This window comes from Terrabacter ginsenosidimutans (assembly GCF_039539425.1).
In the GTDB taxonomy this organism is placed as follows: Bacteria; Actinomycetota; Actinomycetes; order Actinomycetales; family Dermatophilaceae; genus Terrabacter; species Terrabacter ginsenosidimutans.
In genome coordinates, this window is record NZ_BAABDC010000006.1 from 1 (window position 1) to 56,404 (window position 56,404).

Consider the following 56,404-nt stretch of genomic DNA (forward strand, 5'->3'; position numbering starts at 1 on the left):
CGGCGCATGCCAAATGAGAGTCACGACCCGAAGGAAGGACAGCCGCTGATGTGAGCGACCAACCCGGGCACCTGAACCGAGCCTGCGCAGGCACCGGTCCTACCGTCAATGAAACAAGTAGCCGCTGATGGTGCGTGCCGCGCCCTGGGTGGCAGCCATGCGCGAGACCGCCGCACGGGTCCAGTAGCCTGTCCTCGTTGGTCGGCCCGGCAGGGCCTCGTTACAGCGAGGGTTACAGCGACCCTTGCAGCGAGGTTTCCAGCGAGGGTTTCAGCCATGCCCCGCCCTCGTAGCTCAGGGGATAGAGCACCGCTCTCCTAAAGCGGGTGTCGCAGGTTCGAATCCTGCCGGGGGCACCACACGCTTGTATGACTTCGCCTGATACATGACGTTCGGGCTTCGCCTGATTCTTGTCAGTGTTTCGGGTGATGCTCGACAGCTACTCCGGCTGATCCTTGACGCTCTCTTCATGAAGGAGATGAGCGTGGCTGAGCCGCGGCAGAAGGCGGTGCCAGCCGTCGTCGGCGAGGCGCGGGCGGGCCTCCGTCAATGTGCCGCCCCGACGGTGTTCGGCTGGCATTCTCATTCCCATGCGCAGGATCACAGGGGTGACAGGGGCCGCGCTTGTCGTGCTGGGATTCGTCGGCTTCATCGTCGGCAGCTCCGTCGCATTCCTCGCCGGTCCATGGCTGCTCGTGCTGACACTGCTCATGGTGACGATCGGCTTCGTCTTCATGTGGGAAGCACAAGTCGTCTGGCCCCAGGACGCAACCCCCTATCCGTGGCGCCGCAGGTTGGCCGGATTGGGGGTCGGTCTGGTCACGTTGGCTTCGGCGGTCGTCACGCGGGGGGTGGTCGCAGCAGGCCTGCCGAACACCTGGATCGCGCACAGCATTGCGATGCTCGCAGGCGGCGTGGTCGGCGATTTCACGTTCAGACGGCTCCGCGATGCCGTCGCCCGACGGTCCGTCCGATGGACGCCGCCAAGCCCGGCTGAGGCCAAGGCGCCCTGACGAGCGGGCCTGTGGCCGACCTGACCTCCTGCCTCAGGTCGTCGGGGCGCGGCCGGGATGGCCTTCTGACCCACCAAGCCAAAGCCGGGCGGCTCCCGAGGCTGACCTCAAGCAGCCGATCGGTGGCGATGCCTGCGCCCTCCAGTCCCCCAGTTCCAGCGCAAGGACCTTCGCCTCTGACCCCGGCCGAGAGGCGCGCCTAGCGTCTTGCCAACGGCGAGAGGGGCCACCATGACATCGCTGAGCATCCGCTGGCAGAGGCTGGTCAAGGACGGCCTCACGTGCGACCGCTGCGGCGACACCGAGAGCGCAGTACGGCGGGCGACCGAAACACTTCGGCAGGTCCTCGAACCCCTCGGCATCGAACCTCAGCTCGAGGTCGCCGACCTCGACGAGGCCGCCTTCCGGGCCAGCCCCCTCGAGTCAAACCGCATCTGGATCGCCGGGCAGCCGATGGAGGACTGGCTGGAGGGCACCGTCGGCCAAAGCCGCTGCTGCTCTGTGTGCGGCGACTCGGACTGCCGGACGGTCGAGATCCGGGGCACGGTGTTCGAGACGATCCCCGAGCGGCTCATCCTCAAGGCCGGCCTCCGCGCCGCCGCGGAGCTCCTCGACCCGGCCACGCTGCCCATTGCCTCGACGACCTGACCTTGAGACGATCCGACCATGCGGGGCACGTTCGCTCAGTGGCTGCCGATGATGCTGCTCGTCCCGGCGCTGGGGTTCTGGGGCTATTCCCTCGTCGACTTCTCGCGCACCCCGGACCACGAGATCCGCACCTTCTCGCACGACACCTGGTTGGTGATCATGACGTTCGGCAGCGTCGTCGGGTGCCTGGCGTGGTGGGCGAACGGCCGGCCGCAGCACCAGACGCGGCGGTGAGCACGGGCCCTCTCCCATGACCGCTCGCTGACGCTGTGAGGGACGTCGCGGGTCGTCGGGACCAATGACCCGTGCGCCGGCAGGCGCACCCGGCAACGCTGGGACTATGCAGCGTCTCAGTCCTCTCGATGTCTCCTTCCTCCAGCTCGAGCGGGACGTGCAACAGCTCAACGTCGGATCAGCCCTCATCTTCGAGGGCCCAGCACCGACCTTCGACGAGTTCTGCACGGCGGTCGAGGTCCTGCTGCCGCAGTTCCCGCGCTACCGCCAGCGCGTGCGCCGGGTCCCCCTCGACCTGGCGTTGCCCCGCTGGGTCGATGACCCGACGTTCCGGCTGCGTGCTCACCTCGGCCACCGCCGGCTACGACCGCCGGGCACCGACGACGCGTTGCGCACGCTGGCGGTCCGCCTCATCTCGCGACCGCTCGACCTCGACCGTCCACTCTGGCGCTCCTGGCTCGTCACCGGTCTGCGCGGCGGACGTTTCGCCCTCGTCAACACCAACCATCACGCGATGATCGACGGCATCTCCGGCTCCGACATCATCAGCGTGCTGTTGACCACCGATCCTCGGTCACCACGACGCGAGCAGCCCACGGATCCCTGGGCTCCCGCGCCCGAGCCGAGCACGGCGGAGCTCGTCACCGACGCCGTCGTCGATCTCGCCTCGAGTCCCGTTCGGGCCGTGCAGGGTCTAGCCCGGGCCCTGCGTGTCGAGGCCATCGCCGAGAGCGTGGCCGAGGTCGTCGGCATGGTCCGCTTCGGGGAGCAGCTGGCCCACGTCGAGCTCGGGCTCAACGGCCCGTTGGGCCCGCGCCGCGACTGGCGCTGGGTCCGCGCGGACCTCGAGGCCGTCAAGGCCGTGAAGCGCCGGTTCGGTGGCACCGTCAACGACGTGGTGCTCGCGGCCATCGCAGGTGGGTTCCGCGCGCTGCTCCTCTCCCGGGGGCAGTCTGTCGACGGACGCACCGTGCGCACCCTGGTCCCGGTCTCGACCCGTCACCCCGACGAGCACGGAACACTGGGCAACCGGGTGTCGGCAGTCTTCGCGGATCTGCCTGTGGGGCAGGCAGATCCGCTCGAGCGCCTGCGCGCGGTCTCGGCCCAGCTGCATACGCTAAAGACCGGTGGCGCCGCGCTGGGCGTGGACGCCCTCCTCGACGCCGCCGACCTGGTCCCCGGCAGCCTCTACGCCCTCGGCGTCAAGGCGTGGGCCCACAGCCCGCAGCGCATCTTCAGCACGGTGACGACGAACGTCCCCGGCCCCCAGGTGCCCCTCTACCTGCTCGGGCGGCGGATGACCGACATGTACCCCTACATCCCCCTCGGCGCGGACCTGCGCATCACCATCGGCATCGCGTCGTATGCCGGGGGGCTGGCCTGGGGCGTCACCGGGGACCACGACTCCGTCCCCGACCTGCGCGTCCTCTCCGACGGCATCGATCAGTCGATCGCCGAGCTGATCTCCCTCGCCCCACCATCGAACCTCTCGAACCGCTCCGAGGTGCGCCATGCAGGAACACGCTGAATCCACCCGCTACACCCCCGCGCCCGGCGAGACCCTCACGGACGACGTCTTCACCAACGCCCGTGTGCACGCGTCGGAGGTCGGCTACTCGCGCCGGGTCGACGAGAGCTGGGTGCCCGTCACGCACGTCGAGCTCGCAACGCAGGTGATCGACGTCGCGGCCGCGCTCATGGCCTGGGGCCTCTCGCCGGGCGAACGCGTTGCCATCATGGGCGGCACGAGCTTCGAGTGGATGGTGTGCGACTACGCGATCTGGACCGCCGGCGGCGTCACCGTGCCGATCTACGAGACGTCGTCCGCCGAGCAGGTCGAGTGGATCCTCCACGACTCCGGGGCCGTCGGCGTCTTCGTCTCGAACGCCGCCGTGGCAGCCACGGTCACCTCGGTTCGCGGCACCCTGACCGAGCTGCGAGCCGTGTGGGCCCTGGACCCCACCGATAAGGACACGCAGGCCACCGATGACCTGACGACCCTCTCGCACGACATCGACGCGTCAGAGGTGGAGGCGCGTCGGGCGTCGCTCACGAGCGACGCGCTGGCCACGATCATCTACACCTCCGGCACGACGGGGCGTCCGAAAGGGTGCGCCATCACCCACGCCAACCTGCTGTGCCAGGTCCACAACGTCGTCGCAGCCACGAACGTCACCGAGCTCGTCTTCAACGACCGGAGCAGGACGCTGCTGTTCATCCCGGTCGCGCACATCCTCGCCCGGTCCATCCAGCTGACCGCGGTCCACCAGCGCGTGCACCTGGCCCACGGCAGCGACGCCAAGAAGGCCGCGTCGCTCCTCGTCGACTTCAAGCCGTCGGTGATCCTGGCCGTGCCGTACATCTTCGAGAAGATCTACAACACGGCCAAGCACAAGGCCGCGGTCGAGAAGAAGGGCTGGATCTTCGGGCAGGCCGAGGCAGCAGCCACGCAGTACAGCGAGTCCATCGACCGCGGCGGCCCGGGCCTGCTGCTGCGGCTTCGTCACGGCCTCTTCGACCGTCTCGTCTACGGCAAGCTGAGGGCCGCCCTCGGCGGGCAGGTCGACTACATCGTCAGCGGCGGAGCACCCCTGGGATCGCGGCTGGGCCACTTCTTCCGCGGCATCGGGATCAACCCGCTCGAGGGCTACGGCCTGACCGAGACGTGCGCCGGCGTCACGCTGAACCTGCCGGGTCAGCAGCGCATCGGCACCGTCGGCCGCCCCCTGCCGGGCTGCGCTGTGCGGATCGCGGACGACGGCGAGGTGCTGCTCAAGGGCGGTGTCGTCTTCCAGGGCTACTGGCACAACGAGGAGGCGACCCGGGACGCCTTCGACGAGGACGGCTGGTTCCGCACCGGCGACCTCGGCTCGCTCGACCGCGACGGCTACCTGACGGTCACGGGGCGCAAGAAGGACCTCATCGTGACCGCCGGCGGCAAGAACGTCGCTCCCGCGGTGCTCGAGGACCGCCTCCGGGCGCACTGGCTGCTCAGCCAGTGCCTCGTCGTCGGCGACCGCCGGCCTTATGTCGCAGCGCTGCTCACCGTCGATGCGGAGGTGCTGCCGCAGTGGCTCGCCGAGCACGGCCACACCGAACCCGGGGCGATCGAGCACATCCACGAGAACCCGGACCTGCTGGCCGAGCTCCAGTCCGCCGTCGACGACGCCAACAAGGCGGTGTCCCAGGCCGAGGCGATCAAGCGGTTCGCCGTGCTGCCGGAGGACTTCACCGTCGACACCGGACTGCTCACACCGACCCTCAAGGTGAAGCGGGCGGTGGTCACCGAGCGGTATGCCGCCGAGATCGACCGCCTCTACGCGGACGAAGGTGCGCGGGCGCCCTCAGCGACGCCGTAGGCCACGTCGTAGGCCACGTCGTAGGCCACGTCGGCGACCGTCACGCGTCGTCACGGGCGGGCACCCAGGACGGCGATGGTGCCCTCGTCGACGAGCCAGTCCAGGATCCGGTCGATCGTCCATTCCGGGACCTCCAGCTGCGGCACGTGACCGACGTCCTCGGCAACCTCGAAACGCCACGTCGGGTTGGCCCTCGCCACCCGACGCGCCGCGGCGATGGGCACCAGCCGGTCCTTGGCCCCGTGGAGCAGCAGCACCGGCTTGCTGATCCGGCCCATCAGGGCGTCGAGCCAGCGACGCCGGGCCAGGACGAGGACGAGCGACCTTCCGGCGACGATGAGCTCGGCGTCGACGTCCGGATAGTCCTCGCGCTCCCGAGCGAGCTCGAGGTGCTGACGCAGGACGTGACCGGGCACCCGACGGGTGTCCACGCAGCAGAGCCGCAGCACCGCCATCGCCTGGCTCTCGGCCGAGAAGAGACTGCGCCGACGGGACATCAGCACGCGAGCCAGGGCCGGCACGGCATACGCCCCGAACATGAGCGTGACGAGCGGGTCAGGGCGTGCGGTCGGTCCCACGGGCACCGCGGGGTCGACGAGGACGAGCCCCGACACGAGGTCGGGGCGCAGGTCGGCCAGCAGCAGGCTGAGCAGGCCGCCCATGGAGTTGCCGACGAGGATGACCGGATGGCCGATGACCTCGTCGACGAAACGGGCCAGGAGGTCGCGGTTGGTGTCGATGTGCGGCGACCGACCCAGGGGTTGGGTGCGCCCGAAACCGACGAGGTCGATCGCCACGACACGGCACGTCTCCGCCAGCGTGGGCGCGATCGCCGCCCAGTTGAGCAGGGAGCCGCCGAGACCGTGCACGAGCAGCAGCAGCGGACCGTCGTCAGGGCCGCCGTAGTCGACATAGTGCACCGGCCCTCCGAGATCTGCCCATCGGGACTCGGGCGGCTCTGCCTCGAACTGTGGGCTGTCGCCAGGGAACGCTGCCACGTCCCCATCGTCCCTGCGATCCCACCGTCGCGTCGGCGTGCGGACCAACCTGTGAGCGACGGAACGCGCGGGATCCTCCGGTCGCGCCAGCGGTCGCCCGCCTCTGGTCAACCTCCCAGCAGCGGCCGCGGGCCACGTCCACATCACGTGAGCCCACGGACGCTGGACGAAAGGCTCGTCAGGTGACACCCCGTGCTCCTAGAGTCATGGCCATGGTGGGGCGTGGGCGGCTGGGCTGCTCCCGGCGATGACGAGCAGCGTGGGGGCAGCGGACACCTCGGGCCGCGCCGCCCTGCCCGGAACCACCCCACGCGCGACCATCGCGCCCGCGCACACCGCGCCCGCCACCACTCCGCCCTCCACCGACCCACAGGCGTCGACCGCAGACGGCGTCGCCCACGACGCGCTCTCGTCCGAGGTCCCGGTGTCCGCCGCTCGCCGCGCGCTCCGCCTCGTCGTCATCGCCGTCGCGTACTACGTCGGGGCACGGCTCGGGCTGGGCCTGTCCCTGGTCGGCAACGACGTCACCCCGCTCTGGCCGCCGACGGGGGTCGCCGTCGCCGCCCTCGTCGTCATGGGACGGTCGTACTGGCCGGCCATCGCCGTCGCCGCCCTGGCCGTCAACCTGCCGATCAGCGCCACCCCGCTCGCAGCGGTCGTCACGGCGGTCGGCAACACGCTCGCGCCGGTCCTGGCCGTCACGCTGCTGCGGCGCGTCGGCTTCCGCCGCGAGCTCGACCGGCGGCGCGACGCGATCGCGATCGTCTTCCTCGGCGCCCTCGCCAGCATGCTGGTCAGCGCCACCATCGGTTCGGTCACGCTCGTCGTGTCCGGCTCGATCGCGACCTCACAGCTCGCGGCCGCGTGGGCCGTGTGGTGGACCGGCGACGCCATGGGCGTCCTCGCCGTCGCCCCGTTCCTGCTGTGCCTGCCCCTCTTCTGGGAGCAGCGGCGGTGGCCCCTGCGCCAGTGGCTCGAGGGGGCCACGGTGATCGTTGCCGCGACAGCGGTGATCGCGGCCGCCTCGTTGACGCGGCTGCCGGTCCTGTTCCTCGCGCTGCCCGTCCTCGGCTGGGCGGCCTGGCGCCTGCAGCTGCGGGGCGCCGCGCCGGCCGCTCTCATCGCGGCCCTCCTGGCCACGTGGTCGGCGGCGCACATGATCGGGCCGTTCAAGGGCATGACGTTGGTCGAGCAGATGGTGACCCTCCAGTCCTTCAACGCGTGCGTCGCCCTGACCTCCTTCTTCCTCTCGGCGATGGTGAGCGAGCGGCTCCAGACCGCGGCCGCGCTGAGCGCCGCGGCCTCGGAGCTCGAGAGTCGGGTCGAGCGCCGCACGGCGCAGCTCTCGGCCGCCAACACCCGCCTGGTGCAGGAGATCCAGGAGCGGTCCGAGGCCCAGGAGCTGCTGAGCCACGAGGAGGCCAGGGCCCAGCGCGAGCACCAGATCGCCGAGACCCTGCAGCGCAGTCTCCTGCCCGACCGCCTGCCCGACGTCCCGGGGGTCGCCCTGGCCGCCCGCTACGTGCCGGCGACGGCCGACGTGCAGGTCGGCGGTGACTGGTACGACGTCGTCCAGCTCCCCGGCGGCCTGCTCGGACTCGCGATCGGCGACGTCGCCGGCCATGGGCTCCCCGCCGCCGCGACGATGGTGCAGGTCCGCATGGCGCTGCGCGCCTACGCGCTGCAGGACCCGTCGCCGCCTGCGGTCATGCGCGGCGTGCACCAGCTCGTCTCCCAGCTGCCGGTGCCCGAGATGGTGACGCTGACCTATCTCGTCTTCGACCCCGCGACGCGCCGGCTGCGGTGGAGCAGCGCGGGCCACCCTCCCGCGCTGACCGTCGTGGACGGCGTGGGCACCTTCCTCGGGGGCGCACTGTCCCCGCCGGTGGGAGTGACCGCCGACAGCACCTTCACCGAAGCCAGTGCCGAGCTCCCACCGGGGGCGACCCTGCTGCTCTACACGGACGGTCTCATCGAACGCCGCGGCGTGTCGCTCGCCGACGGTCTCGGCCGGCTCGAGCGTGAGGCCGCTGCGGCACCCGCCGACGACGGCCTCGAGGCTCTCTGCGAGCGGTTGCTGCGCATCTTCCTGGACGAGGAGCACATCGAGGACGACGTCGCGATCCTCGCGATGCGGCCCGCACCCGCCGTCGAGGGCGAGCTCGACGTCCGGCTGCCTGCGGAGGCCCGCAACCTGGTGCAGGTCCGCAGCTCCCTACGTCGCTGGCTCAGGGAGTCCGCTGTCTCGGAGGAGGACGTCAACGAGGTCCTCGTCGCCTGCGGTGAGGCGTGCGCCAACGTCGTCCAGCACGCCTACAGCGAGTCGTCCGCCGGCGAGCTCGTCGTCGAGGCCCGTCTCGACGGCGAGGCCCTCGAGCTCCGCGTCCGCGACCGTGGGCACTGGCGACCCGCCGCGGAGCGCGGCGGCGGCTGGGGGCTGCAGCTCATGCGCGCCCTCATGGACGACGTCGCCATCGAGCAGTCGCCCGCCGGCACGCAGGTCCGCCTTCGGCGCAACGTCCGGCTGGGACGCACGTCATGACCGACCTGGCCCGCGTCGAGACCTCGCGCTCCGGCACCACCCAGCTCGCCAGGGTGACCGGCGAGCTCGACCTGTCCAACGCCCGAGCGCTCACCGATGCGCTGGCCCACGCCGTCCCGGACGACGTGACCCTCGTCGTCGTCGACCTCACCGGCACCACCTACGTCGACAGCGCCGCGATCGCGTCGTTCTTCCGCCTCTCCCAACGCCTGCGCGACCGTCGCCAGGACCTCCGCCTCGTCGTGCCGACGACCTCACCGATCCGGGCCGTCGTCGAGCTGACCCGGCTGAGCCAGGTGATCCCCGTCGACGAGAGCGTCCCGCCGCTCCAGGACGTCCCGATGGCGTATGCCGCCCTCCCGCCCCCGGCTGCGCCCGCTCCCACAGCGCCCGCTCCGACCGCGCCCGACGCCACCGTCACTGCCGTGGACCCCGAGGAGCCCCTCGAGCGGGCCGACGACGGCGGTCATCGCAACGGGTAGTTCCCCGAGCCGGGAAGCGTCGCCCCCGATCGCAAGGTGAAGAGCACCGTCAGCGCACCCGTCAGGTCAGGCTCGACGCGGGTCACCTCGACGACGAGGTCGCCGGCGCCGAGACGGCCGTCGAAGACGGAGGTGGGTGTGCTCACGTGCTCCCGGACCCGGCTCCCGCGCACGTCCTGCACCGACGTGATGAGCCAGCCTGCGGGCGCTGCGAGATGAGCGAGACACCCCTGGTCGCTCGGCGCGAAGCGCAGGCTCACGACGGTGCCCACCGTGCTGGGTGGCGTGGTCGTGGTCGCCCCCGGAGACGAGGTCGTCGAGGGGTTGGCCGGGGACGGCTGGACCTGTGTCGTGGTCGGCTTGGCCGCCGAGGTACTGGGGGTCGTGTCAGAGGCCGAGCGCCGTTGTCGCTCGAGGCTGCCCGCGCTCCCCCCGTTGTCGGTGCGACCACCCGATGACTGGAAGCGCGAGACGGCCTGGGCGGTCGCCACCCCGATGACGGGCCTGGGCGCCCCAGACGTCCCCCGCGTCGGGTAGGGCGACTCCGCGTCGTCCGTCGCCCCGTCCGACGCCGTGGACGAGCCTGGCCCTACCGGCGCCTCGGCCGAGACCCGCCCGCCCGGCTCGTGCTGGAGCAGGAGGAGCGCTGCAGCCAGGACGAGTGACGCAGCGGCCAGCACCGCGGCGGCCGACCGCGCAGGCACGGACAGCACCCGTCCGGTCGTCGCCCACCTCGGCACCACGGAGCCGTCTCCGGCGTCTCCTGGGTCGTCTTCTGGGTCGGGGCCGCCAAGGGTCGGGGCGATGCCGACGGCGACGGGCACCGAGGCCTCCTCGGCCGCGGCGAACGCTCCGGGCAGGAGGGCCGGTGCCACGCGCAGCCGGATCGCGGCATCGACGTCGACCACGTCGCGCACGGCTGCGCGGCACCGGGCGCAGCCGTCGAGGTGGTCGTCGATGTGGTGGCGCGCGCTGGGGGGCAGCGAGTCGCGCACGTAGCCGCCGAGCCGGCGTCGCGCCTCCTGGCACTGCGGCTCGGCCGGCCTGGCGGCGAGCTCGGCCAGCAGGGTCTGGCGCAGCCGCTTGCGGGCCTGCTTGCCCAGGGTTGCCACCCCGCTGGGCGTCGTGCCCAGGCCCGGTGCCATCTGCTGCGGCCTCTCCTCGTGCACGACGAGCCGCCAGAGCAGGGAGCGCGACTCGTCGGGCAGCGAACGCCACGCCGCCCAGACGGCCTCCTGCTGCTCCACCTCGACGGCATCGAGGACCTCGCCGGCGTCACGTCCGGTGTCGGATCCGTCGTCCGACCGCTCCACTGTCACCCACCCGGTCTGCCGACGTCGTCGGCTGCTCGACCTCGCTCTGGGTGCATGACCGACACCGGGTCCCCCGACCCGTCCGCGCGACGACCACGCACCTTCAGCATCCTTGCAACGAAAGACGTTCCAAGCGACCATTCCCGGCGCGACATGCCCACAGCGGCGCACGGTCGGGCCGAGCGTGAGCGCTTTGCCCCTTTCGCGACCGAGCCCCGCGGGCGAGCGCTCCCGAACGAGGGCGTATGCCGTCCGCCTCGTCGGGCGCCGGTCAGACGGTCTGCGTGGCGACGCCGCGGAGCAGGGCGAGGTAGTCCTCGGCCGGCCGCGCCCCCGTCACGGCGGCATACCCGTTGGCGACGACGAAGGGCGTCGAGGTGACACCCATCGAACGGGCCTGCTCCTCGTCGGCTCGCACCTGCTCGGCATAGGCGTCCGAGGCGAGCACCGCGGAGACGCGTCGCTCGTCGAGCCCGCACTCGGCGGCGAGCCGCTGCAGCACCTCGTGGTCGTCGAGGGCCAGTCCCTCGCCGAAGTGGGCGGAGTGGAAGCGCTCGACGGCGGCCGACCTCAGAGCGGGCCCGCCCATCTCCCCTGCCAGGGCGCAGAGGCGGTGGGCGTCGAAGGTGTTGGCGCGTACGGCCCGGTCCCAGTCGAAGACGAGGTCGTCGGCCTCGGCGACCTCGCTGGCCTTGGCGTTCATGAGGCGTCCGGTCCCCACGTCCCCACCGTGCCGCACGGACAGGTGCTCGCTGACGGGCACCGCTCCCCCGACGGCGACGTCAGGGTCCAGCTCGAACGACCGCAGCCGCACGGTGACGTCGTGCGGGCGTTCGAACGCCGCGACCGCCGCCTCGACGCGCCGCTTGGCGACCCACGAGTAGGGGCAGACCAGGTCGCTCCAGAGGTCGAGCTCGATGAGGGTCGTGGACTCGGCAGCACGCTGATCGGTCATCGACTCAGTCAACCACGGCCCGCACCGCCCCCGGGAAAGCGTTGCGCCCCCACCGGAGTCGGTGGGGGCGCAACGGCAAGGCGTGAGAGGTGACGGCTCAGAAGCGGCCGTAGCCCGACGGGGTGGTCCAGATCGAGTGGTTGCCGATCACGGTGCCGGTGCGCTGGGCGTCGATCATCCGGCCCGGGCTGACGTAGATGCCCACGTGGTAGGCCGGCGAACCGAAGAAGACGAGGTCACCGGGGCTCGGGTTGCTGACGCGGGTCGCTGCCGCCTGCTGCGCCGACGCGGTGCGCGGGATGGAGATCCCGGCCTGGCGGTAGACGTAGGAGGTGAAGCCGGAGCAGTCGAAGCCCGACGGCGACGAGCCGCCGTAGACGTACGGGACGCCGAAGAAGGACTGCGCGATGCCGACGATGCCGCTGGCGCTCGGGGCGGGCGCGACGTTGAGGGCGGGGCGGGCGGCCGAGCGGGAGACGCGCTGCGAGGCGGCCTTGCGGTCGGCGGCCGCCTTGTCGGCGGCGGCCTTCTCGGCGCGGTCCGCCTTGACGACGATGTCCTCGATGACGACCGGCTTGACCTTGGCCTGCTTGAGCCCGGGTGTCGCGAAGCCGATGGCCGAGAGGGCGTTGCCGGCCTTGAGCGTGCCGACGGCGGGGCCGACGGCCGCGGGGCCGGCGACGACGCTGCTCGAGCCGTCAGCTGCGTTCGCCGTGCCGGCGAACGAGGCGATCAGGCCACCGGAGGCCGCCACGACCGCGGCGCCCTTCACAGCGGGCTGAGCAGACTCCTTGGCGATCGTCTTGAGCTCGGCGATCGCGTTGAATCGACCGGGGGCGCGGTGGCGCCCGGAAACGTTCTGAGCCACAGATAGACCTCTCGACGCCTACGAGGTGAGCTGTCGGGTTCGGGCTGGAGGTACTGCCCGGCCTTCGCTCGGACCAGGTTCGGTCCACGGAGGGCTTCACCCCGAGGGCGTCTCTCGACGCCCGGAGAAAGTGGTTCCCCCGCTCCTGCCATGCGGTTCGTGCTGAGCCTCAGGTCGATGGCAGGACTAGGCGGTCCGACCCGGGGCACTCGCTCGACGGGGAGAGCAAGTTCGCCCACCGTACCCAAGTCGATCTGCCTTGTCACCTCCGAGTTCCCGGAAGTCAAAGATTTTTCCGGGGGCCCCGCAGAGGCTGGCGAAGCATGACAAAAGGGCCCCACCAACCGGGGCAGACCCTGACGAATACAGAGTGTTCAGGCAGCCTGACAGAAGACGTGGACGGCCACGTCGTCAGGCAGTGAGACGCCTGTCGAGCGCTCGCTGCCCTCACGAACCGCGACGACACGGCCACCGTCGCGCACGACCTCGACCCGCGCGCCGGGCACGACGCCGGCGCTCGTCAGCAGCGCGAGCGCCTCGGGGTCGACCTGCACGGGCTCTCCGATCCGGCGGATCGTCACGACCGCGGGGGCCTCCCCCACCGCTGCGGTGAGGGTGGTGAGACCGGTGAGGAAGTCGGCGTCCTGGCGCACGCCCAGCTCGTCGAGCCCGGGGATGGGGTTGCCGTAGGGGGACTCGAGGCCCTCGCCGATGAGACCGAGGATCTTGCGCTCGACCTTCTCGGACATCACGTGCTCCCAGCGGCAGGCCTCGTCGTGGGCGTACTCCCACTCGAGCCCGATGACGTCGACGAGCAGGCGCTCGGCCAGCCGGTGCTTGCGCATGACCCGCGTGGCGAGCAGGCGCCCGTGGTCGGACAGCTCGAGGTGGCGGTCGCCCGACACGGCGACGAGGCCGTCGCGCTCCATCCGCGCCACGGTCTGCGACACGGTGGGACCCGAGTGACCGAGACGCTCCGCGATGCGCGCGCGCAGGGGGACGATGCCCTCCTCCTCGAGCTCGAAGATGGTGCGCAGGTACATCTCGGTGGTGTCGATCAGGTCCGTCACGGTCATACCTTCTCAGAGTCGGAGAGCGCTCAAGGACCGGTCGTCGCCGGGCCGCGGTCGCCGACCCGGGTCGGGTCGTGCCGTGGCACCCAGATGCGCAGCCACCCGGCACCGACGATGGCGCCCACGCCGAGCACGACGGCGGACGCGCCGAGGGACATGATGGCGCTCAGCCCTGACAACGCCAGCGGGCCCGCCGCCCTTCCCAGGTCGGCGCAGAGGCGCCAGCCACCGAGGAACTGCGCCCTGCCGTCGGCGGGTGACGCGTCCGCCCCGAGGGTCATGATGAGGCCTGCGCCGAGGCCGTTGCCGACGCCGAGCACCGTGGCCGCCGCCGTCACGGCGACGAGGCTCGTCGCGAGCGGCATCAGTGCCATGCCGAGTCCGAGCACGAGCATGCTGGGGACGGCGGCGGCCACCCGGCCGTGGCGGTCCATGAGCCATCCCGACGGGTAGAAGAGCAGCATGTCGATGGCGCCGGCCACGCCGAAGACGAGCGAGGTCTGCGCCGGCGAGAAGCCGACCGACTCGGCCCACAGCGGCACGAGCGCCTCGCGGATCGCGCGCGCCCCGGCCACGCACATCGCCCCGGTGCCCAGCGTCAGCAGGACGTGCCGGTGCTGCAGGAGCACCGACGCGACGCTGCGCGGGGGTCCGGCACCGGCCACGCGGTGCGCCGACCCGGTGATGTCGGGTGCGAGGAGGACGAAGGCGGCGGCGCTGGCGACGCCGCCGACGGCATACGCGGACTCCGTGCCCCACGCGGCGATGACGAGCGAGCCGATGAAGGGGCCGATGAAGTAGCCGACGCGGTGCACGCCCCCGAGCGTCGACAGGGCCCGCGCGCGCATCGCGACGGGCACGGCCTCCGTCAGGTACGCCTGGCGCGCCAGTCCGAAGAGGGAGCCCGCGAGGCCGATGACGAGGACGCCGACGAAGAGCATGACGAGACCGCCGGCGAGCGCCGACACGAGCATCCCGATGGCCTCGACGACGGCGGCGACAAGCAGGGCGCGACGCTCACCGATGCGCGCCGCGAGCGCACCCGACGGCAGGTCGCCGAGCAGCTGACCGACGCTCATCATCGCGACGAGCAGCGCTGCCACGCCCACGGAGGCACCGAGCTCGCGGGCCGAGACGGCGACGATCGGGGACACGGCCCCCGCGCCCGTCGAGCCGAGCAGGGTGGGGCCGTAGGCCGACAGCGCGATGGCGCGCAGGCTGCCGTGGCGCCCGTCCGCTCCGTCCCCCCGAATCTCGGTCACGCCACAGGACCCTAACGATCGGGTTACTCGGGTGGCCGGGGCGACCGACCACCGAAAGCATTGGCGCGTGGCCGAGGCGGAGGTGTCGAGCGGCGCGAACGCGGTGGTGCGTTCGCGCACCCTGACGCTGCTCGTGCTCGGAGCGGTGGGCGCGTCGCTCGCGGTCGCGCTCGGGTCGCCCGTCGCCACGGCCGTCATCGGCCTCATCCTCTTCGGGGTCCTGCACAACCTCCTCGAGATCCGCTACGTCGTCGGGCAGTTCGGGAGCGTCCTGGGGCGCCCCTTCCTCGACCTGCTCATCGCGCTGGTCACGGGCATCGCGGTCTGCCACCTCCTCGTGGGGGTCGTCGGCCGACCGGCCCAGCTCGCGGAGATCGCCCTGGGCTACGGCGTCCTCCTCGCCGCGGCGCACCACGTGCTCGACGGCCGGCGGCGGGTGGCTGCCTGGGCGGTCATCGGGGTCGCGGCCGGCGTGTCGCTGGCCTTCCCGGGCTACCACGTCGTCGTGCTGGCCCACCTGCACCAGGTGGTGCCGCTCTTCTTCCTCTGGGAGTGGTCGGGGCGCATCACCTCGCGCCGCGGACGCCAGGCGTTCCGAGCCGTGCAGCTGCTCTGGGTCGTCGCGATCCCCGCGGTCGTGCTCTCAGGGCTGCTCGACGGGTCGCTCGACGCCGACCCCGGCTTCGTGCGCAGCGTCGTCGGCGACGGCCACGCCGTGCTGGCCTCCGGCGCCCTGCCCGGCACCGCGGCGACCGTCGTCGGTCTGCGCCTGCTCACGGTCCTCGCCTTCCTGCAGACCATGCACTACGTCGTGTGGGTGGCGCTCATGCCGCGCATCGCCCCCGACGCGTCGGCCTCCTTCGAGGCTCGGGCGCCGTGGCTGACGGGTCCGCGCCTGTGGGCCGTCGGCTTCGTCGCGGCCGCGGTCTTCGCCGTGCTCTTCGGCATCGACTTCACGCGGGGCACGACGATGTATGCCGCCCTGTCGAGCTACGCGGCCTTCGTCGAGGTGCCGGTGCTGCTCGCGATGCTCGTGGGGGCCGGACGCGTGTCCGCGTCCACCCCCGCCAGCGGGGGCGGGGTCCGTCCACCGGCGTCGGAGGCGCTGCCGTTCTCGGCCGCGGCGTCCTGGGCCCTGGCGCCCCTGCCTCCCCTGCCTCCACTGCCGCCGACGGGTGGGGGCTCCCGCACCGTCGGTCTGCGACCCGACGCCACGTCCGCGGTGGCGCCCGATCCCGAGCTGGGACCGTGACCCCGCCGGCAGGATCACGCCGATAAAGGTCTTGCCGCGTCTGCGCACCCGACGTACGGTCGTGGCATCGAAACCGAAGGGAGGTGATCCGAGAAGTGATTTCTTCCGGAGCGTGTGAGGTGGCCACGCGATAGCCGCGTCCCCATCCACACCCATGGATGAAGCAGGGCAGTCCGACTCGTCGGGCTGCCCTGTTCCGCGTCCACCCTCCCTAGGGCTGCAGGCGCAGCATCGTCCACGAGTCGGGGTCGGCGAGGTCGCCGTCACCCGTCCGGCGGAAGACGATGCGGTCGTGGAGCCGGTTGCGCCGACCCGCCCAGAACTCGACCTCGTCGCAGACGATGCGCCACCCACCCCAGAAGTCCGGCACCGGCACGTCGTGGTCGCCGCCGGTGTCGGGGAAGCGCTCCAGGACTTCCTGCCACCTGCGCTCGAGCTCGTGCCGGTCGGCGGCCGGGCGGGACTGGTCCGACGCCCACGCCGAGAGCCTCGAGCCGTAGGGCCGTGAGTCGAAGTAGGCCTCGACCTCGTCGCGCTCCACGAGCTCGGCCGTGCCGCGGAAGCGGATCGCACGGTAGAGCGAGGGCCACGTGAGGGCCGCCGCCACCCGAGGGTTCGCCTGCAGGTGCTCGCTCTTGGCCGAGCCCAGGTTGGTGACGAAGCCGGGACCACGCTCGTCGAGGAAGCGCATGAGGACGGTGCGCACGTCCGGGGTGCCGGTGGCGTCGACGGTGGCCACCGAGAGGGCGGTGGGCTCGGGCACGTCGTCGCGGTCCGCGGCTGCCGCCAGGGCGTCATCGACCCAGGCCCGGACCTGCAGGTACGGCGACGCCGCGACGTCGGACTCGACGAGCCCGTCGCCGGCGTAGTCGACGCGGCGCACCGCCGTGCCGCCCCCGGCCGCCGAGCCGGAGTCCGACTGAGGGGCCGACCGGTTGGCTGTCGCGCGAGGAGAGCTGTCCATGACCCCAGACTAGGGTTGACCCGAGAAGGTCCGCGCGGACGTCAGGCCACGGCGCGCGCGGTCCCGGCGACAGCCCCGGGCCGCCCGGGGCGCTGTGAGGAGTCACTACATGGCAGGCAAGGGCAAGCTCGTCACCCAGACCGTCAAGCTCGGCATCAAGTACGGCCCCCAGATCTGGGTGGCCACCCAGGCCCTGCGCGACCCCGCGAAGGAAGCCGCCAACAAGGCGATCTCGAGCGAACGCGCCCGCCGCCAGGCGATGGCGCACGCGAAGTCGCTCGCCGACGGCAGCATCCTCAAGGTCTACCGGGGCGACGTCGCCCACTGGGTCGTCTTCAGCGGCGACGAGGCGGTCGGCGTGCACCCGCAGACCGACATCCCGCCCTCGGCCCTCGTCGAGCGCGCCGACCTGACGAAGCGGATCCGGCCCGACGACAAGGTCAAGGCGACCGCCCGCGCCAAGGACGCCGCCGCTGCCGCCCTGCGCCGGGCCAAGCCCAACCAGATCAACTGACCCTCCCCCGCAACACACCGAGCAGCCGTCAACCACTGCGGTTGTAGCCGTCGCAGCCGGCAGCTGCTCGGTGTGTTGCGAGAGGGTGTTGCGAGAGCGCTCAGTCGGCGACGAGGATGCCGAGCTCGAGGGCGAGCGCCTCGGCGAGGTCGATGACCTGGGTGCGGCTCACGGTCGCGCCCCTGAGCCCGGCCAGGCCCACCGGCGCACGCAGCGTGGCCCCGGAGAGGTCGAGGCCGGCATACGTCCCGCGACCGAAGGTCGGCTGGACCAGGGTGCACCCCTCGAAGGTCAGGCCGTCGACGGTGGCCTCCTGCAGGTCCAGCTCGACGACGACGCAGTCGACGAACGCGACGTCCTTGAGGCGCGCCCCGCGCAGGTTGAGGAAGTCGACCTTGCCGCCGCGCACCGTGACGTCGCGCCACGTCGACCCCCACGCCGAGACGGCCGCGAGCCGGCAGCCCTCCATCGTCGTCTCGACGAGGGCCGCCTCGGTCAGGGACAGGCCGACGCCGCCGACGCGCTCCCACTCGCACTCCGACCACCGCGACCCCTCGAGGTGCGCCTCGTCCAGGGTGGCGCCGAGCAGCGAGCACTCGAGGAAGGAGTGGCCCTCCGCGTGGGCGCCCGTGAAGTCGGTCCCCTCGAAACGGACGGCGTCGTGGTGCTGGTCTCGGGTGCTGAACACGGCACCATGAAAAACGGTCTGGTCGGCGGCTGACGGCATACGGTGAGTCTGGCAGTCCCGACCGACGCTCCCCCGTCCGACGACTGTCGGCCTCCACAACGCGGTGGTACCGCCTGCACAGCAAGGATCGACATGGCAGACAGCACGCCCGACCCTGACTTCAAGCCCGGCCTCGAGGGCGTCATCGCCTTCGAGTCGACCATCGCAGAGCCGGACAAGGAGGGTGGGGCGCTGCGCTACCGCGGCGTCGACATCAACGACCTCGTCGGCCACGTCGACTTCGCCCACGTCTGGGGACTGCTCGTCGACAACGAGTTCGACCCCGGGCTGCCGCCCGCCGAGCCCTACCCGCTGCCCGTCCACACCGGCGACGTGCGCGTCGACGTCCAGTCCGCGCTCGCCATGCTCGCTCCGGTGTGGGGCTTCAGGCCGACCCTCGACATCGACGCCGCCGAGGTGCGCGACAACCTCGCTCGCGCCGCCGTCATGGCGCTGTCGTTCGTCGGCCAGTCGGCACGTGGCCTCGACAAGCCGATGGTGCCGCAGAGCGAGGTCGACAAGGCCCGCACCATCACCGAGCGGTTCATGATCCGCTGGCGCGGCGAGCCCGACCCCAAGCACGTCGAGGCCGTCGACGCCTACTGGGTCTCCGCAGCCGAGCACGGCATGAATGCCTCGACCTTCACCGCTCGCGTCATCACCTCGACGGGTGCCGACGTGGCGGCCGCGCTCTCGGGCGCCGTGGGCGCGATGTCCGGACCGCTCCACGGCGGCGCGCCCTCGCGCGTGCTCCACATGCTCGACGGCGTCGAGCAGCAGGGCGACGCCGCCGCCTACGTCAAGGGCGTCCTCGACAAGGGCGACCGCCTCATGGGCTTCGGCCACCGCGTCTACCGCGCCGAGGACCCCCGCGCCCGCGTGCTCCGCTCGGCCTGCGAGCGCCTCGGCGCCCCGCGCTACGAGGCCGCCGCCGCGCTCGAGAAGGCCGCGCTGGAGGAGCTGCACGCGCGCCGACCCGACCGCGTGCTCGCGACCAACGTCGAGTTCTGGGCGGCAGTGATCCTCGACTTCGCCGAGGTACCGCCGTCGATGTTCACACCGATGTTCACCTGTGCCCGCACCGCCGGGTGGTCGGCGCACATCCTCGAGCAGAAACAGACCGGGCGCCTCATCCGCCCGTCGTCCCGCTACATCGGCGAGGGTCCGCGCAAGCCCGAGGACGTCGCAGGCTGGACGCCGGACATCTCGCACTGAGACACCCGAGCCGAGCCCGTATGCCGTGTGGCTCGTAGTCGGGACACCGTGGCACGCGACGCCTAGGCTGGATCACAGCCCACGTTCGCGCCGCTCCGGCGGGGCAACAGCCGAGGTGGCGCCATGCCCGACTCGTTCGTCCACGTCAGCGACGTCAGGCGTCTGCTCGAGATCATCGAGGACGCGCACGTCTGGCAGCCCGAGGACTTCTTCTACGCCTCGGTGCTCTACGGGCTGGCGCTCCTCGTGCCGGCGGACGAGGTGGGGTTCCAGGTCAACGCCTGGCAGCGGATGTGGCTCTCGTTCCACGACGTCGCCGGGGGCAGGCAGGTCCCCGTCGTCTCGCCCGAGGTGGACCCGGGCGACCCGTCCTTTGCCTGGGAGGGCGGCGCCGGGCTCTCCGAGCCGCTCGGAGACACCACCGTGACCTCGTCGTCGGAGGTGCACGGGGGCCGGCGGGTCTCCGAGCTCATCGGCTCCATGGCGCCGATCGGCGACCTCGACAGCCGTGTCGTCCTCCACCGGTACGGCGGTCCGGCGTTCTCCGACCGCGAGGTCGACCTGCTTCGGCTCGCGCGGCCGCACCTGGCCGAGCTGCAGCTCCGTCGCCGGGCAGAGCTGGGCGGCCAGGCCCCTCTGACGCATCGGCAGTGGGAGATCCTCCGTCTCGTCGCGCTGGGCGCCACCAACCTGCAGATCGCCCACCGGCTCGGCATCTCCGAGGGGACCGTCCGCAAGCACCTCGAGAACGCCTTCGTCCGGCTGGGAGCCGCCAGCCGCAGCGAGGCCGTGTCCAGGCTCCGCGGGTTTCTCTGAGCCGGGCAGCGGCGATCAGGGCGCGGACGCCCTCACTCCGGTGACGCGCCGTCGCTGCGGCGGAACGCGAGCATCGCCATCGCCACCACGAGGAGTGCCGCGCCGAACACCCAGTCGCCCAGGCCGTCCGACCCCAGGACCGACCGCGCGAGCGGAGCCGGCACCGGCGGCCAGATTCCGGACCGGCCGGCCGACTCCGGCATCGGCTCGGAGGCCAGTGACGTCGCGACGCCGAGAACGAGACCGGCGCTCGCCACCACGACTGCAGCCAACGACCGCAGGGCCATGCGCAGGAACATGTCCGACCTCCCCCCAGACCGGACCGTCGGTGCGTCCCGGCCTCCTTCCAGCATCCCGACGGTGGGGTCCGGCGAACATACGAGGTTCCGCGTAGTGCACTCCCGCGACTTTGCCCAGCAGCACACCGTGCGGCGCGTGCGTGCGACCTCGAGGTTCGTGGACGGCTCGACCGGCGCGCCGGTCTGGCTGTCCACGCACCGAGCCCGGGTGTCCAAGGGGTGGTCACCTGGGGTTCAATGGCGGCGGTGACGACGGCGTCATCCGTTCTCAACACGTCTGCCACCTGCTCGTCACGTGGCCGCACTCCCAAGGTGATCTCGTGACCGAAGCTCCAGCCGTGACCCCGACCATCACCATCCCGGCCGAGCTCCTGCCCGGCGACGGACGGTTCGGCTGCGGGCCCTCCAAGGTCCGCCCCGAGCAGCTCGACTACCTCACCTCCCTCGGACGCACGGTGCTCGGCACCTCGCACCGCCAGGCGCCGGTCAAGAACCTCGTCGGTGAGGTCCGCGCCGGGCTCAGTGACCTGTTCTCCCTGCCCGACGGCTACGAGATCATCCTCGGCAACGGCGGCTCGACCGCGTTCTGGGACATCGCCGCCTTCGGCCTCGTGCGCGAGCGCTCGCAGCACCTCGCCTTCGGGGAGTTCTCGAGCAAGTTCGGCAACGTCACCAAGGCCGCACCCTTCCTCGGCGAACCGACGATCGTCAGGGCCGACCCCGGCACGCTGGCCAGCGCGCACGCCGAGGCCGGCATCGACGTCTACGCCTGGCCGCACAACGAGACCTCGACCGGCGTGATGGCCCCGGTCGAGCGGGTCGAGGGCGCCGACGACGACGCGCTCGTGCTCATCGACGCGACGTCGGGCGCCGGCGGCCTGCCCGTCGACATGACGCAGGCCGACGTCTACTACTTCGCCCCGCAGAAGTGCTTCGCCTCCGACGGCGGCCTCTGGCTCGCGGCCTTCTCCCCCGCCGCCCTCGCCCGCGTCGAGCAGATCGCCGCGACGGGGCGCTGGGTCCCCGACTTCTTCAGCCTGCCGACGGCGATCGAGAACTCGCTGAAGAACCAGACCTACAACACGCCGTCGGTCAGCACCCTGGCGCTGCTCAACAGCCAGCTGCAGTGGATGCTCGGCAACGGCGGTCTCGACTGGGCGACGGCGCGCACGAAGGACTCCTCGAGCCGCCTCTACGGCTGGGCCGAGCAGACGAGCTGGACGACGCCCTACGTCGCCGACCCGGCCGCCCGCTCGCAGGTCGTCGGCACCATCGACCTCGACGACTCGATCGACGCGGCGGCCGTGGCGGCGACGCTGCGCGCCAACGGCGTCGTCGACGTCGAGCCCTACCGCAAGCTCGGTCGCAACCAGCTGCGTGTCGCGATGTTCCCGGCGATCGACCCCGAGGACGTCACGACGCTGACGCGGGCGATCGACCACGTGGTCTCCGCCCTGGGCTGAGTCCGGGCCGAGCCCCGCCCGACAGCGACCCCGAGAGGGCCGGTTCCCGTATGCCGGGTGCCGGCCCTCTCGCACGTCCGGCCCGTCGCGCCCGCGTGACCTTTGGACAGGTGCCTCGTTGACCCGAGCAGACCGCCAATGGGGGCGGCTGTCGCACTCGAGGAGTACTCATGGTCCGCATCGTCCGCGCCGGCACCACCGCGCGCCGGATCGCTGCAGCCGTGCCGGTCATCGCACTGGCCTCGGCCGGCATCGCGTTCGCCGCCACCCGCAGCACCGACACCGCCGCGCCGGCGTCCGCGATCACCGTGCCCGACCAGGCGATCGCCGAGGGAAGCCCGCTCTACCCGCAGGCCGGTCCCGCTCCGGCGCCGATGCAGCTGCCCCCGATCTACCAGACCTTCACCCAGGACTACGCCCGCGTCGACGTGCCCTCCGAGGCTCGGGGTGCGGTCACGGCCATCGAGTCGCTCGCCCCGGTCCGCCTGGACGCGAACGGCATACCCGCCGTGGCCGTGGCCGCCTACCAGCGCGCCGCCGGCGTCCTCGACGGCATCAAGCCGGGCTGCGGTGTCGACTGGGCACTCCTCGGCGCCATCGGTCGCGTCGAGAGCAACCACGCGCGCTTCGGGGGCAACGTCCTCGACGCGAGCGGCATCGCCCGTCCCGGCATCATCGGCATCCCGCTCGACGGGTCTCGCGGCACGGCGAGGATCACCGACACCGACGGCGGCGCCCTCGACCGGGACCCCGTCTACGACCGGGCCGTGGGCCCGATGCAGTTCATCCCCGGCTCGTGGAAGCTGGCCGGCCGTGACGGCGACGGCGACGGGGTCGCCAACCCGCAGAGCCTCACCGACGCCGTCACCGGCGCCGGCGTGCTGCTGTGCTCGGGCGGCACCGACCTGCGCCGCCCGGGCGCCGCCTACCAGGCCGTGCTGCGCTACAACCACTCCGACTCCTACGTCCGCACGGTCCTGTCGATCGCCGACGCCTACCGCCGCGGCGTGACCGTGGTACCGATGAGCGCGCTCCCGGCCGCCCGCCCGGCGCCCGGCAGCGGCACGGCCACCCCCGACGGCTCCGGCTTCGCGTATGCCGGTTCGCCGGCCCCCCGTTCGACGGCTTCGCCGGGAGCCCGCCCCACACCGAGCTCCTCGGCGAAGCCGTCACCGTCCGCCACGCCGAAGCCCTCGGCGTCGTCCAAGCCGTCCGGCAAGCCGGCGCCGAAGCCCGCGCCCTCGCCGACGAAGGGCGCACCCGGCCTCCCGGTGCCACTTCCGTCCGTGCCCGGCGTGCCGCTCCCCTCGGTCAGCGTCCCCCTCCCGTCGGCGACGAAGCTGCCCGTGCCGACCCTGCCGGCCGAGATCGTCCGACTGCTCGCGCTGCCGCACCTGCCGCTCCTCTCGGGCGACCCCAAGGACCTCGTACGGGTGCTCGACCCGCTCAAGGGCAAGGTCGTCTGCGTCCTCGTCGACAAGGTCGTGACCTGCCCCACCGGCGGTCTGCTCGGCTGACCGGAGCCCGTCGACCTGCTACGCCCGGACGGGCGCCCAGGTGACGAGCGGCGAGGCCGCGACCCCCGTGCGACCGCTCGTGACATGCTCTCCATGTCGAAGCAGGTCTCGGCGAGGACCACGGACCTGGACGGCGCGGTGACCCGCGATGGCGACGACGTGTGCCGCCGGGTCGAGACCGCTGCCATCGGCCACCCCGCGTCGCTCAGCACGAGAAGGATCACCATGACCCCGCAGTTGCCCACCCCAGCCACCCCACACGTCTCCGACCCCGCCCCTGCCACCTCGGACGGCCGGGACCTCAGCTCCCGTCCCGGAGGTGCCCAGTGAGCGCGGGCGGCGGTCGCCGGCAGCAGTCCCGTGGCCGGGGACGTGGCTCCCGACGGTCCCAGGACCTCCCCACGCTGCCACGCGACGGCCTGCGGATCGTTCCGCTGGGTGGCCTGGGCGAGATCGGCCGCAACATGACGGTCTTCGAGCACGCCGGACGGCTGCTCATCGTCGACTGCGGCGTCCTCTTCCCCGAGGAGCACCAGCCGGGCGTCGACGTGATCCTGCCCGACTTCTCCTGGATCCGGGACCGTCTCGACAAGGTCGACGCCATCGTGCTGACGCACGGCCACGAGGACCACATCGGGGGCGTCCCCTACCTGCTGCGGGAGCGACCGGACATCCCGGTCGTCGGCTCCCGCCTGACGCTCGCCTTCCTCGAGGCGAAGCTGCAGGAGCATCGCATCACGCCCGTCACCGTGCAGGTGAGCGAGGACGACCGTCGCACCTTCGGCCCCTTCGACTGCGAGTTCGTCGCCGTCAACCACTCGATCCCCGACGGCCTCGCCGTCGCGATCCGCACCGCCGCCGGCCTCGTGCTGCACACCGGGGACTTCAAGATGGACCAGTTCCCGCTCGACGGTCGGGTGACCGACCTGCGCGCGTTCGCCCGTCTCGGCGAGGAGGGCGTCGACCTCTTCCTCGTCGACTCGACCAACGCGGAGGTCCCCGGCTTCACCGTGTCCGAGGGTGAGCTGTCGCCCGCCATCGAGGCGGTCTTCCGGACGACGCCCGGCCGGGTCATCGTGTCGAGCTTCGCCAGTCACGTCCACCGCATCCAGCAGGTCCTCGACGCGGCTCGTGACCACGGCCGCAAGGTGGCCTTCGTCGGCCGCTCGATGGTGCGCAACATGGGCATCGCGGCCGAGCTCGGCTACCTGAACATCCCCAAGGGCCTGGTCATCGACCTCAAGCAGCTCGAACGCCTGCCCGCGAACCAGATCGCCCTGATCTGCACGGGGTCGCAGGGCGAGCCCCTCGCCGCCCTGTCGCGCATGGCCAACCGTGACCACCCCATCCGGGTCACCGAGGGGGACACCGTGCTGCTCGCCAGCTCCCTCATCCCCGGCAACGAGAACGCGATCTACCGGGTGATCAACGAGCTCACCCGCTGGGGCGCCAACGTCGTGCACAAGGGCAACGCCAAGGTGCACGTCTCGGGCCACGCCAGTGCCGGCGAGCTGGCCTACTGCTACAACATCGTCCAGCCCTCGAGCGTCCTGCCCGTCCACGGCGAGTGGCGCCACCTGCGGGCCAACGCCGACATCGCCATCCGCACGGGCGTCGACGCGAAGCGCGCCCTCATCGGCCACGACGGCGCGGTCATCGACCTCGTCGACGGCCAGGCGAGCATCACCGGCACCGTCCCGGCCGGGCTCGTCTACGTCGATGCCATGACGGTCGGCGGAGCGACCGAGGAGTCCCTGCACGTGCGCCGCACCCTCGCCGAGGAAGGGGTGATCACCATCGTCTGCATCGTCGACCCCGACACCGGCAAGCTGACCGAGGAGCCCGACTACCTCGCCCACGGGTTCGAGCACGAGCCCGGCGACTTCGCCAAGGCCACTCCGGCCATCCAGAAGGCGCTCACCACGGCCACCAAGGAGGGCATCGAGGACATCGAGCAGGTCGAGGAGCTCGTCCGCCGGGCCATGTCCACGTGGGTCCACCGCCAGGCACGCCGCAGCCCCCTCATCATCCCCGTCATCGTCGACGCCTGACCGTTCCTGACGGAGGGGTCGGGCGCGCTGACGCGCTCGGGTCGCACGGCTCGCACGGCGTCGAGAGCCGCAGACGGACCAGGGACACGTCCCTGGTCCGTCTGCGGTCTGTCTGTGGTCCGCGGGTCACCTCGGGGCGAGCCGGCCCCCGGCTGCGGGGAGTCGAGGTGCACCGGTGGAGGCGGCCCGGTCCAGCCTCGGGACACCGAGCGCCATGACGATGGAGAGACCGGTCGTGACGAGGGGCAGGTCACTCGGTTCGAAGCCGTGCGCGCCGACAGCCAGCCCGTTGGCGATCAGGAGGAAGCCTGCAAGACCCCCGGTCACGCCGGCCAGTCGGACGCGTCCACCGAGGTGCGCCTGGCTGGCCAGCGCCGCCGCGAAGGTCAGCACCGTGACCCCGAGCAGGATGGTGAAGAACGAGTTCACCCCCCACTCCACCCACCGGACCGCCTCCGCGGCGGCGAACCGCGCGGCCCGGTCGTCGGGAGCTGCGGCGGCCCAGGAGTCCACGGCCTGCTTGAGGGCGACGCCGTCCACGGCCATGTTGACCGCGATCAGGGCCGCGGTCGCGGCAGCTGAGGCGGTGCCGAGGCGCACGAGCGTCGGGACTGCACCGAGTCGCTGCAGGACGCGGCCGAGCACGAGGAACCCGGCGACCACGAGGGCTGCCGACAGGAACTGGAGGTCATGGACCCACACCCAGTCGCTGCTGTGGGCGTACTCGGTGAACACGGACACGTGAGAGTTCGGGGGCTCGTCGTGCGGGTGGAGCAGGCCGCCGGCGACCGCCAGCCCCGCGCCGCCGACGAGCAGGATGGAAGAGACGAGCGCAGTGCGCGACCCGTGCGGGTCACCGTTCGCGTTCAGCACTGGCGCGGAGGCGGCGGCGTGCGGTCGCCACGCCAGGTAGGCCCCCATCAACGCGAACATCGCGATGTGGCCCCACGTGAGCAGTGCGTCGCCCGGGAGGACGCCGAGCCAGTAGGGCACCAGCAGGACGACGAAGGGGAGGACCATGACCGCCGACATCTCGGCGATGTGGCGCGCAGCATGCCGCCGCACCCACATCCAGGCGGACATGCCGAGGGTCATGTCGAACGCCATGGTCAGGGCCATCGCGTCGGGTCGGCCGGTCAGGCCGGGCCAGACGCTGTCCCAGAGGAGGCCGAGGAGCGCCATGCCGACGAGCATCGAGACGCTCATCTCGACGTAGGCGGTGAGGAAGCGGACGAGCCGCGTGCGGAGGAGCCGGCTGACCGTCGCCCGTGGCGAGCGGTCCGCATACAGGGTCGTGAAAGTGGTCATGCCGACGATGGTCGATCCCGCAACCCGTGCGTCGGACGTGCCAGAGGTCACGGAGCAGGTCATGAGTCGGGCATGACCCTCAGAGCAGGCCGAGCGCGTGCGCCCGCAGGGCAGCCTGCGTGCGGTCGCGGACGCCGAGCTTGGCCAGGACGTTGGTGACGTGGTTCTTCACGGTGCCCTCGGAGAGGTAGAGCCGTTCGGCGGCCTCACGGTTGCTGAGCCCGTCGGCCAGCGCCCGGAGGACCTCGAGCTCGCGCTGGGTGAGCGGGTCGACGAGCGGCTGCGGACGCGGCTCGTCAGCGAGGTCGGGCAGCCGGCTCATCCGGGCCAGGACCTTGGCGGCGACGGACGGTTGCATGACGGACTCGCCCCGGGCGGCTGCCTGAACGGCCTCGACGAGCCTGGGCGCGGTCGCGTCCTTGAGCAGGTAGCCGATGGCTCCGGCGCGCAGGGCCGGGAAGACCTCGTCGTCGCCGTCGAAGGTGGTGAGGACGAGCACGCGCACCTCGGGATGCTCGACCCGCATCCGCTGCGTCGTGGCCACGCCGTCGAGCACCGGCATCCGGAGGTCCATGAGCACCACGTCCGGTCGCAGCACGGCCGCCATCTCCAGTGCCTGGAGGCCGTCCGCCGCGGCGCCCAGGACCTCGACCTCGTCGCACGCCTCGAGAAGGGTCGTCAGCGCTTCACGGAACAGGGTCTGGTCGTCGACGACCAGCACCCGGACGGGGCCGTCGATCCTCATCCCGGCACCTCGACGCGCACGGCCACACCCGTGCCGGGCGTCGACTCGACGGCGAGCGAGCCACCGAGACGATCCACTCGCTCACGGATGCCGACCAGCCCGAACCCACCTGGGTCGCCACCGAGGCCGCGGCCGTCGTCGCGAACCTCCAGGCTCACCGAGCTCGGCAGGTAGACCAGCCGGAGCACGGCGGTGTGGGCGTTCGCGTGCTTGTGGATGTTGGTGAGACCTTCCTGGGCCGCACGGTAGAGCGCCACCTGCACGTCGCTGCCGAGCCGGCGTTCGGCGCCCTGCACGTCCACCGAGGTCGGCAGGCCGGCCGCCGTACTCTCGAGCGCCAGGGCCTCCAGCTGCTCCGAGCCGCTGGGCCGGACGCGCCTCACGCAGGGCGGCCACCGACTCGCGGACCGACGCCAGGGCCTGACGCGCCTGGTCCTCGGCCAGGCTGAGCAAACGGTCGGCCCTGGCAGGGTCTCTGCGCAGCACCGCCCTGGCGGCCTGGACCTGCATGCCGACCACGGTGAGGTGGTGCCCCAGCCCGTCGTGGATGTCCCTGGCCACGCGAGTGCGTTCCCGCATGGTGGCCAGCTCCTCGGCCTGGGCGCTGAGCTCGGTCAGCCGGGTGTTGGCCACGGCCAGCTCCGACCGTGCCTGTTGCTCACGCAGGTGCAGGGCGGCGAGGACGAAGGCAAAGACGCACGCCAGCCCCGTGCTGACGACCTGTCGCAGCCCGTCCAGCATGGGCATCCCCACGTGCACCAGGGGAACGAGCAGCGCGACGACGATCGCCCAGCGAAGTGGGAGCAGCATGACGGCCTGGACGACGACCACCACGAGCAGCAGCGTGCTGCCCACCCCCGCGCCGGCCAGGTCGAAGACGACGAACCCGAGCGCCAGGGCAACGGCCAGGTAGCCGACGCGGGTCACGCGTCCACGCCCGAGCGCCCATCGGTAGCCGGCCACCGACCAGACCACGAAGACCAGGCCCAGGGCACCCGCCGGCAGGATCGTGCGGCTGGGAGCGGCCTCGAGCAGCATCACCAGCAACGCTGCTGCTGCCAGCGTGGGCAGCGCCCGGTTCACCGTCCAAATGTCGCGCCCGCCCCCGACCGAGTCAACCGGCCCCCGTCGGCACACCGCGTCGGACGTCAGCCCGAGGTGGCCCGGCTCAGCGGTTGACGAGCGCCGCGACCACCGCGATCACGATGAACAGCAGCAGCGCCGCGACCGTGAGCCGGTGGCGGAACTTGAAGTTCACTTCGTCACCTCGGGAACCGGCGGGACCGGCGAGGCGAGCTGGATGCGAAGCCGCGGGCGTCGCTGCGTCTGGATGGTCACCGCGACATTCTGCCGACGTGCGACCCAGAGGGCCACCGCGACGAGGCTGAGGCCCACGGCGATGGTGCCGATGGCGATCGTCCAGCGAGGTCCCCAGACGTCTCCCAGCCACCCGATGACCGGCGCCCCGATGGGCGTACCGCCCATGAAGATGGCCATGTAGAGCGCCATGACGCGGCCTCGCATGACCGGGTCGACGCTGACCTGGACCATGGCGTTGGCCGTGGTCAGCGCGGTCAGGGCGGCCAGGCCGGTCGGCACGAGGAAGATCGCGAACATCACGTAGTTCGGCGCCGTCGCGAGCAGGGCCGTCGACACGGTGAAGCCGGCGAGCGCGACGAGGAGCACCCGCATGCGCGGTCGGGCCCGTCGGGCCGAGAGGAGCGCGGCGGTGAGGGAGCCGACGGCCATGATCGAGCCGAGCAGGCCGTACTCCCCCGGCCCCTTGTCGAAGACCTTGGTCGCCATCAGGGCCATTGTCAGCTGGAAGTTCATGCCGAACGTTCCCAACACGAAGACGAGCGCCATGATCAGCACGAGGTCGGGCCGGCCCCTGACGTAGCGCAGGCCCTCGCGGATCTGGCCCTTGCCCCGAGCACGCGGCGACGGCGTGAGCAGGCTGGTGTTCATCCGCAGCAGCGCGACGAGGACGAAGAGGAAGGTGGCCGCGTTGACGTAGAGCGCGGGCGCGATGCCGAACCAGGCGATGACGAGACCGGCGACAGCCGGGCCGGCGAGTCGACCCAGGTTGAAGGAGGCGCTGTTGAGCGCGACGGCGTTGGGCAGGTGCTCGGTGTCGACCATCTCGGAGACGAAGGTCTGACGGGCCGGGTTGTCGACGGCGGTGGCGACTCCCTGCAGGAACGCGAGCGCGTAGACGTGCCACAGCTCGACGACCCCGGCGGCCGTGAGCACCGCGAGCAGCAGGGCCGTCACGAGCAGTGCCGTCTGCGTGAGGAACAGGATGCGACGCTTCGGGAAGCGGTCGACGAGCATCCCCGCGAACGGGGCGAGGATGAGGAAGGGCAGGAACTGCAGGCCCGTGACGATTCCGAGGGCCGTCGACGAGTGGTCGGTCAGGACGGTGAGCACGAGCCAGTCCTGGGCGACGCGTCCCATCCACGTGCCGACGTTGGAGACGATCGCGCCCGAGGCGTAGATGCGGTAGTTGGGGATGGACAGCGAGTGGAACGTGGGGCTCATTCGCTGGCCACCTTGGCGAGCACGGCGGCGGCGCGCTGCAGCAGCTCGCGCTCGTCGTCGGTCAGCTGCTCGAAGCGCGAGAGCATCCACTCGTCGCGGTGCTTGCGGATGCGCCCCAGGGCACGGCGCCCCTCGGTGGTCAGCGCCAGGATGACCTGTCGGCCGTCGGTGGGGTCGTCGGCGCGGGAGACGTAGCCGCGCTCGACGAGCATGTTCGTCGTGCGCTTCATGCTCGGCGCGGAGACGCGCTCGATGTCGGCCAGCTCGCTGTTGGTGCGCGTCGTGGCCTCGAGCCGGCACAGCACCGAGAACTGGTGCGGCGGCAGCTCGCGGTCGGACTCGAAACGGACCCGCCGCGAGATACGCATGCAGGCCAGTCGGATGTCGTTCGAGAGGGAGACGAGCTCGGCTCTGGAGAGCCGGGCGGTGGGGTTCTTGGCAGTCAAGGGCGGATCCTCGGAAGTACAGTCTGGAGATACTTAGCCTAACTCATTACCCCTGCTAATCATTCCCAACCCTGGACGAAACGGATCCGCCATGACGCGCCGCGCATGCGTGAAGGCCCCCTCCCGAGCGGGAGGAGGCCTTCACGGCATACGTGCTCAGGCGACGTGTCGCCTGCAGTCGCCTTGGGCGACAGGGCTGCTCAGGTGAGCATCGACTCGAGCGGCGCCTTGATGAAGTACACGACGAAGAACGCCGCGACGATCCACAGCAGCGGGTGGACCTCACGGGTCTTGCCGCGGGCGATCTTGATGAGCACCCACGCGATGAAGCCCGCGCCGATGCCGACGGTGATGTTGTAGGTGAACGGCATGAGCACGATAGTGAGGAACGCCGGCAGCGCGATCTCCATGTCGTCCCAGTCGATGTTCTTGACCTGGGTCATCATCAGGAAGCCGACGATGACGAGCGCCGGGGCCGCGGCCTCGGACGGCACGACCGCGAAGAGCGGCGCGAGGAACGTCGCGAGCAGGAAGAGCACGCCGGTCACGACCGACGCGAGGCCCGTGCGCGCGCCCTCCTCGACGCCCGACGCCGACTCGATGTAGGAGGTGTTGCTGCTGACGCCACCGGCGCCACCGGCGATCGCGGCGACCGAGTCGACCACGAGGATGCGGTCGGTGTGCGGCGGGTTGCCGTCCTCGTCGAGGAGCTTGGCCTCGGTGCCGATCGCGACGACGGTGCCCATCGTGTCGAAGAAGTCGGCGAGCAGCAGCGAGAAGACGAACATGACGGCCGTGACGATGCCGATCTTCTCGAACGAGCCGAGCAGGCTGAACTGGCCGAGGATGCCGAGGTCGGGGGTGTTGGTGATCGAGTCGGGCAGCTTCGGCACGGTGAGGGCCCATGCCGACGGGTTCATCAGGGCGCCCTTGTCGTCGAAGACGCGCGGACCGATCTTGAAGATCGCCTCGAGGGCCATCGCGAGGACGGTCGCCGCCACGATGCCGATGAGGATCGCGCCCTTGACCTTGCGGATGAGCAGGACCGCGATGAGGAAGACCCCGACGACGAAGACCAGGGTCGGCCAGCCGTCGAGGCTCCCGCCGATGCCGAGCTCGCTCGGGACCGAGCCGGGGGTCGTGGGCCGGCGCGCGAAGCCGGCGTCGATGACGCCGATGTAGGCGATGAACAGGCCGATGCCGACGGAGATCGCGACCTTGAGCGGCCCCGGGATGGCCTTGAAGACGGCCTTGCGGAAGCCGGTGAGCACGAGGACCAGGATGATGACGCCCTCGATGACCACAAGGCCCATGAGGTCGGCGAAGGTGATCTTCTCGGCCGAGTGGGTCAGCACCATCCCGGTGATCAGGCCGTTGATCCCGAGGCCTGCGGCCAGCGCGATCGGGAAGTTCGCGACGAGACCCATGAGGATCGACATGACGCCGGCGACGACCGCCGTGCCGACCGCCACGAGCAGCTTGCTGCGGGTCAGGTCGGTCGTGCCGCCGATCATCGTGCCCGAGCCGTCGACGACGCCCGAGAGGATGATGGGGTTGAGGACCACGATGTAGACCATCGTGAAGAACGTGACGACGCCTCCCCGGACCTCACGCGCGACGGTGGACCCGCGCTCGGAGATCTTGAAGAAGCCGTCGAGCCCAGACCGGGTCGGTGTGGGGGTGGTGGTGCGCGTATCCGTCGACATGGCGCACACCCTAGTGGCGGCGCGTTTCGGGCGTGTGACGGGCCATAGGCTGTCTGCGTGACCGACGAGACGAGCCACGACGCGCGGGCGGGTGCCGCCGACCCGACGACGCCCGAGCACATCGAGCCGCTGCACGTGCCGATGCTGCGGATCATCGAGGTCGGGCTCGCCGTGTGGGTCGTCGCGCTCGTGGTCACCCTCGTCGTCCCCGCCCTGCACGAGGGTGACCGCGACTGGTGGCCGTGGACGTGCGTGGCCGGGTTCGTGCTCGGCGCGATGGGCTGGACCTACGTACGCCGTGGGCGCGGCAACGCCCGCGACGCCGCCTGAGCAGCTCTCCCGAACAGCACGAACCACCCGGGTATGCCGGGTGGTTCGTCCGTGGTCCAGGCCGCGTCAGTCGGTGACGGGGTCGTCCGAGCCGTGGTGCTCCTCGGCCGGGGCTGCGCCCTCATCCGGGGCGTCGGCGGTCTGCTCGGCGGGAGCCTCTGCCGGCGCCTCTGCCTCGGCCTCGGCCTCGGCCGCGGTCGAGCGCTCGGCGGGCTCGAGGTCGAACGCGAACTCGTCGACGATCGGCTCGCCGACCGCCGGCGGCTCGGGGTGGTCCATGTCGGTCTCGGAGTGCGCCCCGCACCCGTGGTCGAGCGTCACGACGCGCCCGTCGGACGGGCTCCACTCGTTGGCGCACACCCCGAACGTCACGCGCAGCGCACCCGCCATGGGCAGGAAGTAGCCGCAGGTCGTGCAGTGCGCGGTGGCCTTGGCCGCGACCTCGGACGTCGGTCCGTTGTCGCCGGAGTACCAGCGGGACGCGGCGGACTCGCGGCCCTCGGCCGACAGCACGCGCGGGCGACCGAGGCCGAGCTCGAAGAAGGCCATCTGGTCGACGTCCTCCTCGCCGGTGGCTTCGAAGCCGGCCTCGAGGTTGGGGTCGTCGGGGCGGTAGGGCAGCACGTCGCCGGCGCCGAGGTCGCCGGGAGCGAGCCGGTCGGCATACGGCAGCCACTCGGGGGCCAGCACGGCGTCGGGGCCCGGGAGCAGGTTGGTCTCGCAGACCGTGGCGACCTTGGCGCGGGACACCCGGGCGACGCTGACGCCCCACCGCCACCCGCGGTAGCCCGGCGACGTGCACTCGAACCAGTGCATGCCGAGGCGTTCCTCGAGCAGGTCCATGCCGAGGTGCGCGCCGATGGTGCCGGGCTCCGCGACCTCCTCGAGGACGCTGCGGGCGAGGTCGGACGCGGCCAGCAGCACGGCGTCCGTCTTGGGGGTGGTGACGGTCATGGGCTCACTTCTCCAGCTCGTCCGCGAGGCCGCGCAGGGCGCGGGCCACGTTGGAGGCGAGCTTGCGGTCGGGGCGGCGTCCGGCGCGGTAGCCCTCGCCGACGCCGTCGAGCAGCTGCACGACGTCCTCGAGGATGACGACGAGCTCCTCGGGCGTCTTGCGGGTCTGCGCGGTCTTGTTGGCGGCGACGGACTGGACCGGGTCGAGCACCTTGACCGACAGCGCCTGGGCGCCCTTGCGGCCCTCGACGATGCCGAACTCGACGCGCATGCCCTTCTTCAGGGTCGTGACGCCCTCGGGGAGCGCGTTCGCGTGCAGGAAGACGTCCGCGCCCGAGTCCTCGGAGATGAATCCGAAGCCCTTGTCCGCGTCGTAGAACCTGACCTTGCCAGTCGGCACAGTCCACCTCGTTCAGATCTCGGTCGGCCGCGTCACGGCACGACTCGATGGCGCTCCTTGCGCTCTGCTCCAGCCTATCCGCTTGGTGCAAGCCGGATTCCTCGCCGCGCAGGTGCCGGGGGTCTCTCCGACCCCGGCCGACACCGAGCCGCCCTACGCTGGGGCATGCCCTCGCCCCTGCGCCTCGAGTCCTCCCGCGCCGTGCCCGTCGAGGTCGGCGACGCCTTCGACCGCCTGCTCTCCCACCCGTTGACCGACCTCATGTCGCGCCGCTACGCCCTGCTGCCGCCGATCCGCGAGGTGCGCGACCAGTCGGGACCCTGGGACCGGGCAGGGCAGACGCGCACGATCGTGCTCGCCGACGGCGGCACCATGCGCGAGCGCCTGACGGAGGTCGTGCGGCCCGAGCGCTTCGACTACGTGCTCACCGACTTCACGGGGGCGCTCAAGCCGCTCGTCTCGCACGTCGACGGCAGCTGGGCCTTCGCCCCGGAGGGCACCGGGGTGCGCGTCACGTGGCGCTGGACGCTGCACCCGACGAGCACGTATGCCGCCCGGGTCCTGCCGCTCGTCGGCCGGATGTGGCGGGGCTACGCGCGCCAGGCGCTCGAGCAGACGTCGGACATCCTGCTCGTACGGTGAGACGTCCCGGGCTCAGGCGGGGACTCAGGGGCGGGACTCAGGGCGCGACTCAGGCCGGGGCGATGCCCCACGTGCCCGACCACTCCTCGCCCGGCTCGAGCACGACGAGCGCCTCGCCCGAGTTGAAGGCGTCGGCCGGGCAGCTCATCGGCTCGACGGCGATGCCGACCTCGCCCTTGCGGTCCTCGGCGATCGCGGTGAAGACCTGCAGCCACGGGAAGGAGGCGTCGGCCCACAGGCTCGTCGTGCGGTCTGCGGCCGAGACGGTGCAGCGCCACATCCCGTCGCCGTCGCGCAGGACGTCGGTGTAGGCCGTGTCGAGTCGCGCGTCCCCGACGGCGTGGGCCACGCGGAAGTCGTAGGGCCCGCCCTCGACCGGGTGCGTCGCAGCCGGCAGCAGCCGCTCGTCGACCTCGACCCAGGTCTCGGCCGGGATGCGCAGCTCGACGTCAGGCAACAACGTGTCGCCGATGGCGAGGTAGGGGTGCGCGCCGTAGCCGAAGGGCGCCGCGGACGGGCCCACGTTGCGGGCCGCGGTCGTGACGACGAGGCCCGAGTCGTCGAGCAGGTAGGTCGTGCGCAGGTCGAGGAAGTGGTCCCACCCGGGCTGCGGGTGCAGTCGGTAGCCGACGGTCACGCGGTCGTCCTCGAGCTCGACGAGCTCCCACAGGGCCCATCGGACGAGGCCGTGGCTGGCGTTGCCGCGCGGCACCTCGGTGACCGACAGCTGGTGCTCGGCGCCGCCGAAGGTGTAGCGGCCGTTGCGGATCCGGTTGGGCCAGGGCATGAGCTGCTGGCCCCGCCCGGACGCGCACGTCTCGTCGGCCGCGTAGCCGGCGACGAGGTCGACGCCGGCACGGCTCAGGGTGCGCAGCCCCCCGCCGACCTCGACCACGGTCGCCTCGAACGGGCCGTGCCCGATGGTCCACTGCTGGCCCGTCGGGCGGGCCGGGACGGATCCGGCGGGTGACACCGGTGAGAGCGCGCTCATGAGGGCAACGCTAGCGGGCGCCGGTTCCCGCGACCGGCACCACACGGCATACGGAGTCAGGGGGCCTGCCCGGGAGCAGTAGGTTGGGAGGATGGCCACCCCGAGCCGGAGCCTCGCCGACGACATCCGCGGTCGCAGCGACGCAGAGCTCATCGACCTCGTCCTCGCGCGCCCGGATCTCGCGCGCCCCGCGCCGGCCGACCTGACGAGCCTGGCTGCCCGCGCCGGGACCCGGGCCAGCGTGCAGCGGGCCGTCGAGGCCCTCGACCGGGGGCACCTGCAGGTGCTCGAGGCCGTCGTCGTGGTCGGCGACGGCGCCGACCGCGCAGACCTGCTGCGCCTGCTCGGCACCGACGAACGCAAGACCGTGGACGCGATCGTGTCGGACCTGTGGCGGTCGGCGCTGGTGTGGCGCGGCGCGGACGGCCACCACGTCGTGCGCACCGTGCCCGAGGTGCTGGGCAGCTCGATCGCCGGGCTCGGCGTCCCGATGCGCGAGCTGCGACCGTCGTCGCAGCCCGAGGACGCCGACCCCGAGCGCATCCGGGCGACCCTCGCGCAGGCGCCGGACGACTCGCGCGCCATGCTCGAGCGGATGACGTGGGGACCGGCGTTCGGCGTCCTGCCGGCCGCGCCTCCCGGACGGACGACCGCTCGCTGGCTGCTCGAGCACCACCTGCTCGTGCCGGTGTCGACCGACCGCGTGGCGCTGCCCCGCGAGGTCGGGCTCGTGCTGCGCGAGGGCCGGCTGCACCGGTCCCTCGAGCTGACCCCGCCCGACATCGAGGCCCGTGCGGTCTCGCTCGTCGACGCCGCGGCCGGCGGGGCTGCGAGCGAGTGCCTCACCCACGTCGACGAGCTCGCCGCCGCCTGGGGCGCCGACCCGCCGCGCGTGCTCCGGGCCGGCGGCCTGTCGGTGCGGGACCTGCGGGTCACGCAGCTGGCGCTCGACCTCGACCCCGAGCACACCGCCTTCGTCGTCGAGCTGGCGTATGCCGCGGGCCTCGTCGCCGACGACGGCGAGGTCGTGCCGGTGTGGGCTCCCACGTCGGAGATCGACGAGTGGAGCTCGAGCGAGTCCGGTCACCGGTGGGCGACCATGGCGCTCGCCTGGCTCGGCTCGACCCGCGCACCGCACCTCGTGGGGCGACGCAGCACCGGGACGGGACCGGCCAACGCGCTCGGTCCGGACGTGCAGTGGCCGGCGATCCGGGCGATCCGGCGCGAGGTGCTGCGCGAGCTCACCTCGCTACAGCCGGGCAGCGCGGCCGACCACGCCTCGCTGCGCGAGCGCCTCGCCTGGCGCCGCCCGAACAGATCCGCCGCGGTGCTCGACGAGGCCGTCGAGGCGGTGCTGCGCGAGGCGGAGTGGCTGGGGGTCACCGGCCGCGGCGCCCTGTCCGAGGCCGGCCGTGCGCTGATCGCCTCCCCCGACTCGGTCGACGACGTCGCGGCGGCCATGGCGGCGCACCTGCCCTCGCCCGTCGACCACATCCTCGTCCAGGCCGACCTCACGGCAGTCGCCCCCGGGCCGCTCGTCGGAGGTCTCGGCTCGTTCATGCGCCTCGCCGCCGACGTGGAGTCCCGCGGCGGCGCCACCGTCTACCGCTTCACCCCGGAGTCGGTGCGCCGGGCCCTCGACGCCGGGTGGACCGCTGCCGACTTCATCGAGACGGTGCGCCGCTCGAGCCGCACGCCGGTGCCCCAGCCGCTGGAGTATCTCGTCTCCGACGTCGCCCGCAAGCACGGGCAGACCCGCATCGGCGGGGCGGCCGCCTACATCCGTTCCGACGACGAGGCGGTGCTCGACACGATGCTCGCGTCTCGCGACCTCACTCCCCTGCGCCTCCGGCGGCTCGCACCGACGGTGCTCGTCTCGTCGGCCGACCCGCGCGTGCTCGTGGACCTGTTGCGCGACAACGGTTTTGCGCCGGTGCACGAGGGCCAGGACGGCACCGTCGTCCACGCCGAGACGCCTCGGCGCCGCGCCGGCTCACGACGCCGCGGGCCCGGCCCGACGGTCTCACCCGTCGACCGGCCCCACACCCAGTCGCTCGTCGACGGCCTGCGCGCAGCCGAGGCCACCGCCGACCAGCGCCGCGTCGAGGACGAGGCCCGCCCCGGTCCGCGCATCCAGGCCATGGACCCGGTCGTGACGCTGTCGCTGCTGCGCGACGCGGTCGCCGACCGGCACGGTGTGTGGATCGGCTACTCCGACGGACACGGCGCGACGAGCCGTCACCTGATCCACCCGCAGCGGGTCGAGGGGGGTCGGGTGCGGGCCACCGACGAGTCCGGCCACGAGAAGTCGTTCTCGGTCCACCGGATCACCGGCGCCACCCTCGAGGGCTGAGCGGCCTTGGCAGGCAAGGGTTCTCGCACAGGTCAGCGGCCGGCATACGTGCTCCACGACCACCGCAAGCCGCGACCGCACTTCGACCTGCGACTCGAGGAGGACGGCGTGCTGCGGTCGTGGGCGGTGCCCAAGGGGCTGCCGACGTCGAGCCGCCACGACCGCCTGGCCGTCGCGGTCGACGACCACGAGATGGACCACCTCGGCTACACCGACGAGCACAAGTCGGTGGCCGACACGGGCTGGTGGGAGGATGAGTCGCGCGACGACCACCGGGTCGTCTTCGTGCTCCACGGGCAGGGTGGGTCGCGCCGCTACGCGCTGATCCGCACCGACCGCGACTGGCTGCTCCACCTCACCAAGGACCAGCCCACCGCCTGACGCGGACCCCCTCGACGGTGGGGGTCAGGCGCCGGCGAGGGCGCGCACGACGTTGCTCGGGCTCGGGCGGCCGAGCTGCCCCGCCATCCAGACCGACGTCTCGACGAGGGCCTCGAGGTCGACCCCGGTCTCGACGCCGGCGCCGTGCAGCGCCCAGACGAGGTCCTCGGTCGCGAGGTTGCCGGTCGCGGACTTCGCGTAGGGGCAGCCGCCGAGGCCACCGGCCGCCGCGTCGACGACGGAGACGCCGTCGCGCAGGGCCGCCATCGTGTTGGCGAGCGCCTGGCCGTAGGTGTCGTGGAAGTGCACCGCGACCCGGTCGGTGCCGATGCCCCGGGCACCCAGCGCCTCGAGGAGCCGGTGCACGTGGCCGGTCGTGCCGACGCCGATCGTGTCGCCGAGGCTCAGCTCGTGACAGCCGAGGTCCATCAGCCGCTCGGCGGTGTCGACGACCTGGCCGACCGGCACCGGCCCCTCCCACGGGTCGCCGAAGCACATCGAGACGTAGGCGCGGACCCACATCCCGTCGGCCAGGGCGCGCTCCACGACCGGCTCGAACATGGCGTACTGCTCCGACACCGACCGGTTGAGGTTCTTCTGCGCGAAGGTCTCGGTGGCCGAGCCGAAGATCGCGATGGCGGTGAGGCCCAGCTCCTCGGCGCGGTCGAGACCGCGCTCGTTGGGCACGAGGGCGGGACGGCGGCGACCTCGCCCGTCCGGGCCCAGCCCCGCGAGCACGTCCTCGGCGTCGCCCATCTGCGGCACCCACCGAGCCGGCACGAACGACGTCGTCTCGATGGTGCCCAGCCCCGCGGCCTCGAGCCGGCGGATGAACTCGACCTTCGTCGCGGCCGGCACGACCGTCTTCTCGTTCTGCAGCCCGTCGCGCGGGCCGACCTCGTAGATGGTCACCTGTTCGGGCAGTCCCGACGCCGCCTCGACCTGTGGGGATCGCATTCGCCCATACTGTCAGGCGTGACCTCGCGCCCCGGGAACACCCGTACGCCACGAATGGTTGGACGAGTCGATGAATGACGGACCGCTGATCGTGCAGAGCGACAAGACCCTCCTCCTCGAGGTCGACCACCCGAACGCCGAGGCGGCGCGGCGCGCCATCGCGCCTTTCGCCGAGCTCGAGCGCGCGCCCGAGCACGTGCACACCTACCGCATCACCCCGCTCGGCCTGTGGAACGCCCGCGCCGCCGGGCACGACGCCGAGCAGGTCGTCGACGCCCTCATGACGCACAGCAGGTATGCCGTCCCCAACGCGCTGCTCGTCGACGTGGCCGACACGATGGACCGCTACGGTCGCCTGACCCTCGAGAAGGAGGGCCTCGCCGAGTCCGCCGAGGGCACGCGACTCGTGCTGCGCACGACGGACCGCCCGGTGCTCGAGGAGGTGCTGCGGCACAAGAAGATCAAGCCGCTGACCGGCGAGCGCCTCGACGACCTCGCCGTCCTGGTGCACCCGAGCGAGCGTGGCACGCTCAAGCAGGAGCTGCTCAAGATCGGCTGGCCGGCCGAGGACCTCGCCGGCTACGTCGACGGCGAGGCGCACCCCATCGAGCTCCAGCAGGACGGCTGGCACCTGCGGCCCTACCAGCAGCACGCCGTCGACGGGTTCTGGCACGGCGGGTCTGGTGTCGTCGTGCTCCCCTGCGGCGCGGGCAAGACGCTCGTCGGCGCGGGCGCGATGGCCGCGGCCAAGGCGACGACCCTCATCCTCGTGACGAACACGGTCAGTGCGCGGCAGTGGAAGGACGAGCTGATCAAGCGCACGACGCTGACCGAGGACGAGATCGGCGAGTACTCCGGTGCCCGCAAGGAGATCCGTCCCGTCACCATCGCCACCTACCAGGTGCTGACGACCAAGCGGAAGGGCGCCTACGCCCACCTCGACCTGCTCGACGCGCGCGACTGGGGCCTCGTGGTCTACGACGAGGTGCACCTGCTGCCCGCGCCGATCTTCCGGATGACGGCCGACCTCCAGGCTCGTCGCCGCCTCGGCCTCACCGCGACCCTCGTGCGCGAGGACGGCCGCGAGGCCGACGTCTTCAGCCTCATCGGCCCGAAGCGCTTCGACGCGCCCTGGAAGGACATCGAGGCACAGGGCTACATCGCTCCCGCGGACTGCGTCGAGGTGCGGGTCAGCCTCCCGGACGGTCAGCGGATGGCGTATGCCGTGAGCGAGCCGGAGGAGCGCTACCGCCTCGCGTCGTGCTCCGACGCCAAGCTCCCCGTCATCGAGAAGCTCGCCCAGCAGCACGCCGGTGAGCCGACGCTCGTCATCGGGCAGTACCTCGACCAGCTGCACGAGGTCGCCGAACGGCTCGGCGCCGAGGTCATCACCGGGGAGACGACGGTCAAGGAGCGCCAGCGCCTCTACGACGCCTTCCGCACCGGTGACCTCACGACCCTCGTCGTCAGCAAGGTCGCGAACTTCTCCATCGACCTGCCAGAGGCGAGCGTCGCGGTCCAGATCAGCGGCACCTTCGGCTCACGCCAGGAGGAGGCGCAGCGCCTCGGCCGCGTCCTGCGGCCCAAGGGGGACGGGCGGACCGCGCACTTCTACACGATCGTCAGCCGCGATACCGTCGACGCCGACTTCGCGGCCCACCGCCAGCGCTTCCTCGCGGAGCAGGGCTACGCCTACCGGATCGTCGACGCCGACGACCTCTGACGGCGTGGACGCGCGGACGTCGGGCCCCGACCGACCGTCGGGGCCCGACCTCCCGAATCGTGCACGTCAGCTGTCGCCGCTGTCGTCGCCGCTGTCGTGACCTGAGTGGTCGCCCGGGTGGTCACCCGAGCCGTCGTGGTGCGACGACTCGTTGTCGTCCGCGTGCTCCTGGTCGTCCGCGTGGTCGCCCTGGTCATCAGCGTTCTCGCCCTGGTCATCAGCGTTCTCGCCCTGGTCATCGGCACTGTCGCCGGACTCCGGGGCACTGCTGTCGGAGGGCTCAGCCGCCTCGGGGGTGCCATCGGACGTCGAGGACGCTGACGAGGACGCTGACGAGGACGCTGACGAGGACGCTGACGAGGCCGCCCTCGCGGCACGGGCAGCGCGTTCGTGCGCAGCGCGTTCGGCCGCAGATCGAGCCTGGACCGCCTTCCGGACATCGGCCGTGATGGCGGCAACGACGTCATCCATCTCCTGGGCGCTCGTCTCGGCCAGGGCCGCCACGCCCGCGCGGAACGCATCGAGAGCCGGTGGAGCGGCGAGCCCGGCGGCGTCTGCCTGTCGGGTCGGCGCGGCCATCGCACCCGGAGCGAGTGCCGAAGCGCCGAGGCCGCACGTCACGATGACCGTGCCGGCCGCGACGAGGGACCTGATCCTGCGTTGGGTCATGAAGTTCTCCTGCGTCGTCCCCCGAGGGATCGTGCGTCCAGTTTGCCCCTTTTCGTTCGGTTCGCACCAGCGTTCACCGGAGATCGCCCTGAATCCGAGCAGACTCCCAGCGAACTCCCAGCAAACGTGCCGACACTGGTGTCGTGGACACCCAGACAGCGCCGGCCGCAGAGGCCCGCCTGCTCGTCGTCGAGGACGAGCCGAACATCCGTGAGCTGCTCGCGACCTCGCTGCGTTTCGCCGGCTTCGAGGTCGAGACGGCCGGCGACGGGACGACCGCCCTCGCCATGGCCGCCGAGTCCGAGCCCGACCTCGTCGTGCTCGACGTCATGCTGCCCGACGTCGACGGCTTCGAGGTGACGCGGCGCCTGCGCGACCGCGGCCGCCAGCAGCCCATCGTCTTCGTCACCGCGCGGGACGCGACGGGCGACAAGATCCAGGGCCTCACGGTGGGCGGTGACGACTACGTCACCAAGCCCTTCAGCCTCGAGGAGGTCATCGCGCGCATCCGTGCCGTGCTGCGCCGCACCCGGGGCCAGGCCGACGACGGCGCGACGCTGCGCTTCCACGACCTCGAGCTCAACGAGGACTCCCACGAGGTGCGCCGTGGTGGCCGGGTCATCGACCTGTCCCCCACCGAGTTCAAGCTGCTGCGCTACCTGCTGCTCAACCCCAACCGGGTGCTGTCCAAGCTGCAGATCCTCGACCACGTCTGGGACTACGACTTCCGTGGCGAGTCGGGCATCGTCGAGTCCTACATCTCCTACCTGCGGCGCAAGATCGATGCCGACGGGCCCTCGCTCATCCACACCAAGCGCGGCGTGGGTTACGTTCTCCGCGTGCCCCCCGAGCTGACCGCCCCCTGACCGGATGGTCGACCTGACCTCCCAGCCGGCCGCCGTCCGAGGCGACCGGGAGCGACCGCTGCCCCGCCTGCGGGCCATGCCGCTGCGGTGGCGCCTGCTCGGCGTCACCCTCGGCCTCATCGCCGTGGCGCTGGCCATCACCTCGCTCGTCGTCAGCGCCCTGCTGCGCGTCTACCTGGTCAACCAGACGGAGCAGGAGCTCAAGGTCTATGCCGCCGGCCTGTCGTCCATCGACTCGGCGGAGCTGCAGGAGGCCAAGACCCAGCTGCCCACCGGCTTCACGGCGCGGCTGATCGACCTCCGCACCGGCGTGTCCACGTCGCTCGGCGAGGCGTTCACCGAGCCCAACCAGGCCGAGATCCCGCCCTTGTCGGCCACCGACTACCGGGTGACGAGCAGGGTCCCCTTCCGCATCGGCTCGACCGACGGCGACGCCGAGTGGCTGGCCCTCGCGCAGCTCAACGAGCGGCGCAACGAGATCTACGTCCTGGCGCTGCCACTCAGCCCCCTCGACCGGACCGTCAACCAGTTCCTCCTCTACGCGGCCGCCATCGGCGCCGGCACCCTCATCGTCTCGGCGGCCCTCGGCTGGTACCTCATCCGCCGGACCTTCCGGCCGCTGACCCGGATCGAGGACACCGCGGCCCAGATCGCCGTCGGCGACCTGACCCAGCGCATCGACGAGCCCGACACCGACGACGAGGTGGCCTCGCTGTCCCGCTCGCTCAACGCGATGCTCGCCCGCATCGAGCAGAGCTTCGCCGTGCGCGAGGCCAACGAGGCGAAGATGCGCCGCTTCATCGCCGACGCCTCGCACGAGCTGCGCACCCCGCTGGCTGCCGTCGGTGGCTACGCCGAGCTCTACCGCCAGGGCGCGCTGCCGACGGCAGACGCCGTGACCGGGGCCATGGGCCGCATCGAGTCCGAGGCACACCGGATGAGCGGCCTCGTCGAGGACCTGCTCACCCTCGCCCGCCTCGACGGCGAGCGCCCGCTCGAGCTGCAGGTCGTCGACCTCGCCGTCCTCGCCGCCGACGCCGCCCAGGACGCCCGGACCATCGCGCCCGACCGGCACATCATCGCCACCGGCATCAACGGGCCCATCGAGCCGACCGAGCTGCGGGCCGACGAGCAGCAGCTGCGGCAGGTCGTCACCAACCTCGTCACCAACGCGCGGGTCCACACCCCTGCCGGCTCGCCCATCGAGATCCTCGTCGGTCGCCTCGACGCGCGGCGGGTGGCGCTCCACGTGCGTGACCACGGACACGGCATACCTGCCGGCGAGCGTGCTGACGTCTTCGAACGCTTCTACCGCGCAGACCGGTCCCGCAGCCGCGGTCAGGGTGGCGGAAACGGCCTGGGTCTCGCCATCGTGCAGGCGATCATCGAGGCGCACGGCGGCGCGGTCCGCGTGCAGGAGACGCCCGGCGGCGGTGCGACGTTCGTCGTCGAGCTGCCGGCGGCCGGCCGGGACGACGCGAGTGAACGGCGAGTGAACGCCTCGACCCAAGGCACAGCCGATTCCTAGGAATGCCACAACCGAGTCCAAAGCTGAATGGGTCTGATAGAGGCAACAGACCAGAGCGAGGAGGAGCCATGACCTTGGCACCTGAGGACCACACCCAGCAGATCCCGCAGGGCGGCTACTACAGCCAGTCCGCACCACCCGCGCCGCCGGCCCCGCCGACGCCGCCGCTGGGTGAGGGCAGCCGCCCCGCGCCGAAGCGCGACCACCGCTTCGGCCAGACCGTCGGGGTCGCCCTGCTCGCCGCCGTCCTCGCCAGTGGGGGCACGTATGCCGCCACGCAGCTCGCCGGTCAGGGCACCGGGACCACGCCCGCCGCCACGGCGACGACGAGCCCGAACCAGAACAGCTCGCCCACGGTCGTGCAGGGCAACGCCTCCGCGCCCGACTGGACCGCGGTCGCGGCCGCGGTCTCGCCGAGCGTCGTCAGCATCGACGTCACGACCCAGCAGGGCTCCGGCGCCGGCTCGGGTGTCGTCTTCGACAAGAGCGGGCACATCCTCACGAACAACCACGTCGTGGGCGACGCGACGGGCAACGGCGCGATCACGGTGACCCTGAGCGACGGCCGCACGTACGGCGCGACGATCGTCGGCACCGACGCCTCCACCGACCTCGCGGTCATCAAGCTGACCAACGGCCCCAGGGACCTGACGCCGATCACCCTCGGCGACTCGGAGAGCCTCAAGGTCGGCGACCCGGCCATGGCCGTCGGCAACCCGCTGGGCCTGTCGGGCACCGTGACCACGGGCATCGTCTCGGCGCTCAACCGCCCGGTCAGCACCGGGCCGTCGAGCGAGTCGCCCCTCGGCCAGCAGCAGGCGTCGGGCAACGAGGTCGTGACCAACGCCATCCAGACGTCGGCCGCGATCAACCCCGGCAACTCCGGCGGGGCGCTCGTCAACAGCAAGGGCGAGCTGATCGGCATCAACAGCTCGATCGCCTCGCTCGGCCAGAGCCAGGGCAGCCAGAGCGGCAACATCGGCATCGGCTTCGCGATCCCGGTCAAGGAGGCCAAGTCCATCGCCGACCAGCTGATCAAGAGCGGCAAGGCCGAGCACTCCTTCCTCGGCGTCAGCACCCGCGACACCGTGGTCTCCGACGGCAACGCCAAGCGCGCCGGCGCCCAGGTCGTCTCGGTCAGCGCCAACACCCCGGCCGCCAACGCCGGCCTCAAGAACGGCGACGTCATCATCGCGGTCGACGGTCAGCGGATCGACTCCGCCACGGCCCTCGTCGCCCAGATCCGCGAGATGACGGTCGGCGACAAGGCCTCCCTGACCATCATCCGCGACGGCGCCCGCCAGGACGTCTCCGTGACGCTCGCCGCCAAGCCGGCCAGCTGAGCTGACCGCCCCCTCCACTTCGCGCCGGGACACGGACAGGGTCGCCACACCCTGGACGTGACCCGGGCGAAGCCAGCCTCCCGCCCTCGTATGCCGTCCGCCTCGCGCCCGTCCCCGCCACCACGCTCCCGGTGGCTCGGACGGGCGCCGGCCGGACGGCATACGTCATCCCCGACGGCCTGTCCGCGGATTGGGGCGCGAGGGGACCCCCCGCGTACCCTTGCGCGGTGAGTGAGACCGAGATCGAGCTGGACCCCGCCGCCGTCGTGCACCTCGACCCCGAGGACGTCGCGACCGCTGTCCGGGTCCTCGCTCTGGCGCCCTCGCTCGAGATCGACGACCCCGACTTCGAGACCCTCAAGCGCGCCGCGTCGCTGATGTACAAGCGGCTCAAGAAGGACCGGCGCAACGCGAAGACGTGGGCCGAGCGCAAGGCCGACCGCCAGGTCATCGAGTCGACCGCCACCGGGTCGCCGATGCGGATCGACGACGAGACCAAGGGGATCCCGCTGGTCTCGAACGCGACCGGCGCCTTCGCCGGTGAGCTGGTCAACCCTCGCGGCTGCTACATCTGCAAGCGCGACTACACCCTCGTCGACGCCTTCTACCACTGGCTCTGCCCCGACTGCGCAGCCCGCTCGCACGGCAAGCGCGACCAGCGCACCGACCTCACCGGCAAGCGCGCCCTCCTCACGGGCGGCCGCGCCAAGATCGGGATGTACATCGCCCTGCGCCTGCTGCGCGACGGCGCGCACACGACGATCACGACGCGCTTCCCCAGGGACGCCATGCGCCGGTTCGCCTCGATGGACGACAGCGCCGACTGGATCCACCGGCTCAAGATCGTCGGCATCGACCTGCGCGACCCCACCCAGGTCGTCGCCCTCGCCGACGAGGTGACCGCGGCCGGCCCGCTGGACATCCTCATCAACAACGCGGCGCAGACGGTCCGCCGCTCCCCCGGCGCCTACAGCAACCTCGTCGAGCTCGAGTCGGCGCCGCTGCCCGACGGCGTCGCGCTGCCCGAGATGGTCACCTTCGACCGGATCAGCGAGGCGCACCCCGCCTCGATCGCCGGCGCCCTCGGCAACCACGCCGTCGCCCACCACGACGGCGAGTCCGTCGAGCACGCCGTCGCCGCGCAGTCGGCCGCGTCGATGACGGCGCTGGCCCTCTCGGCCGGGCACGCGAGCCTCGAGGCGCACCGGGCCGGCACCGCCGTCGACGCCGGTGGCCTGCTGCCCGATCTCCAGCACAACAACTCGTGGACCCAGAAGGTCGAGGAGGTCGATCCGCTCGAGCTGCTCGAGGTGCAGCTGTGCAACTCGACCGCGCCGTTCATCCTCGTCTCGCGCCTGCGCCCGGCGATGCGTGCCGCCGTCGCGGCCGGCGCACGACGGGCCTACGTCGTCAACGTCTCGGCGATGGAGGGCCAGTTCTCGCGCCGCTACAAGGGCCCCGGCCACCCGCACACCAACATGGCCAAGGCCGCGCTCAACATGATGACCCGCACGAGCGCCGGCGAGATGTTCGAGACCGACCGCATCCTCATGACGGCCGTCGACACCGGCTGGATCACCGACGAGCGGCCCCACGACGAGAAGCTGCGCATCGCGGCCGAGGGCTGGCACGCCCCGCTCGACCTCGTCGACGGCGCCGCCCGTGTCTACGACCCGATCGTCCGCGGTGAGGCCGGCGAGGACCTCTACGGCTGCTTCGTCAAGGACTACGAGCCCAGCCCCTGGTGACCTCAGCGCTCACCACCGGGTGCCTGCCGTCCCGCACCATCTCGGCGTAACGTCCCGTCCATGATCACTGCCGTCCACAACCTCGTGTACTCCGACGACGCACCGGCGACGCGTGCCTTCTTCCGAGACGTCCTCCAGTGGCCGTGCGTCACGGACGGCACGACCTCGGACGACACCGATGCCACCGACGACGCCGACGCATGGCTCATCTTCGGGACCGGACCCAGCGAGCTCGGCGTGCACCCGACGCGCGGTCCCGAGGGGTCGTCGTGGTCGTCGTCACGGCACCACGCGATCTCGCTCATGTGCGACGACCTGAGGGCCACCATGGACGAGCTCATCGCGCGCGGAGCGGTGTTCACGACCGACCCCACCGACCGCGGCTTCGGGCTCGTCGTCATGATGGCGGTGCCGGGAGCCGACGAGATCCAGCTCTACGAGCCGCGTCACACCACCGCGTACGACCGCTGACGCCCCCGGCCCGGGCGACGTCGGCTGCACGAGCCGGCTCTGTAGCATCAGGTCAGGTGCTTGGCGTACCAGGCCTCGGCGTAGAAGGCGTCGGAGAAGGCGGGCACCTCGACCCAGCCGTGACGCAGGTAGAGCGCCCTGGCCTCGGTCAGGTCCAGACGGGTGTCGAGACGCATCAGGGACACGCCCCAGACGCGGGCGATCTCCTCGGCGCACAGGAGCAGGGCCGCACCGAGACCCGCGCCGCGGAGCGCGGGCCGCACGTAGAGGCGGCGCAGCTCGGCCACGCGCTGCCCGCCGTCGTCCCGCAGCAGCCTCAGCCCGACGCAGCCCCCCAGCGCGGCGGCGTCGTCGGCGCGCCGGGCCACGACGAACTCACCCGTCGGCGGCGCCAGGTCGTCGCTGCGCATCTGGGCGAAGCCGGCCTCGATCTCGTCCGGCGTGGAGTCCCGCCCCTCCCGGTCCAGGTACCACCGGTCGCTGACCTCGACGTAGTAGTCGCGCAGCAGCGCCTCGCATTCCGGTGCCCGCACGTCGGCCAGCTCGATGACCCAGGGACTCGCACCCTCGGGGGTCATGTCGCCGCTCCTCTCCGGTCCGTCAGCGGCGGGCTGGTCCTGGCGACCCCGTCGGCGATGACCTCGGTCATCAGCGCGACGAGGTCACGGCGGCGGCGGTCGGGGTCGGCGGCATACGTCGACGGGTCGTCGGGGCGCTCGCGCACGCGCAGGCCCTCCTCGACGATCTCGCGGTGGTGCGGGTAGGCCTCGCGCGCCCACCGCCCCGCGCCGGACTTCGACGTCTGCGTCCCGGTGACGAGCAGGTGCACGAGCCGCGCAGCCCCGAGCGCACCCCACTCGGCCGCCTGTGGCAAGGACGCCTCGCGGGGGTGGTGCTCCATCGCCTCGAGCTGCGAGCGCCAGAACGTGTCGAGGTTCTCGAGGGTCGAGGCATGCAGCGCGGCGTCGTCACTCCAGATCTGCAGGTCGCGAAGATCCCTGCCGCGCAGGGTGATCCCGTGGTCGCGCAGCTCGCGCCACGTGATGTGCCTGACGTCGCTGTGGGTGCCGACGTCGAACCACTGGTGCAGCACGCCCGGCCCGTCGGGCACGACGTCGGGCGGGCCCGCGAGGTCGTCGGCCGTGACGTAGAAGCCGTCGTATGCCGGCTCGGGCCACCGCTTGTCGAGCTCCGCATGCACCTGCCGGAGCACCTCCGTGTCCTCGTCGGTGGGACGCCGGGTCGTCACCGCGACGAAGTCGACGTCACTGCCGGCGTGGAACTCCGCGTCGAAGCCGAGCGAGCCGTGGAGGTAGAGCCCGTCGAGCAGCCCGGGCGCGCGCTCGTCGAGCAGCGCGAGGTGAGCGTCGGTGACGACCCGGACGGCGCCCGGCAGCTCGTCGCGGGTCGGGGTGCCCACGCCGTCAGACGGTCGCGCCGAACGTCGCGCGGGACGCCAGGGCCTCGCGCAGCTCGGCGTCTGCGTCGACGAGGGAGCGGTGGACGGCCGGGGTCAGGTCGTCGCGGGCGATCGTCTCGGCACTGAGCCGCGCCGTCTCGTCCGTGAAGACCCGCGGGAAGGCGACGAGCACGACCCGCGACAGAGCGTCCTCCCCCACCCAGGCAGACATTGCCGGGACGTCGGTGAAGTACCGCGGCACGTAGTCCTCGACGAGCGCGTCGTCCGGCGCGACCCAGAAGCCGCGGGCGAGGTGCACCATCTCGTAGTTGGAGCGTCCCTGACGGGTCGTCAGCTGCTCCCAGGCCCACGCCTTGGCGTCGGCGTCGGGCAGGCTCGCGCGGCACATGAGCGCGTTGAGACCGCCCTGGAGCGTGTCGTCCTTGGCCCGGAAGGCGTCGACCTGGGCGGCGCCGATGAGGCCACGCGAGGCCAGGTTGCGCACGACGATCCACCGGAAGTCGCCGTCGTCCTCGAGGCCCGCCGGCAGTCCCTTGCCGTCGGCCCAGGCGCGCAGCAGCGTCTCGTCGTCGCTCGTGCCCGCGACGAGCCGGGCCGCCGCCAGGGACTCGGTCGTGCCGGTGGCCGCGCGCTCGAGCAGTCCCACGCCGGCCCGGTTGAGGCGACCCACCGCAGCGTCCTGCTTGTCGCGCGGGACGAAGTACGGCACGACGCGGTGCTCGGCGTAGGCCGCGACGCGCGTCAGGATCGAGGAGTTCGTCTCGTGCGGCCAGGCGGCGTCGAAGACGTCGAGGAACGCCTCGGGCGAGGCCGTCGCGCCGTGCACACCGTCGATGAGCGAGGACCAGACGACGGCTCGGGCCTGCGCGTCGGGGATCTGGGCCAGCTGCGCCGGCAACGCCGCGACCGTCGAGTCCGACAGGCGCACCCGGGCCCACGTCAGGTCGGCGGCATTGGGGACGAGCACGGCGGGCTCGGGCGTGCCCTCGAGCCCGGCGAGCGCCGTCTCGGGTCCGGTGATCGTCGTCGACACCCGGCCGAGCTCTCGCCCGTCGGTCCAGCCCGCGACGTCGAACGCGTGCGGACGGTCGGCGGGACGGTCGGCCGGCGACTCGCGGCGCACAACCGCGGACTCGATGACGCCGCCCTGCTCCTCGATGTCGACGGAGATGGTGTCGCGGTCGGCGGTGAGCAGCCAGGCGCGGGACCAGGCCTCGAGGTCCTTGCCGCTCGCCGTCTCGATCGCGGCGAGGAAGTCGGCGAGGGTGCCGTTGCCGTAGGACTTGTCGGTCAGGTAGGCACGGACCCCGGCGATGAACTGGTCGTCACCGACGTACGCGATGAGCTGGCGCAGCGTGGCCGCGCCCTTGGCATACGAGATGCCGTCGAAGTTCTGGAGCGCGCTCTGGGCATCGAGCGCCTCGACCCCGGCGACGGGGTGCGTCGAGGGCGAGCGCTCGGCGCCGTAGCCCCACACCTTGCGCACGATCGAGGAGTCGACCCACGCGTCGGTGTAGTCGGTCGCGTCGACGAGGCAGCGGTGCGACATGTACTCGGCGAACGACTCGTTGAGCCAGAGGTCGTCCCACCACTTCATCGTGACGATGTCGCCGAACCACATGTGCGACATCTCGTGGCTGACCGTGTTGGCCCGCGTCAACAGCTCGTCCCTCGTGGCCGCACCGCGGTAGAGGTACTGGTCGCGGAAGGTGACGCAGCCCGGGTTCTCCATGGCGCCGGCGTTGAACTCCGGCACGAAGACCTGGTGGTACTCCCCGAACGGGTAGCGGATGCCGAAGAGCCCGTGGAAGTAGTCGAACGACCGCTTGGTCACGTCGAAGAGCTCGGCCGCGTGCCGCTCGAGCGGCTCGCGCAGCGACGCGCGGGCGTGCAGCCCGAGGGGGATGCCGTCGTGCTCGTCGTGCAGGGAGACGTAGGGTCCGGCGCACACCGTCATGAAGTACGTCGCGAGCGGCTTCGTCGTGGCGAGGGTCCATGTGCCGGCGCCGGCCGGCGAGGCCGCGCCGTTGCCGATGACCGTCCAGTCGAGCGGCGCGTGGACGGTGACGTCGTAGGGCGCCTTGAGGTCGGGCTGGTCGAAGCACGCGTAGACGCTGGGGGCGGCGTCGAGGAAGAGGTGGCCGTAGACGTAGTCGAGGTCGTCGGCGGGGTCGGTGGCCCGGTGCAGGCCCTGCCCGTCATGGCTGTAGGCCATGGTCGCGGCGACGACGAGCTCGTTGTCGGCGGCGAGGCCCGGCAGCGTCAGGCGACCGTCGGCGACACCGGCAGGGTCGAGCGGCTCCCCGTTGAGCGAGACCGTCTCGACGGAGCGGGCCTTGAGGTCGACCCAGGAGTCGGCACCCGGCTCGGCGCACGCGAAGCGGACGACCGTGCGTGAGCCGAAGACCTCCGCGCCCTGGTCGAGGTCGAGCTCGACGGCATACGACGTGACGGTGATCAGCGAGGATCGCTCGCGGGCTTCGGCCAAGGTGAGACTGCGCATAGGGCCGAGCCTGCCAGATCGAGCGGCCCGTCGTCGCCCGGGTGGCCGCGAGGTTGGGTCCGGGGCCGGGCTCAGCGGTGGAGCGGGCCGCCGGCCATGCTCTCGAGGCGCGCGATGCGCTGGTCCATCGGCGGGTGCGTCGAGAGGAAGCGCGTCACGTCCTGGGCGCGGAACGGGCTCGCGATCATCATGTGGCTCGCGTTGACGATGTCCTGGGACGGGGCGAGCGGGGCGCGGGCGACGCCCGACTCGAGCTTGCGCAGCGCCGAGGCGAGCGCCAGCGGGTCGCCGGTGAGCTTGGCGCCGTCCTCGTCGGCGTCGTACTCGCGGGTGCGGCTGATCGCCATCTGGATCATCATCGCGGCCAGCGGCGCCAGCAGGCTCATGGCCAGCAGGGCGAACGGGTTAGGGCGGTCCTCGTCGGAGCTGCCACCGCCGAACATGCTCGTGAACATGAGCATCTGGCCGATCGAGGTGATGACGCCGGCGACCGCGGCGGCGACCGAGCTGGTCAGGATGTCGCGGTTGTAGACGTGCATCAGCTCGTGGCCGAGGACCCCGCGCAGCTCACGCTCGTCGAGGAGGCCGAGGATGCCCTCGGTGCAGCAGACGGCGGCGTTCTGCGGGTTGCGGCCCGTGGCGAAGGCGTTCGGGGCCTGGGTCGGGCTGATGTAGAGGCGCGGCATCGGCTTGCCCGCTGCGGTGGAGAGCTCGCGCACGATGCGGTACATCACCGGTGCCTGCGCCTCGGAGACCGGGTAGGCGTGCATGGCGCGGATCGCGAGCTTGTCGCTGTTCCAGTAGCCGTAGAAGGTCGTCGCGACTCCGATCAGCGCGAAGACCCAGATGAAGCGCCCGCCACCGACGAGCGCGCCGATGCCGAGCAGGAGGGCCCAGATGCCGCCGAAGAGGGCGGCCGTCTTGAGCCCGTTGAAGTGCTTGTGCATGTCCGGTGAACGACCGGCTGTCGGGTGGTGTTCCCACTGGGAGACCGCTGGGAGCCTGCTGGGCGCCTGCGCACTCCGGACACGGTGTGACACAGGCCTCAGTCGTCACTCGTTGAATGGACAACTCCACTACTACGCGCGGTAGTAGTTTGGCGGTGTTGGGGAAACCGACACCCATCCGATGAAAGAAGCGAACGATGCGCAAGACACTCGACAAGCTGATCTCGTGGACCGGCCTCATCATGGCCGCCGTGCTCGTGGTCGCGGGGGGACTGCTGATGTACGCGAGCAGCTTCGTCGCGAACAACGTCCACGAGCAGCTGAGTCAGCAGAACATCACGATGCCTGCCGCTGCCGCTCTCGAGACGCAGGCCCAGAAGGACGCGCTCCTGCAGTACGCCGGGCAGACGATGACGACCGGGGACCAGGCCAAGGCCTTCGCCGACCACTACATCCTCGTGCACATGAACGCCGCATCGAACAACCGGACGTACGAGGAGGTCTCGGGCGAGTTCCTCAAGCTGTCCAAGGACCCGAACGCCGACCAGGCCAAGGTCGCCGAGCTCGGCCAGCTGCGTCAGACGCTCTTCATGGGCAACACCCTTCGGGGCCTGCTCCTCAACGCCTACGCGTTCGGCACCATGGGCACCATCGCCTTCTGGGCCGCCATCGCCTCCTTCGTGGGAGCCGCCCTCCTGCTGGCACTCGGACTGCTGGGCCTGCGCCACGCGAAGACCGCCGAGGACGCAGCCGCCGCCCCCGTCGCCGGGGCCCGCACGATCCCCCAGACCGCCTGACCCGACTCGCACGAGGACCCCGAGGCGCTCCGCCTCGGGGTCCTCGTCACGTGTCGACAGGAGGGCTGTCAGCCGAGGAGCCGCAGCAGCAGGTCGGGCTGCACGCTGACGACGACGAGCACCGCAGAGGCGAGCACGAGTCCGGCGACCACGGCCGGACGCCGTCGCGGTGCGGCGAGGGACCTGCCGCCGCGGGCTGGCTCCGTGGCACCAGCCGGGGCGGTGATGACGGCGCGCACCCAACGGAGGTAGACGGCGACACCGATCACGGCGTTGACCGCCGCGACGACAGCGAGCCAGACCCACCCCTCGGCGACGACCGGCCGCAGGGCCGTGATCTTGCCGACGAGGCCGATGACACCGGGAGGCAGCCCGGCCAGCGAGGTGAGGGCGAGCACGAGCGCCCCGGCCCGCCAGGGGCTGCGCTGCCAGAGCCCGTCGTAGTCGCCGATCGAGCGCCCCCTCCCCGGTCGGTCGCGCAGGGTGACGGCGACGACGGCGAAGGCCACGAGAGTCGCGACGACGTAGGTGAGCAGGTAGGTGGCGCTGGCGCCGACGCCGAGAGCGGAGATGCTGACCAGCGGGAGCACGACCCAGCCGGCCTGCGCGACCGTCGACCACGCGAGGAGGCGCACGACGTCGTCCTGGCGCAGGGCCATGACGTTGCCGAGCGTCATGCTGAGCGTGGCCAGCAGGGCGATGGCCAGCACGGCCGGCGTGCCGAGCACGGACACGGCGCGCAGGACGACGAGCAGCGCCGCGAGCGCGGCCACCTTGGAGACCGTGGCGAGGAACGTCGCCACGGGCACCGACGAGCCTGCGTAGGCCGTGGGCGTCCAGGCGTGGAACGGCACGAGTGAGAGCTTGAAGCCCACGCCGGCGACGACGAGCACCGTCGCGAGGGCGACGACCCCGCTGGACACCGACGGGAAGACGACCGACGCCGCGCCCGACCCCGCCGCGCCCGAGCCCGCCGCGCCCGACACCGCCGCGAACGCGCCCCCGGACGAGAGCGCGGCATCCGGGGTCAGGAACGGGCTCCCGGTCCCGGCGAACCACAGGGCGACGCCGAGCACGAGCAGCGCGAAGGAGACGAGCGAGGTGACGAGCAGCTGCGTGGCGCCGGCGACCGCGGAGCGCCGACCGGAGAGGGCGACGAGCGCGATGACGGGCAGCGTCGCGAGCTCGAGGGCGACGAGCCACGTGCCGACGTCGCGGCTCGCGGCCACGACGACGGTGCCGGCCAGCGCGGCGAGCAGCAGCACGGCCTCCACCGGTTCGCGGGTGCTGTCGTCCGGGCGGCTCCGGCGGGTGCCCGGCCAGGCCAGGGCGATGCAGACCACCGCCGAGACGGCCGCCGCGAGCTGGAGCGTGCTGGCCAGGGCGTCGGCCTGCCACAGGCACACCTGAGGCAGCCCGTCCACGGTCGGCAACGCGCCGGCCGGGACGCGTCCGGTCAGGCAGAACGTCTCGCGGGTCGAGCCACCGCCCAGCGCGAGCCCCGGCACGGTCGCGGCCGCGGTGCCGAGGGCGGCGAGCCCGGCGACGGCGTAGGGCACGCGGCGCAGCCGGGGGCTGACGAGATCGGCGACGAGCACCAGCACCAGCCCGGCGACGGGGACGAGGGCCGGCAGGAGCACGGCGTAGTCGATGGCGAGGCCCTTCACGGCGCGACCCCCAGACCCGACAGGAGCCCTGCCGTCGCGGTGTGTGACAGTCCGAGCAGCAGGTGCGGCAGGACCCCCAGCGTGACGATGACGACGACGAGCGTCAGGGTGACGGCCCAGCGGGTGCCCCGGGCATCGGCGACCGGCTCGGCTGCGGGACCGTGCGCGGCGTCGCTGCCCTCCCCGGCCCAGACGATGCGGGCGACCCGCAGCGAGTAGGCCGCCGCGAGCGCCAGGCCGACCGCGCCGAGCACGACGCAGACGCGCATGAGCGCGACGGGACGGTCGGGCGTGGGCGACCAGGCGGCATACAACGCGAGGAACTCACCCCAGAAGCTCACCAGCCCCGGGAGGCCCAGAGCGGCGGCCAGCCCGACGACGAGGGCCAGGCCGAAGCGAGGCGCCTTGTCGCGCAGGGCGGCCCGGGCCACATGGAGGTCGGACGATCCCCACTGCTCCTTGAGGTCGCCGACGACGAAGAAGAGCAGCGCCGCGACGACACCGTGCGCGATGTTGCCGAAGAGCGCCGCCTGCAGTCCGGTCTCGCTGCCGGACGCGATCGCGAGGGCGACGAAGCCCATGTGCGCCACCGAGCTGTAGGCGATGAGGCGCTTGAGGTCGCGCTCGACGAGGCAGGCGAGGCCTCCCCAGAGGATCCCGACGACCCCGAGGAGGGCGAGGACCGGGCTCAGCTCGGCCACCCCCTTGGGTACCGTCGCGACGGCGAGCCGGACGATGCCGTAGGTGCCCATCTTCAGCAGCACGGCCGCCAGCAGCACCGAGCCCGCGGTGGGCGCGATGGTGTGCGCCGACGGCAGCCAGGTGTGCAGCGGCCAGAGCGGCACCTTGATGCCGAGCCCGAGCAGCAGCAGCGCGGCGATCGCGACCTGCAGCGAGCGGGACAGCCCGGCGCCGTGGCGCTCGGCGAGGACGGTGAGGTCGCTCGTGCCCTGGTGGTGCACGAGGAAGAGGATCCCGACCAGCATCAGGGTCGAGCCCAGGACCGTGAACAGCACGAAGCGTCCGGCGGCGTCGGCGCGCGTCTCGTCGGGCACGTGGTCGTCGCCGAAGCGCCGCACGAGCACCCACATGGGCACGAGGACGACCTCGAAGGCGATGAAGAAGAGGATGGCGTCGCGGGCCATGAAGGTCGCGAGGGCGCCGGTCTCGACGAGGAGGATGCAGCCGAGGAAGGTCGAGCCGGTGCCGCCCTTCGGGATCGGGCCGGACAGTGCGTGCGCGACGACCGCGACCGTGAGCAGCGCCGTCAGCAGCACCAGGGCGGCCGAGACGCCGTCGACGCCGAAGTGCCAGCGGACGCCGAGCGAGCGGATCCACGGCACGTCGACCTCGTGGCGTCCCCAGACGACGACGACCGCGAGCACCGCTGTCACGACAGTGGA

Annotated in this window: 52 protein-coding genes, 1 tRNA gene, 1 pseudogene and 1 riboswitch (1 of these 55 cut by a window edge); of the genes and pseudogenes, 27 read left to right on the forward strand and 27 right to left on the reverse strand. The window is 71.9% G+C overall.

Going from position 1 to position 56,404, the window contains the following annotated elements:
* Positions 1–283: 283 nt before the first annotated feature.
* The 6 genes from ABD831_RS16465 to ABD831_RS16490 all read left to right on the forward strand — a co-directional run bounded on the left by ABD831_RS16465 (position 284) and on the right by ABD831_RS16490 (position 5,254).
* Positions 284–359: transfer RNA gene (locus ABD831_RS16465), tRNA-Arg, on the forward strand.
* Positions 360–590: 231 nt separating this feature from the next.
* Positions 591–1,013, forward strand: a complete 423-nt coding sequence (locus ABD831_RS16470; RefSeq protein WP_344949017.1) for a hypothetical protein — start codon at positions 591–593, stop codon at positions 1,011–1,013.
* Positions 1,014–1,244: 231 nt separating this feature from the next.
* A complete protein-coding gene (locus ABD831_RS16475) occupies positions 1,245–1,661 on the forward strand; it encodes a DUF2703 domain-containing protein (protein ID WP_344949019.1) in 417 nt (138 codons plus the stop codon).
* Positions 1,662–1,679: 18 nt separating this feature from the next.
* On the forward strand, positions 1,680–1,895 hold the full coding sequence (locus ABD831_RS16480) for a hypothetical protein (RefSeq protein WP_344949022.1): 216 nt from the start codon (positions 1,680–1,682) through the stop codon (positions 1,893–1,895).
* Between the two features lie 106 nt (positions 1,896–2,001).
* Positions 2,002–3,423, forward strand: a complete 1,422-nt coding sequence (locus ABD831_RS16485; protein WP_344949024.1) for a WS/DGAT/MGAT family O-acyltransferase — start codon at positions 2,002–2,004, stop codon at positions 3,421–3,423.
* Positions 3,407–5,254 carry an AMP-dependent synthetase/ligase gene (locus ABD831_RS16490; protein ID WP_344949027.1) on the forward strand — a complete coding sequence of 616 codons (1,848 nt, stop codon included), beginning with the start codon at positions 3,407–3,409 and terminating at the stop codon, positions 5,252–5,254. The genes ABD831_RS16485 and ABD831_RS16490 overlap by 17 nt, the downstream gene beginning before the upstream one ends.
* Before the next feature lie 50 nt (positions 5,255–5,304).
* Here the strand turns inward: ABD831_RS16490 and ABD831_RS16495 are convergent, their stop codons facing one another.
* Positions 5,305–6,252, reverse strand: a complete 948-nt coding sequence (locus tag ABD831_RS16495; protein ID WP_344949029.1) for an alpha/beta fold hydrolase — start codon at positions 6,250–6,252, stop codon at positions 5,305–5,307.
* Between the two features lie 247 nt (positions 6,253–6,499).
* Between ABD831_RS16495 and ABD831_RS16500 the strand changes: the two genes are divergently transcribed.
* A complete protein-coding gene (locus tag ABD831_RS16500) occupies positions 6,500–8,794 on the forward strand; it encodes a SpoIIE family protein phosphatase (protein WP_344949032.1) in 2,295 nt (764 codons plus the stop codon).
* Positions 8,791–9,276: an STAS domain-containing protein gene (locus ABD831_RS16505; RefSeq protein WP_344949034.1), complete on the forward strand. Its 486-nt coding sequence runs from the start codon at positions 8,791–8,793 to the stop codon at positions 9,274–9,276. Before ABD831_RS16500 ends, ABD831_RS16505 begins: the two co-directional genes overlap by 4 nt.
* On the opposite strand, the gene ABD831_RS16510 is transcribed toward ABD831_RS16505, so the two are convergent.
* From ABD831_RS16510 to ABD831_RS16530, 5 genes are all read right to left on the reverse strand, one after another.
* Positions 9,261–10,595 (reverse strand): zf-HC2 domain-containing protein, encoded by a 1,335-nt coding sequence (locus ABD831_RS16510; RefSeq protein ID WP_344949037.1) that lies wholly within the window; start codon positions 10,593–10,595, stop codon positions 9,261–9,263. The two genes, ABD831_RS16505 and ABD831_RS16510, sit on opposite strands and share 16 nt — an antisense overlap.
* 265 nt (positions 10,596–10,860) lie before the next feature.
* Complete coding sequence (locus ABD831_RS16515) at positions 10,861–11,544, reverse strand: DsbA family oxidoreductase (RefSeq protein WP_344949040.1); 684 nt, start codon at positions 11,542–11,544, stop codon at positions 10,861–10,863.
* A gap of 97 nt (positions 11,545–11,641) precedes the next feature.
* Positions 11,642–12,412 carry a C40 family peptidase gene (locus tag ABD831_RS16520; protein WP_344949043.1) on the reverse strand — a complete coding sequence of 257 codons (771 nt, stop codon included), beginning with the start codon at positions 12,410–12,412 and terminating at the stop codon, positions 11,642–11,644.
* Between the two features lie 3 nt (positions 12,413–12,415).
* Positions 12,416–12,580, reverse strand: a riboswitch (cyclic di-AMP (ydaO/yuaA leader).
* A 206-nt stretch (positions 12,581–12,786) separates the two neighbouring features.
* Positions 12,787–13,482, reverse strand: coding sequence for an iron-dependent transcriptional repressor DtxR (locus ABD831_RS16525; RefSeq protein ID WP_344949045.1), 696 nt, complete (start codon positions 13,480–13,482; stop codon positions 12,787–12,789).
* A gap of 29 nt (positions 13,483–13,511) precedes the next feature.
* Complete coding sequence (locus ABD831_RS16530) at positions 13,512–14,747, reverse strand: MFS transporter (RefSeq protein WP_344949047.1); 1,236 nt, start codon at positions 14,745–14,747, stop codon at positions 13,512–13,514.
* Positions 14,748–14,814: 67 nt separating this feature from the next.
* Here ABD831_RS16530 and ABD831_RS16535 point away from each other — a divergent pair, with 67 nt between their 5' ends.
* On the forward strand, positions 14,815–15,999 hold the full coding sequence (locus tag ABD831_RS16535) for a hypothetical protein (RefSeq protein WP_344949050.1): 1,185 nt from the start codon (positions 14,815–14,817) through the stop codon (positions 15,997–15,999).
* Positions 16,000–16,210: 211 nt separating this feature from the next.
* Here ABD831_RS16535 and pdxH read toward each other — a convergent pair whose 3' ends face one another.
* Positions 16,211–16,963 (reverse strand): pyridoxamine 5'-phosphate oxidase, encoded by a 753-nt coding sequence (gene pdxH, locus ABD831_RS16540; RefSeq protein ID WP_344949052.1) that lies wholly within the window; start codon positions 16,961–16,963, stop codon positions 16,211–16,213.
* Positions 16,964–17,072: 109 nt separating this feature from the next.
* Here pdxH and ABD831_RS16545 point away from each other — a divergent pair, with 109 nt between their 5' ends.
* On the forward strand, positions 17,073–17,477 hold the full coding sequence (locus ABD831_RS16545; RefSeq protein WP_344949055.1) for a hypothetical protein: 405 nt from the start codon (positions 17,073–17,075) through the stop codon (positions 17,475–17,477).
* Positions 17,478–17,577: 100 nt separating this feature from the next.
* On the opposite strand, the gene ABD831_RS16550 is transcribed toward ABD831_RS16545, so the two are convergent.
* Positions 17,578–18,165 (reverse strand): pentapeptide repeat-containing protein, encoded by a 588-nt coding sequence (locus ABD831_RS16550; protein ID WP_344949058.1) that lies wholly within the window; start codon positions 18,163–18,165, stop codon positions 17,578–17,580.
* Positions 18,166–18,297: 132 nt separating this feature from the next.
* Here ABD831_RS16550 and ABD831_RS16555 point away from each other — a divergent pair, with 132 nt between their 5' ends.
* Both ABD831_RS16555 and ABD831_RS16560 read left to right on the forward strand, forming a co-directional pair.
* The gene (locus ABD831_RS16555) at positions 18,298–19,419 is read left to right on the forward strand and encodes a citrate synthase 2 (RefSeq protein WP_344949062.1); all 1,122 of its coding nucleotides are present in this window, start codon (positions 18,298–18,300) and stop codon (positions 19,417–19,419) included.
* Between the two features lie 123 nt (positions 19,420–19,542).
* Positions 19,543–20,235, forward strand: a complete 693-nt coding sequence (locus ABD831_RS16560; protein ID WP_344949065.1) for a helix-turn-helix transcriptional regulator — start codon at positions 19,543–19,545, stop codon at positions 20,233–20,235.
* Between the two features lie 32 nt (positions 20,236–20,267).
* On the opposite strand, the gene ABD831_RS16565 is transcribed toward ABD831_RS16560, so the two are convergent.
* Positions 20,268–20,534, reverse strand: coding sequence for a hypothetical protein (locus ABD831_RS16565; protein WP_344949068.1), 267 nt, complete (start codon positions 20,532–20,534; stop codon positions 20,268–20,270).
* 338 nt (positions 20,535–20,872) lie between these two features.
* Between ABD831_RS16565 and serC the strand changes: the two genes are divergently transcribed.
* From serC to ABD831_RS16585, 4 genes are all read left to right on the forward strand, one after another.
* Positions 20,873–21,997 (forward strand): phosphoserine transaminase, encoded by a 1,125-nt coding sequence (gene serC, locus ABD831_RS16570; RefSeq protein WP_344949652.1) that lies wholly within the window; start codon positions 20,873–20,875, stop codon positions 21,995–21,997.
* A 170-nt stretch (positions 21,998–22,167) separates the two neighbouring features.
* Positions 22,168–23,514 carry a lytic transglycosylase domain-containing protein gene (locus ABD831_RS16575; RefSeq protein ID WP_344949071.1) on the forward strand — a complete coding sequence of 449 codons (1,347 nt, stop codon included), beginning with the start codon at positions 22,168–22,170 and terminating at the stop codon, positions 23,512–23,514.
* An 84-nt stretch (positions 23,515–23,598) separates the two neighbouring features.
* The gene (locus ABD831_RS16580; protein WP_344949074.1) at positions 23,599–23,844 is read left to right on the forward strand and encodes a hypothetical protein; all 246 of its coding nucleotides are present in this window, start codon (positions 23,599–23,601) and stop codon (positions 23,842–23,844) included.
* A gap of 134 nt (positions 23,845–23,978) precedes the next feature.
* Positions 23,979–25,565 carry a ribonuclease J gene (locus ABD831_RS16585; protein WP_425582846.1) on the forward strand — a complete coding sequence of 529 codons (1,587 nt, stop codon included), beginning with the start codon at positions 23,979–23,981 and terminating at the stop codon, positions 25,563–25,565.
* A gap of 126 nt (positions 25,566–25,691) precedes the next feature.
* Here the strand turns inward: ABD831_RS16585 and ABD831_RS16590 are convergent, their stop codons facing one another.
* The 7 genes and pseudogenes from ABD831_RS16590 to ABD831_RS16615 all read right to left on the reverse strand — a co-directional run bounded on the left by ABD831_RS16590 (position 25,692) and on the right by ABD831_RS16615 (position 32,311).
* Positions 25,692–26,873 (reverse strand): hypothetical protein, encoded by a 1,182-nt coding sequence (locus tag ABD831_RS16590; protein WP_344949078.1) that lies wholly within the window; start codon positions 26,871–26,873, stop codon positions 25,692–25,694.
* A 79-nt stretch (positions 26,874–26,952) separates the two neighbouring features.
* Positions 26,953–27,618: a response regulator gene (locus ABD831_RS16595; protein ID WP_344949081.1), complete on the reverse strand. Its 666-nt coding sequence runs from the start codon at positions 27,616–27,618 to the stop codon at positions 26,953–26,955.
* Positions 27,615–28,001: a sensor histidine kinase gene (locus tag ABD831_RS16600; RefSeq protein ID WP_344949084.1), complete on the reverse strand. Its 387-nt coding sequence runs from the start codon at positions 27,999–28,001 to the stop codon at positions 27,615–27,617. The genes ABD831_RS16595 and ABD831_RS16600 overlap by 4 nt, the downstream gene beginning before the upstream one ends.
* A gap of 52 nt (positions 28,002–28,053) precedes the next feature.
* Positions 28,054–28,656, reverse strand: a pseudogene (locus ABD831_RS22280) (histidine kinase); the annotation flags it as partial.
* Positions 28,657–28,872: 216 nt separating this feature from the next.
* Complete coding sequence (locus ABD831_RS16605; RefSeq protein ID WP_344949087.1) at positions 28,873–30,159, reverse strand: MFS transporter; 1,287 nt, start codon at positions 30,157–30,159, stop codon at positions 28,873–28,875.
* On the reverse strand, positions 30,156–30,605 hold the full coding sequence (locus tag ABD831_RS16610; RefSeq protein WP_344949090.1) for a MarR family winged helix-turn-helix transcriptional regulator: 450 nt from the start codon (positions 30,603–30,605) through the stop codon (positions 30,156–30,158). Before ABD831_RS16610 ends, ABD831_RS16605 begins: the two co-directional genes overlap by 4 nt.
* A gap of 200 nt (positions 30,606–30,805) precedes the next feature.
* Positions 30,806–32,311, reverse strand: a complete 1,506-nt coding sequence (locus tag ABD831_RS16615) for an NCS2 family permease (RefSeq protein ID WP_344949093.1) — start codon at positions 32,309–32,311, stop codon at positions 30,806–30,808.
* Between the two features lie 57 nt (positions 32,312–32,368).
* On the opposite strand from ABD831_RS16615, the gene ABD831_RS16620 reads away from it, so the two are divergent.
* The gene (locus ABD831_RS16620; RefSeq protein ID WP_344949096.1) at positions 32,369–32,641 is read left to right on the forward strand and encodes a DUF2530 domain-containing protein; all 273 of its coding nucleotides are present in this window, start codon (positions 32,369–32,371) and stop codon (positions 32,639–32,641) included.
* A 66-nt stretch (positions 32,642–32,707) separates the two neighbouring features.
* Here the strand turns inward: ABD831_RS16620 and ABD831_RS16625 are convergent, their stop codons facing one another.
* Positions 32,708–33,595, reverse strand: coding sequence for a DUF3027 domain-containing protein (locus ABD831_RS16625; RefSeq protein WP_344949099.1), 888 nt, complete (start codon positions 33,593–33,595; stop codon positions 32,708–32,710).
* Positions 33,596–33,599: 4 nt separating this feature from the next.
* On the reverse strand, positions 33,600–33,995 hold the full coding sequence (locus ABD831_RS16630) for a cold shock domain-containing protein (RefSeq protein ID WP_142178935.1): 396 nt from the start codon (positions 33,993–33,995) through the stop codon (positions 33,600–33,602).
* Between the two features lie 165 nt (positions 33,996–34,160).
* On the opposite strand from ABD831_RS16630, the gene ABD831_RS16635 reads away from it, so the two are divergent.
* On the forward strand, positions 34,161–34,637 hold the full coding sequence (locus tag ABD831_RS16635) for an SRPBCC family protein (protein ID WP_344949102.1): 477 nt from the start codon (positions 34,161–34,163) through the stop codon (positions 34,635–34,637).
* Positions 34,638–34,686: 49 nt separating this feature from the next.
* Here the strand turns inward: ABD831_RS16635 and ABD831_RS16640 are convergent, their stop codons facing one another.
* Positions 34,687–35,628 carry an aldose 1-epimerase family protein gene (locus tag ABD831_RS16640; protein ID WP_344949105.1) on the reverse strand — a complete coding sequence of 314 codons (942 nt, stop codon included), beginning with the start codon at positions 35,626–35,628 and terminating at the stop codon, positions 34,687–34,689.
* 91 nt (positions 35,629–35,719) lie between these two features.
* On the opposite strand from ABD831_RS16640, the gene ABD831_RS16645 reads away from it, so the two are divergent.
* Both ABD831_RS16645 and ABD831_RS16650 read left to right on the forward strand, forming a co-directional pair.
* Entirely contained in the window at positions 35,720–37,981 is a 2,262-nt protein-coding gene (locus ABD831_RS16645) for a helicase-associated domain-containing protein (RefSeq protein ID WP_344949108.1), read from the forward strand.
* A gap of 6 nt (positions 37,982–37,987) precedes the next feature.
* Entirely contained in the window at positions 37,988–38,362 is a 375-nt protein-coding gene (locus tag ABD831_RS16650) for a DNA polymerase ligase N-terminal domain-containing protein (protein WP_344949111.1), read from the forward strand.
* 24 nt (positions 38,363–38,386) lie between these two features.
* Here the strand turns inward: ABD831_RS16650 and ABD831_RS16655 are convergent, their stop codons facing one another.
* Positions 38,387–39,319, reverse strand: a complete 933-nt coding sequence (locus tag ABD831_RS16655; RefSeq protein ID WP_344949114.1) for a hydroxymethylglutaryl-CoA lyase — start codon at positions 39,317–39,319, stop codon at positions 38,387–38,389.
* Between the two features lie 70 nt (positions 39,320–39,389).
* Between ABD831_RS16655 and ABD831_RS16660 the strand changes: the two genes are divergently transcribed.
* Positions 39,390–41,042 (forward strand): DNA repair helicase XPB, encoded by a 1,653-nt coding sequence (locus ABD831_RS16660; protein ID WP_344949117.1) that lies wholly within the window; start codon positions 39,390–39,392, stop codon positions 41,040–41,042.
* A 66-nt stretch (positions 41,043–41,108) separates the two neighbouring features.
* Here the strand turns inward: ABD831_RS16660 and ABD831_RS16665 are convergent, their stop codons facing one another.
* Complete coding sequence (locus ABD831_RS16665; RefSeq protein ID WP_344949120.1) at positions 41,109–41,711, reverse strand: hypothetical protein; 603 nt, start codon at positions 41,709–41,711, stop codon at positions 41,109–41,111.
* Between the two features lie 143 nt (positions 41,712–41,854).
* Between ABD831_RS16665 and ABD831_RS16670 the strand changes: the two genes are divergently transcribed.
* From ABD831_RS16670 to ABD831_RS16690, 5 genes are all read left to right on the forward strand, one after another.
* Positions 41,855–42,577 (forward strand): response regulator, encoded by a 723-nt coding sequence (locus tag ABD831_RS16670; protein ID WP_142178943.1) that lies wholly within the window; start codon positions 41,855–41,857, stop codon positions 42,575–42,577.
* Positions 42,578–42,581: 4 nt separating this feature from the next.
* On the forward strand, positions 42,582–44,105 hold the full coding sequence (locus ABD831_RS16675; protein ID WP_344949123.1) for a sensor histidine kinase: 1,524 nt from the start codon (positions 42,582–42,584) through the stop codon (positions 44,103–44,105).
* A gap of 68 nt (positions 44,106–44,173) precedes the next feature.
* Entirely contained in the window at positions 44,174–45,448 is a 1,275-nt protein-coding gene (locus ABD831_RS16680) for a S1C family serine protease (RefSeq protein WP_344949126.1), read from the forward strand.
* A gap of 227 nt (positions 45,449–45,675) precedes the next feature.
* Positions 45,676–47,196 (forward strand): SDR family NAD(P)-dependent oxidoreductase, encoded by a 1,521-nt coding sequence (locus tag ABD831_RS16685; RefSeq protein ID WP_344949129.1) that lies wholly within the window; start codon positions 45,676–45,678, stop codon positions 47,194–47,196.
* A gap of 60 nt (positions 47,197–47,256) precedes the next feature.
* Positions 47,257–47,667: a VOC family protein gene (locus ABD831_RS16690; RefSeq protein WP_344949132.1), complete on the forward strand. Its 411-nt coding sequence runs from the start codon at positions 47,257–47,259 to the stop codon at positions 47,665–47,667.
* A 47-nt stretch (positions 47,668–47,714) separates the two neighbouring features.
* On the opposite strand, the gene ABD831_RS16695 is transcribed toward ABD831_RS16690, so the two are convergent.
* The 4 genes from ABD831_RS16695 to htpX all read right to left on the reverse strand — a co-directional run bounded on the left by ABD831_RS16695 (position 47,715) and on the right by htpX (position 52,537).
* Positions 47,715–48,245, reverse strand: a complete 531-nt coding sequence (locus ABD831_RS16695) for a GNAT family N-acetyltransferase (protein WP_344949135.1) — start codon at positions 48,243–48,245, stop codon at positions 47,715–47,717.
* The gene (locus ABD831_RS16700) at positions 48,242–49,087 is read right to left on the reverse strand and encodes a hypothetical protein (RefSeq protein WP_344949137.1); all 846 of its coding nucleotides are present in this window, start codon (positions 49,085–49,087) and stop codon (positions 48,242–48,244) included. The genes ABD831_RS16695 and ABD831_RS16700 overlap by 4 nt, the downstream gene beginning before the upstream one ends.
* Positions 49,088–49,091: 4 nt before the next feature.
* Positions 49,092–51,590 (reverse strand): aminopeptidase N, encoded by a 2,499-nt coding sequence (gene pepN, locus ABD831_RS16705; protein ID WP_344949141.1) that lies wholly within the window; start codon positions 51,588–51,590, stop codon positions 49,092–49,094.
* A gap of 71 nt (positions 51,591–51,661) precedes the next feature.
* Positions 51,662–52,537, reverse strand: a complete 876-nt coding sequence (gene htpX, locus ABD831_RS16710) for a zinc metalloprotease HtpX (RefSeq protein WP_344949144.1) — start codon at positions 52,535–52,537, stop codon at positions 51,662–51,664.
* 197 nt (positions 52,538–52,734) lie between these two features.
* Here htpX and ABD831_RS16715 point away from each other — a divergent pair, with 197 nt between their 5' ends.
* Positions 52,735–53,334: a hypothetical protein gene (locus ABD831_RS16715; protein WP_344949146.1), complete on the forward strand. Its 600-nt coding sequence runs from the start codon at positions 52,735–52,737 to the stop codon at positions 53,332–53,334.
* 68 nt (positions 53,335–53,402) lie between these two features.
* On the opposite strand, the gene ABD831_RS16720 is transcribed toward ABD831_RS16715, so the two are convergent.
* Positions 53,403–55,001, reverse strand: coding sequence for an NADH-quinone oxidoreductase subunit N (locus ABD831_RS16720; protein ID WP_344949149.1), 1,599 nt, complete (start codon positions 54,999–55,001; stop codon positions 53,403–53,405).
* Positions 54,998–56,404: the 3' portion of a complex I subunit 4 family protein gene (locus tag ABD831_RS16725; RefSeq protein ID WP_344949152.1), read on the reverse strand. 99 nt of this gene lie beyond the right edge of the window; only the last 1,407 of its 1,506 coding nucleotides appear in the window; the start codon falls outside the window, past its right edge; it ends in the stop codon at positions 54,998–55,000. Before ABD831_RS16725 ends, ABD831_RS16720 begins: the two co-directional genes overlap by 4 nt.

Bases quoted from the DNA above. Each gene is read 5' to 3' on its own strand.
- ABD831_RS16545 (WP_344949055.1), top strand. From the start codon at position 17,073: ATGGCAGGCAAGGGCAAGCTCGTCACCCAGACCGTCAAGCTCGGCATC.
- ABD831_RS16575 (WP_344949071.1), top strand. From the start codon at position 22,168: ATGGTCCGCATCGTCCGCGCCGGCACCACCGCGCGCCGGATCGCTGCA.
- ABD831_RS16585 (WP_425582846.1), top strand. From the start codon at position 23,979: ATGACGGTCTTCGAGCACGCCGGACGGCTGCTCATCGTCGACTGCGGC.
- ABD831_RS16695 (WP_344949135.1), bottom strand. From the start codon at position 48,245: ATGACCCCCGAGGGTGCGAGTCCCTGGGTCATCGAGCTGGCCGACGTG.
- ABD831_RS16590 (WP_344949078.1), bottom strand. From the start codon at position 26,873: ATGACCACTTTCACGACCCTGTATGCGGACCGCTCGCCACGGGCGACG.
- ABD831_RS16580 (WP_344949074.1), top strand. From the start codon at position 23,599: ATGCTCTCCATGTCGAAGCAGGTCTCGGCGAGGACCACGGACCTGGAC.
- ABD831_RS16715 (WP_344949146.1), top strand. From the start codon at position 52,735: ATGCGCAAGACACTCGACAAGCTGATCTCGTGGACCGGCCTCATCATG.
- ABD831_RS16625 (WP_344949099.1), bottom strand. From the start codon at position 33,595: ATGACCGTCACCACCCCCAAGACGGACGCCGTGCTGCTGGCCGCGTCC.
- ABD831_RS16480 (WP_344949022.1), top strand. From the start codon at position 1,680: ATGCGGGGCACGTTCGCTCAGTGGCTGCCGATGATGCTGCTCGTCCCG.
- ABD831_RS16490 (WP_344949027.1), top strand. From the start codon at position 3,407: ATGCAGGAACACGCTGAATCCACCCGCTACACCCCCGCGCCCGGCGAG.
- ABD831_RS16500 (WP_344949032.1), top strand. From the start codon at position 6,500: ATGACGAGCAGCGTGGGGGCAGCGGACACCTCGGGCCGCGCCGCCCTG.
- htpX (WP_344949144.1), bottom strand. From the start codon at position 52,537: ATGCACAAGCACTTCAACGGGCTCAAGACGGCCGCCCTCTTCGGCGGC.
- ABD831_RS16555 (WP_344949062.1), top strand. From the start codon at position 18,298: ATGGCAGACAGCACGCCCGACCCTGACTTCAAGCCCGGCCTCGAGGGC.
- ABD831_RS16595 (WP_344949081.1), bottom strand. From the start codon at position 27,618: ATGAGGATCGACGGCCCCGTCCGGGTGCTGGTCGTCGACGACCAGACC.
- ABD831_RS16690 (WP_344949132.1), top strand. From the start codon at position 47,257: ATGATCACTGCCGTCCACAACCTCGTGTACTCCGACGACGCACCGGCG.
- ABD831_RS16645 (WP_344949108.1), top strand. From the start codon at position 35,720: ATGGCCACCCCGAGCCGGAGCCTCGCCGACGACATCCGCGGTCGCAGC.
- ABD831_RS16475 (WP_344949019.1), top strand. From the start codon at position 1,245: ATGACATCGCTGAGCATCCGCTGGCAGAGGCTGGTCAAGGACGGCCTC.
- pepN (WP_344949141.1), bottom strand. From the start codon at position 51,590: ATGCGCAGTCTCACCTTGGCCGAAGCCCGCGAGCGATCCTCGCTGATC.
- ABD831_RS16640 (WP_344949105.1), bottom strand. From the start codon at position 35,628: ATGAGCGCGCTCTCACCGGTGTCACCCGCCGGATCCGTCCCGGCCCGC.
- ABD831_RS16655 (WP_344949114.1), bottom strand. From the start codon at position 39,319: ATGCGATCCCCACAGGTCGAGGCGGCGTCGGGACTGCCCGAACAGGTG.
- ABD831_RS16605 (WP_344949087.1), bottom strand. From the start codon at position 30,159: ATGAGCCCCACGTTCCACTCGCTGTCCATCCCCAACTACCGCATCTAC.
- ABD831_RS16470 (WP_344949017.1), top strand. From the start codon at position 591: ATGCGCAGGATCACAGGGGTGACAGGGGCCGCGCTTGTCGTGCTGGGA.
- pdxH (WP_344949052.1), bottom strand. From the start codon at position 16,963: ATGGACAGCTCTCCTCGCGCGACAGCCAACCGGTCGGCCCCTCAGTCG.
- ABD831_RS16675 (WP_344949123.1), top strand. From the start codon at position 42,582: ATGGTCGACCTGACCTCCCAGCCGGCCGCCGTCCGAGGCGACCGGGAG.
- ABD831_RS16680 (WP_344949126.1), top strand. From the start codon at position 44,174: ATGACCTTGGCACCTGAGGACCACACCCAGCAGATCCCGCAGGGCGGC.
- ABD831_RS16565 (WP_344949068.1), bottom strand. From the start codon at position 20,534: ATGTTCCTGCGCATGGCCCTGCGGTCGTTGGCTGCAGTCGTGGTGGCG.
- ABD831_RS16665 (WP_344949120.1), bottom strand. From the start codon at position 41,711: ATGACCCAACGCAGGATCAGGTCCCTCGTCGCGGCCGGCACGGTCATC.
- ABD831_RS16615 (WP_344949093.1), bottom strand. From the start codon at position 32,311: ATGTCGACGGATACGCGCACCACCACCCCCACACCGACCCGGTCTGGG.
- ABD831_RS16560 (WP_344949065.1), top strand. From the start codon at position 19,543: ATGCCCGACTCGTTCGTCCACGTCAGCGACGTCAGGCGTCTGCTCGAG.
- ABD831_RS16515 (WP_344949040.1), bottom strand. From the start codon at position 11,544: ATGACCGATCAGCGTGCTGCCGAGTCCACGACCCTCATCGAGCTCGAC.
- ABD831_RS16660 (WP_344949117.1), top strand. From the start codon at position 39,390: ATGAATGACGGACCGCTGATCGTGCAGAGCGACAAGACCCTCCTCCTC.
- ABD831_RS16505 (WP_344949034.1), top strand. From the start codon at position 8,791: ATGACCGACCTGGCCCGCGTCGAGACCTCGCGCTCCGGCACCACCCAG.
- ABD831_RS16485 (WP_344949024.1), top strand. From the start codon at position 2,002: ATGCAGCGTCTCAGTCCTCTCGATGTCTCCTTCCTCCAGCTCGAGCGG.
- ABD831_RS16635 (WP_344949102.1), top strand. From the start codon at position 34,161: ATGCCCTCGCCCCTGCGCCTCGAGTCCTCCCGCGCCGTGCCCGTCGAG.